The organism is Bacillus sp. FJAT-29937, from assembly GCF_001509555.1.
Classification (GTDB): domain Bacteria; phylum Bacillota; class Bacilli; order Bacillales; family Cytobacillaceae; genus Cytobacillus.
The window spans coordinates 148313-205983 of the sequence record NZ_LMAS01000001.1 but is presented as its reverse complement, the minus strand read 5'-3'; the positions used below and the strand labels follow the sequence as shown (position 1 = coordinate 205983).

At 36.9% G+C, this 57671-nt stretch carries 61 protein-coding genes (2 of these 61 running past the window's edge); 20 read left to right on the top strand and 41 right to left on the bottom strand.

Annotated elements, in window-relative coordinates:
* The 8 genes from AR328_RS00970 to AR328_RS00935 all read right to left on the bottom strand — a co-directional run.
* Nucleotides 1–319 carry the start of a DUF1002 domain-containing protein gene (locus AR328_RS00970; RefSeq protein ID WP_066288076.1) on the bottom strand. It extends 599 nt beyond the left edge of the window, so 319 of the gene's 918 nt are visible here — the first part of the coding sequence; its start codon is at nucleotides 317–319; the stop codon falls past the left edge of the window.
* A gap of 126 nt (nucleotides 320–445) precedes the next feature.
* Entirely contained in the window at nucleotides 446–856 is a 411-nt protein-coding gene (locus AR328_RS00965; protein ID WP_066288073.1) for a DUF1259 domain-containing protein, read from the bottom strand.
* A 78-nt stretch (nucleotides 857–934) separates the two neighbouring features.
* Nucleotides 935–1522, bottom strand: a complete 588-nt coding sequence (locus tag AR328_RS00960) for a branched-chain amino acid aminotransferase (protein WP_066288070.1) — start codon at nucleotides 1520–1522, stop codon at nucleotides 935–937.
* 126 nt (nucleotides 1523–1648) lie between these two features.
* Nucleotides 1649–2158 carry a DUF3189 family protein gene (locus tag AR328_RS00955; RefSeq protein WP_066288067.1) on the bottom strand — a complete coding sequence of 170 codons (510 nt, stop codon included), beginning with the start codon at nucleotides 2156–2158 and terminating at the stop codon, nucleotides 1649–1651.
* A 75-nt stretch (nucleotides 2159–2233) separates the two neighbouring features.
* Complete coding sequence (locus AR328_RS00950; RefSeq protein ID WP_066288065.1) at nucleotides 2234–3349, bottom strand: Ger(x)C family spore germination protein; 1116 nt, start codon at nucleotides 3347–3349, stop codon at nucleotides 2234–2236.
* The gene (locus tag AR328_RS00945; protein WP_066288062.1) at nucleotides 3333–4433 is read right to left on the bottom strand and encodes a GerAB/ArcD/ProY family transporter; all 1101 of its coding nucleotides are present in this window, start codon (nucleotides 4431–4433) and stop codon (nucleotides 3333–3335) included. The genes AR328_RS00950 and AR328_RS00945 overlap by 17 nt, the downstream gene beginning before the upstream one ends.
* The gene (locus AR328_RS00940) at nucleotides 4423–5877 is read right to left on the bottom strand and encodes a spore germination protein (RefSeq protein ID WP_066288058.1); all 1455 of its coding nucleotides are present in this window, start codon (nucleotides 5875–5877) and stop codon (nucleotides 4423–4425) included. Before AR328_RS00940 ends, AR328_RS00945 begins: the two co-directional genes overlap by 11 nt.
* Nucleotides 5878–5954: 77 nt before the next feature.
* Entirely contained in the window at nucleotides 5955–6230 is a 276-nt protein-coding gene (locus tag AR328_RS00935; protein WP_066288055.1) for a hypothetical protein, read from the bottom strand.
* Between the two features lie 131 nt (nucleotides 6231–6361).
* On the opposite strand from AR328_RS00935, the gene AR328_RS00930 reads away from it, so the two are divergent.
* The gene (locus tag AR328_RS00930) at nucleotides 6362–6817 is read left to right on the top strand and encodes a hypothetical protein (RefSeq protein WP_231734728.1); all 456 of its coding nucleotides are present in this window, start codon (nucleotides 6362–6364) and stop codon (nucleotides 6815–6817) included.
* A gap of 191 nt (nucleotides 6818–7008) precedes the next feature.
* On the opposite strand, the gene AR328_RS00925 is transcribed toward AR328_RS00930, so the two are convergent.
* The 9 genes from AR328_RS00925 to AR328_RS00885 form a co-directional block, all read right to left on the bottom strand.
* Nucleotides 7009–7491: a (2Fe-2S)-binding protein gene (locus AR328_RS00925; protein ID WP_156422628.1), complete on the bottom strand. Its 483-nt coding sequence runs from the start codon at nucleotides 7489–7491 to the stop codon at nucleotides 7009–7011.
* Nucleotides 7492–8325, bottom strand: coding sequence for an FAD binding domain-containing protein (locus tag AR328_RS00920; protein WP_066288050.1), 834 nt, complete (start codon nucleotides 8323–8325; stop codon nucleotides 7492–7494).
* A complete protein-coding gene (locus AR328_RS00915; RefSeq protein ID WP_066288047.1) occupies nucleotides 8312–10645 on the bottom strand; it encodes a xanthine dehydrogenase family protein molybdopterin-binding subunit in 2334 nt (777 codons plus the stop codon). Before AR328_RS00915 ends, AR328_RS00920 begins: the two co-directional genes overlap by 14 nt.
* A gap of 148 nt (nucleotides 10646–10793) precedes the next feature.
* Nucleotides 10794–11507, bottom strand: coding sequence for an ABC transporter ATP-binding protein (locus tag AR328_RS00910; protein ID WP_066288044.1), 714 nt, complete (start codon nucleotides 11505–11507; stop codon nucleotides 10794–10796).
* Nucleotides 11500–12273: an ABC transporter ATP-binding protein gene (locus AR328_RS00905; RefSeq protein WP_066288041.1), complete on the bottom strand. Its 774-nt coding sequence runs from the start codon at nucleotides 12271–12273 to the stop codon at nucleotides 11500–11502. Before AR328_RS00905 ends, AR328_RS00910 begins: the two co-directional genes overlap by 8 nt.
* A gap of 1 nt (nucleotide 12274) precedes the next feature.
* Nucleotides 12275–13225 carry a branched-chain amino acid ABC transporter permease gene (locus tag AR328_RS00900; protein ID WP_066288037.1) on the bottom strand — a complete coding sequence of 317 codons (951 nt, stop codon included), beginning with the start codon at nucleotides 13223–13225 and terminating at the stop codon, nucleotides 12275–12277.
* A 4-nt stretch (nucleotides 13226–13229) separates the two neighbouring features.
* Nucleotides 13230–14111, bottom strand: coding sequence for a branched-chain amino acid ABC transporter permease (locus AR328_RS00895; protein WP_066288035.1), 882 nt, complete (start codon nucleotides 14109–14111; stop codon nucleotides 13230–13232).
* Nucleotides 14112–14137: 26 nt separating this feature from the next.
* Nucleotides 14138–15304: an ABC transporter substrate-binding protein gene (locus AR328_RS00890; protein WP_066288033.1), complete on the bottom strand. Its 1167-nt coding sequence runs from the start codon at nucleotides 15302–15304 to the stop codon at nucleotides 14138–14140.
* 189 nt (nucleotides 15305–15493) lie between these two features.
* Nucleotides 15494–16138 (bottom strand): spore coat protein, encoded by a 645-nt coding sequence (locus AR328_RS00885; RefSeq protein WP_066290090.1) that lies wholly within the window; start codon nucleotides 16136–16138, stop codon nucleotides 15494–15496.
* A 200-nt stretch (nucleotides 16139–16338) separates the two neighbouring features.
* Between AR328_RS00885 and AR328_RS00880 the strand changes: the two genes are divergently transcribed.
* Nucleotides 16339–17472: a zinc-dependent alcohol dehydrogenase gene (locus tag AR328_RS00880; RefSeq protein WP_066288030.1), complete on the top strand. Its 1134-nt coding sequence runs from the start codon at nucleotides 16339–16341 to the stop codon at nucleotides 17470–17472.
* A 56-nt stretch (nucleotides 17473–17528) separates the two neighbouring features.
* Here AR328_RS00880 and AR328_RS00875 read toward each other — a convergent pair whose 3' ends face one another.
* Nucleotides 17529–20084, bottom strand: a complete 2556-nt coding sequence (locus tag AR328_RS00875; protein ID WP_066288024.1) for a DEAD/DEAH box helicase — start codon at nucleotides 20082–20084, stop codon at nucleotides 17529–17531.
* Nucleotides 20085–20280: 196 nt separating this feature from the next.
* Between AR328_RS00875 and AR328_RS00870 the strand changes: the two genes are divergently transcribed.
* Nucleotides 20281–20811: a YceI family protein gene (locus AR328_RS00870; protein WP_066288021.1), complete on the top strand. Its 531-nt coding sequence runs from the start codon at nucleotides 20281–20283 to the stop codon at nucleotides 20809–20811.
* A gap of 41 nt (nucleotides 20812–20852) precedes the next feature.
* On the opposite strand, the gene dacB is transcribed toward AR328_RS00870, so the two are convergent.
* From dacB to AR328_RS00845, 5 genes are all read right to left on the bottom strand, one after another.
* On the bottom strand, nucleotides 20853–22337 hold the full coding sequence (dacB, locus tag AR328_RS00865) for a D-alanyl-D-alanine carboxypeptidase/D-alanyl-D-alanine endopeptidase (RefSeq protein WP_066288016.1): 1485 nt from the start codon (nucleotides 22335–22337) through the stop codon (nucleotides 20853–20855).
* Between the two features lie 212 nt (nucleotides 22338–22549).
* A complete protein-coding gene (locus AR328_RS00860; protein WP_082677090.1) occupies nucleotides 22550–22864 on the bottom strand; it encodes an MGMT family protein in 315 nt (104 codons plus the stop codon).
* 27 nt (nucleotides 22865–22891) lie between these two features.
* Nucleotides 22892–23398 carry a G/U mismatch-specific DNA glycosylase gene (mug, locus tag AR328_RS00855; protein WP_066288013.1) on the bottom strand — a complete coding sequence of 169 codons (507 nt, stop codon included), beginning with the start codon at nucleotides 23396–23398 and terminating at the stop codon, nucleotides 22892–22894.
* Nucleotides 23399–23513: 115 nt separating this feature from the next.
* Nucleotides 23514–24479: a S8 family peptidase gene (locus AR328_RS00850; protein ID WP_066288008.1), complete on the bottom strand. Its 966-nt coding sequence runs from the start codon at nucleotides 24477–24479 to the stop codon at nucleotides 23514–23516.
* Between the two features lie 201 nt (nucleotides 24480–24680).
* Nucleotides 24681–25880, bottom strand: coding sequence for a Ger(x)C family spore germination protein (locus tag AR328_RS00845; protein WP_066288005.1), 1200 nt, complete (start codon nucleotides 25878–25880; stop codon nucleotides 24681–24683).
* A gap of 139 nt (nucleotides 25881–26019) precedes the next feature.
* Between AR328_RS00845 and AR328_RS00840 the strand changes: the two genes are divergently transcribed.
* From AR328_RS00840 to AR328_RS00830, 3 genes are read left to right on the top strand one after another with little or no spacing between them, the layout of a single operon-like run.
* Nucleotides 26020–27618, top strand: a complete 1599-nt coding sequence (locus AR328_RS00840) for a spore germination protein (protein ID WP_066288003.1) — start codon at nucleotides 26020–26022, stop codon at nucleotides 27616–27618.
* 19 nt (nucleotides 27619–27637) lie between these two features.
* Entirely contained in the window at nucleotides 27638–27871 is a 234-nt protein-coding gene (locus AR328_RS00835) for a hypothetical protein (protein WP_066288000.1), read from the top strand.
* Nucleotides 27872–27886: 15 nt separating this feature from the next.
* Nucleotides 27887–29002: a GerAB/ArcD/ProY family transporter gene (locus AR328_RS00830; protein WP_066287997.1), complete on the top strand. Its 1116-nt coding sequence runs from the start codon at nucleotides 27887–27889 to the stop codon at nucleotides 29000–29002.
* Between the two features lie 51 nt (nucleotides 29003–29053).
* On the opposite strand, the gene AR328_RS00825 is transcribed toward AR328_RS00830, so the two are convergent.
* The 5 genes from AR328_RS00825 to AR328_RS00805 form a co-directional block, all read right to left on the bottom strand.
* Nucleotides 29054–29491 carry a peptidylprolyl isomerase gene (locus AR328_RS00825; protein WP_066287995.1) on the bottom strand — a complete coding sequence of 146 codons (438 nt, stop codon included), beginning with the start codon at nucleotides 29489–29491 and terminating at the stop codon, nucleotides 29054–29056.
* Nucleotides 29492–29839: 348 nt separating this feature from the next.
* Nucleotides 29840–31909, bottom strand: a complete 2070-nt coding sequence (locus AR328_RS00820) for a transglycosylase domain-containing protein (RefSeq protein WP_066287991.1) — start codon at nucleotides 31907–31909, stop codon at nucleotides 29840–29842.
* Between the two features lie 373 nt (nucleotides 31910–32282).
* Nucleotides 32283–33545: a LysM peptidoglycan-binding domain-containing protein gene (locus AR328_RS00815; protein ID WP_066287989.1), complete on the bottom strand. Its 1263-nt coding sequence runs from the start codon at nucleotides 33543–33545 to the stop codon at nucleotides 32283–32285.
* Between the two features lie 181 nt (nucleotides 33546–33726).
* Nucleotides 33727–34305 carry a TerD family protein gene (locus AR328_RS00810; RefSeq protein WP_066287987.1) on the bottom strand — a complete coding sequence of 193 codons (579 nt, stop codon included), beginning with the start codon at nucleotides 34303–34305 and terminating at the stop codon, nucleotides 33727–33729.
* Nucleotides 34306–34383: 78 nt separating this feature from the next.
* Nucleotides 34384–34965 (bottom strand): TerD family protein, encoded by a 582-nt coding sequence (locus tag AR328_RS00805; RefSeq protein WP_066287982.1) that lies wholly within the window; start codon nucleotides 34963–34965, stop codon nucleotides 34384–34386.
* 376 nt (nucleotides 34966–35341) lie between these two features.
* Between AR328_RS00805 and AR328_RS00800 the strand changes: the two genes are divergently transcribed.
* On the top strand, nucleotides 35342–36118 hold the full coding sequence (locus AR328_RS00800; RefSeq protein ID WP_066287979.1) for a hypothetical protein: 777 nt from the start codon (nucleotides 35342–35344) through the stop codon (nucleotides 36116–36118).
* A 32-nt stretch (nucleotides 36119–36150) separates the two neighbouring features.
* Here the strand turns inward: AR328_RS00800 and AR328_RS00795 are convergent, their stop codons facing one another.
* A complete protein-coding gene (locus AR328_RS00795; protein WP_066287977.1) occupies nucleotides 36151–37926 on the bottom strand; it encodes an ATP-binding protein in 1776 nt (591 codons plus the stop codon).
* A 241-nt stretch (nucleotides 37927–38167) separates the two neighbouring features.
* On the opposite strand from AR328_RS00795, the gene yhfH reads away from it, so the two are divergent.
* On the top strand, nucleotides 38168–38302 hold the full coding sequence (yhfH, locus tag AR328_RS23420; RefSeq protein WP_082677089.1) for a protein YhfH: 135 nt from the start codon (nucleotides 38168–38170) through the stop codon (nucleotides 38300–38302).
* A gap of 169 nt (nucleotides 38303–38471) precedes the next feature.
* Complete coding sequence (locus AR328_RS22435; RefSeq protein WP_156422627.1) at nucleotides 38472–38645, top strand: hypothetical protein; 174 nt, start codon at nucleotides 38472–38474, stop codon at nucleotides 38643–38645.
* Between the two features lie 45 nt (nucleotides 38646–38690).
* Here AR328_RS22435 and AR328_RS23230 read toward each other — a convergent pair whose 3' ends face one another.
* Nucleotides 38691–38906 carry a cold-inducible protein YdjO-related protein gene (locus tag AR328_RS23230; protein WP_269433490.1) on the bottom strand — a complete coding sequence of 72 codons (216 nt, stop codon included), beginning with the start codon at nucleotides 38904–38906 and terminating at the stop codon, nucleotides 38691–38693.
* 64 nt (nucleotides 38907–38970) lie between these two features.
* Here AR328_RS23230 and AR328_RS22430 point away from each other — a divergent pair, with 64 nt between their 5' ends.
* Complete coding sequence (locus tag AR328_RS22430; protein WP_156422626.1) at nucleotides 38971–39117, top strand: hypothetical protein; 147 nt, start codon at nucleotides 38971–38973, stop codon at nucleotides 39115–39117.
* Nucleotides 39118–39166: 49 nt separating this feature from the next.
* Here the strand turns inward: AR328_RS22430 and AR328_RS00780 are convergent, their stop codons facing one another.
* On the bottom strand, nucleotides 39167–40345 hold the full coding sequence (locus tag AR328_RS00780; RefSeq protein ID WP_066287973.1) for an MFS transporter: 1179 nt from the start codon (nucleotides 40343–40345) through the stop codon (nucleotides 39167–39169).
* Between the two features lie 229 nt (nucleotides 40346–40574).
* On the opposite strand from AR328_RS00780, the gene AR328_RS00775 reads away from it, so the two are divergent.
* A complete protein-coding gene (locus tag AR328_RS00775) occupies nucleotides 40575–42059 on the top strand; it encodes an aldehyde dehydrogenase family protein (protein ID WP_066287970.1) in 1485 nt (494 codons plus the stop codon).
* A 146-nt stretch (nucleotides 42060–42205) separates the two neighbouring features.
* Entirely contained in the window at nucleotides 42206–42805 is a 600-nt protein-coding gene (locus tag AR328_RS00770; protein WP_066287966.1) for an SCO family protein, read from the top strand.
* Nucleotides 42806–42873: 68 nt separating this feature from the next.
* Here the strand turns inward: AR328_RS00770 and AR328_RS23225 are convergent, their stop codons facing one another.
* The gene (locus AR328_RS23225) at nucleotides 42874–43008 is read right to left on the bottom strand and encodes a hypothetical protein (RefSeq protein ID WP_269433489.1); all 135 of its coding nucleotides are present in this window, start codon (nucleotides 43006–43008) and stop codon (nucleotides 42874–42876) included.
* Between the two features lie 279 nt (nucleotides 43009–43287).
* On the opposite strand from AR328_RS23225, the gene AR328_RS00765 reads away from it, so the two are divergent.
* Nucleotides 43288–44907 (top strand): ABC-F family ATP-binding cassette domain-containing protein, encoded by a 1620-nt coding sequence (locus AR328_RS00765; RefSeq protein ID WP_066287961.1) that lies wholly within the window; start codon nucleotides 43288–43290, stop codon nucleotides 44905–44907.
* Between the two features lie 66 nt (nucleotides 44908–44973).
* Here AR328_RS00765 and AR328_RS22050 read toward each other — a convergent pair whose 3' ends face one another.
* Nucleotides 44974–45102 (bottom strand): YuzL family protein, encoded by a 129-nt coding sequence (locus AR328_RS22050; RefSeq protein ID WP_082677088.1) that lies wholly within the window; start codon nucleotides 45100–45102, stop codon nucleotides 44974–44976.
* Between the two features lie 116 nt (nucleotides 45103–45218).
* On the opposite strand from AR328_RS22050, the gene AR328_RS00760 reads away from it, so the two are divergent.
* The 3 genes from AR328_RS00760 to modB all read left to right on the top strand — a co-directional run bounded on the left by AR328_RS00760 (nucleotide 45219) and on the right by modB (nucleotide 47090).
* Nucleotides 45219–45461 (top strand): YkuS family protein, encoded by a 243-nt coding sequence (locus tag AR328_RS00760; RefSeq protein ID WP_197414395.1) that lies wholly within the window; start codon nucleotides 45219–45221, stop codon nucleotides 45459–45461.
* Between the two features lie 169 nt (nucleotides 45462–45630).
* Entirely contained in the window at nucleotides 45631–46431 is an 801-nt protein-coding gene (gene modA, locus AR328_RS00755) for a molybdate ABC transporter substrate-binding protein (protein ID WP_066287949.1), read from the top strand.
* A 5-nt stretch (nucleotides 46432–46436) separates the two neighbouring features.
* The gene (gene modB, locus AR328_RS00750) at nucleotides 46437–47090 is read left to right on the top strand and encodes a molybdate ABC transporter permease subunit (RefSeq protein WP_066287945.1); all 654 of its coding nucleotides are present in this window, start codon (nucleotides 46437–46439) and stop codon (nucleotides 47088–47090) included.
* Nucleotides 47091–47108: 18 nt separating this feature from the next.
* On the opposite strand, the gene AR328_RS00745 is transcribed toward modB, so the two are convergent.
* Nucleotides 47109–48260 (bottom strand): D-alanyl-D-alanine carboxypeptidase family protein, encoded by a 1152-nt coding sequence (locus AR328_RS00745; protein ID WP_066290078.1) that lies wholly within the window; start codon nucleotides 48258–48260, stop codon nucleotides 47109–47111.
* A 160-nt stretch (nucleotides 48261–48420) separates the two neighbouring features.
* Nucleotides 48421–49365, bottom strand: a complete 945-nt coding sequence (locus AR328_RS00740) for a hypothetical protein (RefSeq protein ID WP_066287938.1) — start codon at nucleotides 49363–49365, stop codon at nucleotides 48421–48423.
* A 205-nt stretch (nucleotides 49366–49570) separates the two neighbouring features.
* On the opposite strand from AR328_RS00740, the gene AR328_RS00735 reads away from it, so the two are divergent.
* On the top strand, nucleotides 49571–50023 hold the full coding sequence (locus AR328_RS00735) for a hypothetical protein (RefSeq protein WP_066287933.1): 453 nt from the start codon (nucleotides 49571–49573) through the stop codon (nucleotides 50021–50023).
* Between the two features lie 43 nt (nucleotides 50024–50066).
* On the opposite strand, the gene nadE is transcribed toward AR328_RS00735, so the two are convergent.
* From nadE to AR328_RS00720, 3 genes are all read right to left on the bottom strand, one after another.
* Nucleotides 50067–50888 (bottom strand): ammonia-dependent NAD(+) synthetase, encoded by an 822-nt coding sequence (nadE, locus tag AR328_RS00730; RefSeq protein ID WP_066287928.1) that lies wholly within the window; start codon nucleotides 50886–50888, stop codon nucleotides 50067–50069.
* Nucleotides 50889–50935: 47 nt separating this feature from the next.
* Nucleotides 50936–52396 carry a nicotinate phosphoribosyltransferase gene (locus AR328_RS00725; RefSeq protein ID WP_066287925.1) on the bottom strand — a complete coding sequence of 487 codons (1461 nt, stop codon included), beginning with the start codon at nucleotides 52394–52396 and terminating at the stop codon, nucleotides 50936–50938.
* Nucleotides 52397–52516: 120 nt separating this feature from the next.
* On the bottom strand, nucleotides 52517–53437 hold the full coding sequence (locus AR328_RS00720; protein ID WP_066290072.1) for a lysylphosphatidylglycerol synthase domain-containing protein: 921 nt from the start codon (nucleotides 53435–53437) through the stop codon (nucleotides 52517–52519).
* Between the two features lie 172 nt (nucleotides 53438–53609).
* Between AR328_RS00720 and AR328_RS00715 the strand changes: the two genes are divergently transcribed.
* Together AR328_RS00715 and yidC are read left to right on the top strand one after the other, a co-directional pair.
* Nucleotides 53610–53900: a hypothetical protein gene (locus AR328_RS00715; RefSeq protein ID WP_066287922.1), complete on the top strand. Its 291-nt coding sequence runs from the start codon at nucleotides 53610–53612 to the stop codon at nucleotides 53898–53900.
* Nucleotides 53901–53925: 25 nt separating this feature from the next.
* Nucleotides 53926–54723 (top strand): membrane protein insertase YidC, encoded by a 798-nt coding sequence (gene yidC, locus AR328_RS00710; RefSeq protein ID WP_066287918.1) that lies wholly within the window; start codon nucleotides 53926–53928, stop codon nucleotides 54721–54723.
* Between the two features lie 26 nt (nucleotides 54724–54749).
* On the opposite strand, the gene crcB (AR328_RS00705) is transcribed toward yidC, so the two are convergent.
* Entirely contained in the window at nucleotides 54750–55109 is a 360-nt protein-coding gene (gene crcB / locus AR328_RS00705) for a fluoride efflux transporter CrcB (RefSeq protein ID WP_231734726.1), read from the bottom strand.
* Nucleotides 55106–55495 carry a fluoride efflux transporter CrcB gene (crcB, locus tag AR328_RS00700; protein WP_066287916.1) on the bottom strand — a complete coding sequence of 130 codons (390 nt, stop codon included), beginning with the start codon at nucleotides 55493–55495 and terminating at the stop codon, nucleotides 55106–55108. Before crcB (AR328_RS00700) ends, crcB (AR328_RS00705) begins: the two co-directional genes overlap by 4 nt.
* 144 nt (nucleotides 55496–55639) lie before the next feature.
* On the opposite strand from crcB (AR328_RS00700), the gene AR328_RS00695 reads away from it, so the two are divergent.
* Nucleotides 55640–56227: a YhcN/YlaJ family sporulation lipoprotein gene (locus tag AR328_RS00695; protein WP_066287914.1), complete on the top strand. Its 588-nt coding sequence runs from the start codon at nucleotides 55640–55642 to the stop codon at nucleotides 56225–56227.
* A gap of 47 nt (nucleotides 56228–56274) precedes the next feature.
* On the opposite strand, the gene AR328_RS00690 is transcribed toward AR328_RS00695, so the two are convergent.
* Nucleotides 56275–57671, bottom strand: partial view of a pyruvate kinase gene (locus AR328_RS00690; protein WP_066287912.1) — the 3' portion only. It continues 67 nt past the right edge of the window; the window shows 1397 of its 1464 coding nt (coding positions 68–1464); its start codon lies beyond the right edge, outside the window — the gene reads right to left on this strand; the stop codon is at nucleotides 56275–56277.

The following is a 57671-nucleotide window of genomic DNA, read 5'->3' as shown; positions in this document are numbered from 1 at the left end:
CACCCGCTTCTTTTCGGGTGATTTTTGCGGAAGAATACATATTCGCACGCTTGTCCCCTTTAATATAGGTAACTAGGTCATCTCCAGTCACCGTTATTTCAGTTACTTTACTCGTGTCATTTACGCCTAGTAATTTTCGTACTTCATCCTTTTGGGCAGAGGATAATTTTTCCCCATATACAACGATAGGGAGTCCGAATTTTTCATTAATACTTTCTTCATCATTGTTTCCATTAGCTGCGAGTGCAGTGGTTCCGAGATTTGCTGCAAATAAAAAAACAAATCCAATCATCATCCATTTCGTTAACTTCTTTAACATGTATACACTCTCCAATAAATTTTGAACTACTATAGCAATCTATCAGCTATACAAATTAATCATAAGTATAGCATGCAGAAATTTTAACACACATGATGAAAAAATTCTCGTCCTAGATATAAAGATTCATTGTTTTTGAATGGGATGACTTTTTAAAGCATGAAAGGAATAGGCAAGCTTCTTTGCAAAATTCAGTGGCGGTTCAACTGATTGCAAATGTATATAGAGGATATGCGGCTTTGTAAATATCCAATGATTGTGTAAGGCGCTGACGATAATCCCCTGTGAGACAACCGCATGCATAAAGCCTGGGACTTCCTCTTCTAAAATAGCGATTTCCGCCAAATTTAAAGCAGTTCCGTTTTGATCTAATGCCTCAAATGAAAACCCTGCAGGAACAACGGATGATGTTGGACGCCCTTGTACTGACGCTTTAAAATCACGCTGCATTTCTACAGAACATACACCTTTCTCAAACTTGCCTTTTCCGTTCAATATTTTTCCGAATTGATTGCATAACACCTTTATGTCATCCATATGAACCCTCCTCTTGTTAGAAGATTCATATGAATGAGAATAAAGATTTATGAAATGTGTTTATGATTGAATGCTTCCTTATTGATTATTTTCTTCAACTGTCTCTAAGAGCTTAAATAGAAAAAGATAAACAAGCTTGGACGCTTCACCTATTGTCATTTCTTCCGTAAAACCTTCCACACCATTAAGTGCAAAGTTGAAATCCCATAATCCATCGGCTTGAGAAAATAATAAACTGAACTTTGGATCCCCTTTTAATTCATTCATCAAAAAGCTCTTAATGGCCTTTTCATGCTTCTTCTGCAGCTTTAACCCTAACATCACTTCATATGTGCCAAAGACATCATCTACCTCTAAACATAGAGAGTCTGTACTTACGATATTAAGACGGCTAGTTTCTATGTAAATAAATTCTTGTTTATGTTTTTCCAAATAATGAATCGGCGTATGGAGAAATTCTTCAGATTCCTCTGCAAGCAACTCCTCTGTTTCTTTATTGCTGCGCTCGATATAAGCATCGCTGAAAAGGAAGTCATCGTTTTTTTCTGAAATAATCATTTCTTCAGAAATCAGCTGCTGTTTCTTCGCATAGTCTATTTCTTCTTTAAATAATTCAACATTCGGAAGTTCTTGCAGTAAAAAAGCATTAAATTTTGACTTTAGCATATTCATGTTCTCCTTTGTTTCATAGTTGGATATTATTATTCATTTTGCTCGTTTTTCATTGGAATAGCAAACAAAAAAACAGACATTTAAACCCACTGTCTGTTTTTGCTTCTGTAATTTGTTATTCTACGCCTGAAAGTTCTTATTTTCAATGACAGTTACTTTGGAATGGGTGCTGCTTCCAATATGTTTAGTATTCTGTACTAGATTATAGATATTTAAACACGATTTCTTTGCTCCAGCGACTAATAAAGGTACACCGATAAAATCGATTTTTAACCCTCTTGAAAAAAACCCTCCCATTGTCATAGCAAAAGGTACGGTTGGTGATGTGTTGGAAAAAATAATTTTTTCATCTATTTGAAATTGTTCCTCGAGTATTTGACAAAGGTTTTTTAATGCGGGAACAACTAGCTTAGACGATCTTCTTCCTAAAGTATAAACAGAATTCCCCTCATCATCTTTCCCATGAAAAATAATCCTTCCAGCATCCGACTTTTCAAGCTTATTAAAATACGGAACGTGTAATATTTCTTCCCTTGTCAACACCCGATTGGTCGGAAGTTTTCGCAAATGATAGGCTGCAGCAAGTGATGTCGTATGTGTGCCGCCGAAATCGTTATATATATAGATCAATGTGATCATCCCTCTAATTAGTCCTGCTGTTATTATTTCCAAGTAATATGTAAATAAACCAAGCCTGCTCATTAACTAATTAATTATTCCCTTTTGAATGATTTCAACTTTCACGTCCGAGTTAAAAGTTATCGTTGGATAAACCTTATGCCAGTCAAGTTCCTTCCATATATGATGATGCTTCGCGATCATTCGTCTTCCAATTCCTAAACCGTCGCAATTTGCTTCTTGCAGCTGTTTTGTAACCTTTTGTGCTTGCTTTGTCAGCTTTTTTGAAAGAACTTTATTGAGTTTAAGAATTTCCTTTTGCGAATCTAAAACATCATGTGGGTATTCGACAACTCTAGCCTTTACCTCGAGGTCTATATTAACAATAATATTTGATGGATTTTTAGCTTTTATGGTAATTTTTCTTTTTGCATGTGATATGTCAAATGTAATAAAATCTTTAACACTTTCTGTATCGTAAATCTTTTTCGTAAATCTGGCCATTTTTGAAAGATGCCCATTTAAAAGGTTAAATAGGACAGTGTCGTCCCTGTTTAAATCCTTTCCAGAGTAAATTTTCCCATCAAACAGAGCGGATCCCATCACTTTTGCTGTTTTATGATCAATTCGATGAATAATCGGGATCGTAATGTCCTGTCCTGGATCCAAGATGATTGTCCCAATTGATTGAACATCATTGTTTTTCAACATTGTCGCATCTTCGGCACTCGATAATAAATCTGAAACATATTCACCAATTAATATTTCAGCTTCACTGCCTAATTTTATGACTTCTTTAGCTTTCCCTTTAACTATTGCTAACTTGGCATTTAATGCATTTTTTGGATCTCTGTAAAATACATCTAATATGTAGTAAAACTCTTTTAAGGCAAGCTTTTCCCCAACGAGAAGAACCTGTAATTTGGATCCATCGATTTTTTTTGGAACCTCCAGATCTATTTTGTCACGTGCTCCCCGAGGGGTGCTATCAATTTCTGAAAATGTAACGGTTTTTGTCCTTTGTTCACCCGACCCTACAGAGCCTTCTGAAGTACGAATGGAAACAGTTGTTGAAATTTTATTCGTATCTTCTAAATCAAATCCTACACTATTTATTAAACTAACATCTTTTAATAAGTTCTGATCCCAACAGCCTGTTAATAAAAGAGTTGAAAGGAGTAATATATTAATGATCTTTCGCATGCTGCTGCCCCTTTCTGTAGAATAGAACAAACGGTAAGAGCACTATAGGAATGGAAACTATAATATAACCTGCAAATGATGCATATTTACTGAATTGATCTATTGACTGTTGTGTATCTGATGGCAATTGTGCAGCGAAATAAATGATTGCTAAAATAATCAATGTATTTTTAGAAGACTTTTTGCTGTTAAATAAGCCTTTTATACAATCAGCACCCCAGTATACATACGATACAAAAGAAGTGAAAACCGATACAATCCAGATAGATAAAAAGAGAAGGTCTGTTCTTTCAATAATTTTAAATGAAAAGGCTTTAATTAAATAAAGCAGCGGCTCTGGAATTAAAAGGATATCAGCTGGACTAAAAAATAAGAAGCATGCGATTACCGCTAATAAATAGAAAAGTGTTACGACTATGTTTGCAGCTGTAATTAATTTGAATTTTAATTTTGTGTCTCCGGATGTCATAGCTGTTAAAAACATAATAATTTCGAAGCCCAGAAGAGCGATAATTGCATCCTTCGTGGCCATTAATATCTCCTTCCATCCTGTGCTTGCAATTGGCATAATATAAAAAATATTAGCGTCCTTAAGCGAATAGATGATTAACCCTAGAAAGATAAATAGAAAAAAAGATACGATAACATTAAATCTTGCAATGACTCGCATTTCTTCCTTTGCTAAGAAATAACAACAAACGGCCATCAGTAAGGTAATAATCCAGTTAGGTGTTTCTGGTAAAACCCATCTATCAAGAATTCTTGTGTATAAAATTAGAATAAGAACGCCGACAATAATTCCATAAAGCAAAAGACCCATTTCAAATATTTTACGAATTTTCTTCCCAAATAATAACTCTACGATTTCTTTCACTTTTTTATTTGGAAACTTCCTCATTATTAAATAGTAAAGCACTATAAAAATTTGCACGATGATGCCACCGAAGATAAGTGATATCCAGCCATCAGTTTTTGAAGCTTCAGCCATTGTATTAGGTAAGGATAAAATACCTACCCCTATTTGGGTTTGAATAATAGTAAAGAATAACTGGGCAGGAGATATTTTATTCGAGTTATTTTTCATCTTTGTCCCAGCCTCTTACCCAATTCATTTTTATTTGTCTTTTTGCCATTGTGTCTTGAGGTCGTTCTTTCATTAACCATAAAGGCAACCTAACAATGGAATCCTTTAATCCACTAACCCTAAACGGTGCAACTGGATATAAATATGGAACGCCAAAGGATTCCTGCTTACAAAGTTTGATTAAAATTAATATAAAGCCGAACATTAAACCAAAAAATCCAAATGTTGCAGCCATTAGCATAAGAGGAAACCTTAATAATCTAACGGCGGCACTTAGTTCATTTGATGGAACGACAAATGATGAAATAGCAGTAATGGCAACAACAACAATCATAATGTTAGAAACGATCCCTGCTTTTACGACAGCATCGCCAATAACTAAACCGCCGACAATGCCAATCGTTTGGCTTACGGGAGTAGGAAGCCTGATCCCAGCCTCACGAATTAATTCAATTGTTAATTCCATAATAAAAGCTTCAATTATTGGTGGATAAGGAATACCCTCTACTGCATTTTTCATAGGAATTACTAACTCATACGGCAATACTTCCAAATGAAAGGAAACGACTCCAATATAAATAGATGGGAAAGTTATAGCGATCACAAGGCTTACCATTCTTAATAATCTAATAAAGGTTGCAGTCGTCCACCTGCTGTTATAATCATCAGGTGATTGATAAAAGGAGAAGAAATTGACAGGAACAATTAAAGCCGCTGGACTTCCCTCCGTCATAATCGCAATACGTCCATCCATAATATTCGCCTTAACACGATCGGGCCTTTCAGTATATAATATTTGCGGAAATACTGTGAATGGATCGTCCTCAATAAATTCCTCAATAAAGCCAGGGCTAATTACAATATCTGTTTCCATATTCATATAAGAAAGCCTTCTTTTTACTTCCGTTAAGATCTCTTTGTTGACAAGATCATCCCGATAAATAATAGCAGCACTTGTTGTCGTTTTTGACCCAAGTTCTAATAAATGAACGATTAAATTTCTATCATTTATAAGCGTTCTAACTAAGTGTATATTGGTTGTTAATCTTTCTACAAATCCTGCATGGGAGCCACGAACTATTAATTCTGATTTAGGCTCTTCAATTGATCTTTGAATAGGATCAGACATATTGATTAGAAATATTTCATCCTTATTTCTGGCAATTATTCCAACATGTCCGTTTAAAAGCGCTTCTACAGCTTCATCAAAGTCTTTTGTTTGGAAACTCTTGATATTATTTAGATAATCTAAAAAAAGGGAATCTTCTAGTTTTGTCAAATAAGGAATAATACTTTCTGAAAATTTTTCTATTGAAACTAAACTAGATAAAAATAAAATTTCAATCATGAAGTCTCTGTTTTTTAATTTTTTAAATGAAAAATCACCTGATTCCATAAATGTTTCTTTTATTTGATCTATAAGGTTGTTTCTATGACGATGCATTTCCTATCCCCCGCCAAACAAATTCGAATTTTTTTCATCAACGTTGTAATCATGGATTGTCATTTTTAAAAATAAACCTAATTATTGTTCCTAAAGGCGATTAATGAAGTTTTTAAAGCGGCGTAACTTCCAATTGCTGCATATCCATAAAAATACCCCATAAATAATCCAGCAATAAGATTATGTCTATGGCTAATAAAAATGGAAATTCCTAAACCAAGTAATATGGCAATCAAAGGAACAAACTTTTTCGGTGTTTTAAAAAAAATCTTGATTAGCTGAGTGATTATGATAATTATAGGTATTGCTACGACCGCATCCCAAAAATTCGTGTGAATTGTTGGAAAATCCATTGATCCCACCACCTTATCCATAAGTTCTCCTTTTATTTCCTATTTATACAAAAGGTGAATTTTACATACCTCTAATACTTCCCATAATAGTTAACACTTTAGTTTAGTCTGAATAAAATACTTGGGAGGGTGTGGGCACATTGCAAAATGAAACAGAACTTCAAAGAGATCTTCGACTCATCGCTTCCCTCCAACGGGATCTTAATTTAGTTACAGCTTTTTTATTATTGACTGGTCAAATTACACTTGTTGGTGTTTTCGTTAACCCAGGAGAATTTAATCTTTCTTTAAGCGGTCCAATTTTTGGAAGAGGTCGCCTCCAAAGTAAATGTCGTGATGAACCATTTGTAAATACGATAATAGACATTGTTGATGTCATTGTTGCCGTTCTTTTAATTATTGATGAGATTCAGATTATTGGCGTGTTCATAGGTTCAAGCAGGTTCTCAATTGTCGTAAGTGGTCCAATTTTTGGGTCGCCGAAACATGAACCGACACTTCCATGCTTAAAACGAGAATATAAATTTTATAAAAAAATAGTAACGAAGTATTTTCTTGTTGATCCAACAATTTTTAGAAACATTTGAAGGGATTGGTATGTATGCCATTAACTGATTTACCTGTAATCAGGCTTTCAGAAGGTGGAAGATTTCTTCTTGCTCTCTCTATCGTTATTTTCATCTTCTTTTTTACACAGGAAAAAGCAACAGACCTACAATAGTTAAAGGCATGGCTATGAACAAATCTTCCATAGCCATGCCTTTTTAATTTCATTTCTTTATTCATTTCCATTATTATGTTGAATGACAGATGTAATAGCCTTTTCAATTTCCTCATAGCTTGTGCACCGGCAAATATTAGAAGAAAGCCATTCCTTAATTGTTTCCTTTGAAGGATTCTGCACTTTAGAAATCAATGCCTGGCAATTCATTATGAAGCCTGGAGTACAATACCCGCACTGAAAAGCAAAATGTTCAATAAATGCCTGTTGGATTAGGGTATTTTTCAACCCTTCAATCGTTGTTATTTTCTTTCCTGCTGCTTCAACAGCTAGGATGATGCATGATTTATATGGAAGTCCATCCATCATGATTGTACAAGCCCCGCAATCCCCGTTAAGGCAGCCTGGTTTTGCACCAGTTAAACCGATTTCTTGCCTGAGAACGCTTAATAAGGTAGTAAAGGGTCTTATCTCAACTTGATAGATTTCATTATTAATATTAAGGGAAACATTTAATCTATTTACTGGTGTAATATCCACTTATTTTCCCTCCAATTCAATAAGAATATCCATCAAGGTATTCTTATAAACAAATAACCGATATTCTTTTGACCCTTCAACATCACTTAATATTGGACTTGGCAAATATTTAATAGAATTATTGATTCTTTCATCAAAGGGCACTGACTTATTATTCAACTCTCTTTCAACTTCTAATGAACGAAATGGAAACGGGCATAGACCGCTAAAAGCAATCCTCATTTCATCATCTTTTTTAATCGCTGCAAAAGTGATCAAAGGATACCCTGTCTCCCATTGCTGTCTCTTTTTGATCGTTAGATGCGGCAGTTCTAAATAACTTTTTTCTGTCATCAATTGAACTAGAAATTGCCCTTCGTTTAGGCTAAGGCTTTGATTAAAAACCTGATGAATCGGGAGACTTTTCACCCCTTCATATCCTGCTGTAACAATATAGCTATCCGTTAACAGAAAAGGCAAAACAGCTTCCCGGTAAAAAATTTGCCCGCAAATATTTCCGCCTATCGTAATCTTATTGCGGGCAGTGTGATCGGCCACACCTCTAGATGTCTTGCTAAGCAAGGGGAAGTGATTGTTATCTGCTATAAAGGTTAACGAAACGCCAGCGCCTGTGAATAAAAAGTTGTCATTAACTTCGAAAACCTTGCATTCAGGAATCCCTTTTATATCAATAATCGCTCCAGGCGAAACAAGGTTTAATCTTCGAAATGTGATGATTTCCGTACCGCCGGCATAGTACATCGGCTGTTTTTGTTCTTGGCTTAATTGATAAAATATCTCGATGGCTTCCTGCAAGCTCCTGGGCTGATAATATTCAACATCAATTGCTTCCATCTGCTTCCCCTTCTTCCTTCATTCTCCATAATAATTCCGGAATAATGGGCAGATTATTAATGGGGACGGATAATGCCGCTGATAAGCTATTGCCGAGTGCAGCCGGCATGCCAATCAATCCATGTTCACCAACTCCGCGTGCCCCAAACGGTGCATCTATTTGCGGTGTTTCAACAAAATCCACAACGTATTCAGGATGCTCTCCGAATCGGATGGGCCGATACGTTCTGAATTGATGATTAAGCACTCTGCCAATTGAATCAAACACAAATGTTTCCCTGCCTCCAAAAGATAGTCCCATACTCATAGCACCCTTCACCTGTCCAGTTGCAGTAGCGCGGTTTAATACTTTACCGATATCAATGACAGATACAGCTTTAATGATTTTATAAGTATAATTTCTTGTGTCAATTTCAACTTCTACTCCTTGTGCCCCAACAGTCCATTCAGGTCCAGGCTTCCCTGCGGTCGTTTCTTTGTCCAAATAAGAAATATGCCTTAAAGTATAATTGCCGCGTCCGATGATTTGCCCGCCAATTGCATTTCCATTAGGAAACTTATAGCCATAGGCAATATCTTTAATTGGAATTCGAATAGTCGGATCGTCGCGAAGATACACGTGGCCATATCCAACCTCAAAATCCTCCTCGGGTGCGCGCAAAAGAAAGACTGCAAGCCTTTTTAATTGGCTAATAACATCTTTGGCAGCTTCTTCTAGCGCTCTTCCTGCCATAAACGTTGCGCGGCTAGCAACGGTTTTCCAATGCTCTGGTGTATTTTGGGTATTAACCGTCATTTGTACATGAATGTCTTTCATCTCCATTTTCAGCATTTCTGCCAGCATCTGCGCTAAAACGGTTTTTGACGCTGTTCCGAGCTCGACAACCCCAGACATTAAATTGATTGTTCCATCGGGGTTAAAAGTAAGGATTACACCTGAGCTTGCATCTGTATCAATTGTTGAAGTCTTCCAAAGACAGCTAATTCCTTTTGCTCTTACGATATGGTTTCCCATATCGACCATTCGACCTTCATCCCAATGGATTAATTCTTTTAATCTGGAAATGCATTTTGGAAGATTACCAACGTTACTGGAATTTAAGAGGACTTGTGTTGGGGTTGTGCTGCCTGGCATAATCGCATTCCGAAGACGCAGCTCTAACGGATCCATGTTTAGCTTATTCGCAAGCATATCCATCGTCCTTTCGAAAACAAATAAGACTTCCGAATGTCCAAAGCCGCGAAATGGAGACGCGTAAGGATGATTTGTATACATGCACAAGGAATCGCACCAGATGTTTTCAATATTATAGGGTCCTGTACAATCAACAGCGCCCGCTCTGCTAAGATCTGGAGATTTGTCAGCATATGCCCCGCCGTCAAATAAGTATAGAATTTCAGCAGCTTTAATAATTCCATCATCTGTACACCCTATTTTTACGGTCGCATCCAGACCGATATGGCAAGGAGATGTAAGAATATCCTGCTCCCTTGTATTTAGAATTTTAACTAGCCTTCCGCCTACTGCCCTTGAGGCAATATAGCACAGGATCTCTAGCTGAATGGCTGCCTTGCCGCCGAATGCCCCGCCTACTAATGGAGTATTGACGATGATTTTGCCATTTTCTATCCCGAAGTATTCTCCTATCATTCTTTTAATCATAAAAGGCGCCTGAGATGAAGATGTTATTTCAATATCGCCATTTCCATGGATTTGGGCATATGAACATCTCGTTTCCATCGCGACATGATCGGATGGACGGAAAGAAAATCTACCCTCGACTGATACCGTGCTTTCTGCCCAGCCTTTTGAAATATCTCCTTTTCGTACCTTTGTCCGGTTCGCCACATTTGTGCCAGGTTCAGGATAAGCGCTTGGAATTTTTTTATATTGGCCTAGATTTTCATGAAGAATGGGTGCTGATGGGTCTAGTGCTTCTGTTGGAGAATTTACGACTGGGAGCAGTTCATATTGTACTTTAACAGCTGCTGCTCCTCTAAATGCGAGATATGGAGAATCAGCCACAACGATGGCAACAACCTCACCATGATATCTGACTCGGTCTACAGCAATTGGCGGCCTGTCTTGGATTTCTTCACCCGTCAATGGAAGATTTCCGCCGATAATGACGGCTCGAACTCCGGGAACTTTTTCTGCCTCTGAAGTATCAATATGTTTGATGAGCGCATGTGCATACGGACTCGTTACTAGTTTTCCGTGGAGCATATCCTTCATTTCATAATCATTTGTATATTTTGCCTTGCCCGACACTTTCTCGAAGGATTCTTTTCGATAATAGCCTTTCCCGATTATTTCCATTATTGATTTCATCCCCTTCACCATTTAAAGATTCACTGAAGAGTTAGACAATAGCATCCGTATTAAATTTATGAAAAGAATGAAGAAAAGATGTTATCCCTTTCAAATAAAGGAAAAAGACCCCGATTTATTTCGGAGTCTAATTAGTTTATTCACTGGATTTCTTACCAAGGTAAGCTTCAACAACTCGTGGATCTTCCAAAAGATCAGAAGCTTTTCCATTGATAATAATTTTCCCAGTTTCCATTACGTAGCCATAATCGGCAATTTTTAGTGCTTGTTTTGCATTCTGTTCAACAAGCAAAACAGTTGTGCCTTCATCCTTGATTTCTTTAATGATCTTAAATATATCAGCGACAATTAATGGTGCAAGTCCCATAGAGGGCTCATCAAGTAAAAGCAGCTTTGGACGTGCAAGTAATGCTCTTGCAATGGCAAGCATCTGCTGCTGACCGCCAGATAAAGTTCCGCCAAGCTGGTCTTTCCTCTCCCGCAATATCGGAAAATGATCCATTACATTTTCAATATCCTTGGCGATTTCGTTATCATTACGCTGATAAGCACCCATTTCGAGGTTTTCCATTACGCTCATACTTCCAAGAATGGCTCGCCCTTCAGGAACAAGAGAAATTCCTTTTTTTAAGAGCTGGTCTGGCCTTAAGCCAGTCACATCTTCACCTAAAAACTCTATTTTGCCAGATTGCGGTTTTAATAGACCTGCAATTGATTTCATTGTCGTCGTTTTTCCAGCCCCATTAGCCCCAAGAAGTGTAACAATTTTTCCTTCCTCTACATCAAGACTAATTCCTTTTAAAGCCTGGATTTTCCCATAAAACGTCTCAATATTAGTAACTTTAAGCATTTTCTTCATCCTCCTCTGACCCGAGGTAGGCTTCAATTACCGCTTCATTATTTTGTATTTCTGCTGGTGTTCCCTCCGCCAGCTTTTTCCCGAAATTCAAAACCATGATGCGATCACAAAGCTTCATAACTAAAGGCATATCATGTTCAATTATAAGAACAGTGATTCCTCTTGCTTGAATTTTTTTAATTAAACCAAAGAGGCTTGCTGTTTCTGTTTCATTCATTCCTGCTGCAGGCTCATCGAGCAGCAATAACTTTGGATTGCTCGCTAGGGCTCTGGCAATCTCCAGTCTTCTTTGCTGACCGTAGGCTAAATTTTCTGCTGCTGTCTCTATTTCATCTGTTAACCCAACTAGTTCGAGTAATTCTTTAGCTGTTTCCTGCAGCCTGCCTTCCTCATTACGCTGTTCTTTTGTGCGCAGCACACTGCTTAATACTCCTGACTTAATTCGGCTATGTCCACCTACCATGACATTTTCTAAAGAAGTCATTTGCGGGAAAAGACGAATATTTTGGAAGGTCCGGCAAATCCCTTTTTCAGTAATTAAATGCGGTTTTATCCCGGTAATCGTATCACCAGAAAAGGTAATTTCCCCAGAAGTTGGTGGAAATAGATTTGTAATCATATTAAACATAGTCGTTTTTCCGGCGCCATTTGGGCCAATTAAACCAAAAATCTCCCCTTCATTTACACTGAAGGTTACATCTGTTAATGCTGAAATACCGCCAAAATTTTTAGAGATGTTTTTGATTTCTAGAACCATGTTAAACCCTCCTTTTTGGCCGTTTTAACTTTTGAAACCAATGTAAAACTTGAATATCGATAATTCCTTGCGGACGAAAAGCCATCATTAATATTAAGATAAGCCCATAAATCATGTAACGATATTCCGCAATGAATCTAAGCATTTCTGGCATTAAAGTCAAAAATGTTGCCCCAAATATTGCTCCAACAATGACCTCACTTCCGCCAAAAACAGCAAAAATAAGGATTTCTACTGCTCGGTGATAAGAAAAGTCTGCAGGGCTTATATAAGCCATTACATGGGCAAATAATGCACCGGCAAAGCCAGATATGACCGCCCCTTGAAAAAATGCCAGTACTTTATAATAGGTAATATTAATTCCCATTGACTCTGCTGCTTTTTCATCCATTTTAATCGATGCAAATGCACGTCCAACTCTTGAATGATTTTGTCTAATAATAAACCAAACAACGAAAATGCATATAAGCAGCAAAATGACAAAAACGATTAAAAATACAAACTGATTAGGCTTAAGTCCAAGGACAGCTGGATCAAAACCAACATCCTTTAACATCCTGAATATTTCTCTTCCCATTTGAGGGATACCTGATATCCCTACAGCTCCCTTTGTAACTGATTCCCAGTTTACAAAGAATACGCGGATGACTTCCCCAAAACCTAGGGTTGCGATGGCTAAATAAACCCCTGAAAGCCGAAGAGAAGGAATTCCAACAATCAGGCCGAATATCCCAGCCATAAGTGCCCCCGCGATAATTCCGATGATGATTGGAACGTCAAAATTGAGAGTTAATAAAGCTGAAGTGTACGCGCCAATTCCCATGAAGCCTGCACTGCCAAGGGATAGCTGTCCAGAGGATAGGGTCACATATATGCTTAGCCCGAGAATAATATTAATTAATATAAATGAACCGACTTGTAAGTAATAAGGATTGATAAATTCTCCAAGCATAATGTCACCTACCTGCTGCTGTCTTTTGGCCAAATAAACCTTGTGGCCTTAGTAATAGAATAACGATGATCGTAATAAATGCGATGGCATCACGATACCCGGAATCACCATATGCAACAATAAGAGTTTCAGATAATCCTAGGATGAGTCCTCCAGCCATGGCACCCTTCACATTGCCCATTCCACCTAAAATAATGATCGCAAGACCTTTAAGCCCCATTGATAATCCCATTTGCGGATTCACTGAGTTAAAAGCCATTCCAACTAGAATTCCTGCGATTCCACCCATGGCAGAAGCGATAACGACTGTCATAATGATAATTCTTTTTGTGTTGACACCAAGAATACTGGCTGTTTCAATATTTTCCGCTGTAGCTCGCAATGCTTTTCCTGCTTTTGTTTTTAAAAGCCAATAAGAGAGTACTGTCATCAAAATGACTGAAATAACAAAAATCAAAATTTGGACAAGATAGATAGTTATCGATCCAATTTGAAAATTTATTTCAGAAAATGCATTTTTGAATGGATGATTCCCAGCTCCAAAAAAGTGATGGGAAAGATTTTCAAGTAATATGGATGCTCCAATCGTACTAATTAAGGGAGCAAGGTGTGAGACACCTTGCTTTCCTCTTAGTGGACGTAGAGCAAAACGTTCGAGCATATATCCTAAAATAGCCGTAACAATAATCGCTGCTAAAAATGCGACCCAAATCGGCAGGCCTAAAGTACTTGTTACGATTACTCCGACAAAGGCTCCAAACATAAAGATTTCGCCATGCGCCATATTAATGATGCCTAGAACACCAAAGACTAGTGTAAAACCTAGGGCGACGATGGCATAGATGCTTCCTAATGTAATTCCGTTAATAAGCTGCTCTAATAGCAAAACATCTCACCCACTAATTCCTAATATTATTCAAAGATTTTGAATTTACCTTCTTCAATAACAAGTACAGTTGGATCCATGATTACGTCTCCATCTTTATCAAATGAGAACTTTCCAAGAATTCCTTCAAGGTCTTTAATTTCAAGTAGAGCATCTTTAATTTTATCTCGGTCAGCTTCACCTGCGTTTTTAATTGCTTCAGCATAAATATAAAGAGCATCATAAGCTTGAGCAGCGAATTGGTCAGGCTTCTTTTTATATGCAGCTTCATATTTTGTATTAAATTCTTGAACTTTCGGGTCTTCTTTATCTCCAAACCATGGAGTCGCAACAATTAATCCGTTTGAAGCTTCGCCTGCAATTTCAATAACCTGTGGAGAGTTAAAGCCGTTGCCTCCAACGAATGGTACGTCAATCCCCATTTTTCTTGCTTGGTCCATGATAACAGCACCTTCATTATAAAGTGCAGAAGCTAGGATTAAGTCAACATTTTGACTTTTAATTTTTGTTAATTGTGCATTGTAGTCAGCTTGTCCTTTTTGAAATGTTTCAATAGTCGTAATTTCAAGACCCATATCTTCAGCAACTTTTTTCATTGTGTCGAATCCGGATTTTGTAAATACGTCATCGTTTCCGTATAGAATTGCAACTTTTTTCACATCGTATTTATCAACAGCTTTTTTAACAGAAGCAGGAATAGCTAGAGCTTCTGGAATGGAGTTTCTGAATACATACTCGCCAATTTGCGGAATTCCTTCTGCAGTTGTTGATGTACCCATAATTGGAATACCATTTAAATCAGCCTCAGGTCCTACAACATTCATTTCTGTACTTAAAGTTGGTCCTAATAGTGCAACGATGCTGTCATCGCTCATTAACTTTTGTGCAGCTGATAAAGCTTGCTCTTGTTTACCGGCAGAGTCTTCAATAACAAGCTCGATGTTAACTTCGCCTTTTTCATTAATTTCCTTTTGTGCTAATTTGAAGCCGTTAGTAATAGCCTCTCCATATGCAGCACCAGGTCCTGTCATATAAGAGATGACACCTATTTTGGCGTTTACAACTTCCCCTTCACTTGAAGAGCCGCCTTCTTCTTTTGGTTCTGTTCCTGTGCCTTTGCCGCCGCATGCTGTTAATAAAACTAGCATTAAAACTGCAATTGCTAGAAATGGTTTTTTAAACAATTGACTCATTTCTTTTTCCTCCTATTATCTGATAATTAAAAACATATATCTATTAAATACTACTTATTGGCTATTGTAAATAGATTATTTGAATTGTTTGAAAATGAAAGCGTTTTTATTTTTATTTTGAAATAATGTTTTTACAGCAAAAAAGGTGATTCTATCTGTCAGAATCACCTTTTGAAATAATATTTATTATTAGTGTGTAGTATTGTTGTTCGGCATCCCATTCATTTGGGCTGGAGCATAAGCATTTAACAGCTGCTGCATATCTTGCGAAGCGAGCTGCGGCACTTGATAGTAATGATGTTTATTTTGATAAATCGAAAGTTCATAAGCCATTTCAATGCAATTCGGCACAGAGTCGGCTATGACGCGGCGGACAACTGGATTTGTCACTTCACATGCTGCCATTGTTTTTGATCCAGCCATTCCCTTATGCGCACCAAGTAAAAGTCCTGATATACATGCGTCTGTAATTTCTGAAGCCGAAGTTAACGGTTTTTTAGGCTGAGTTGGCTTCAACCCATAAATAAAATCGTTATCTTGTGTCATTTTATAGCTCTGTGTTGGCACCGCTGGATCTTGTCCAGTTTTAAAGCAGTCAACAGTCGTATTATATTCCTGCGTAATAAACTGATATTGTCTATCAAGAATACTTGCTAGTTCTTGATCTTTTACAAGTGGACGTAATAGAGTGAATTGATCTAAAACACCAATAGTCCCGGATAACACCTCATGGACATCAAATACCTCATGTCCCCCATGATTCATTTGTTGATTAACCATGCCCGTATGCATATTTTGATGCGTTTGACCTTGCTGCTGATTTTGGTTTTGCATTTGCATTCAAATTCCTCCCTCATATTAAATCAAAATTATTTTGCAACCGAAATTAATTTTTATTCCTTTTTTACGAGTTAATTTTGTTATGCTGGAAAAAAATGTACCGTAAATTGATTCTTTCTTAAAGAATGTAATTCCTATTCAGAACAATAATAATAGAAGTGTGCAAATTCGACTTAATTAGGAGGTAATTTCGGATGAAAGCTGTTACGTATCAAGGACCTAATAATGTGGCTGTTGATCAAGTTGAGGATCCAGTAATCGAAAAAAGTGATGATATTATTATTAAAATTACATCAACAGCAATTTGTGGATCGGATTTGCATTTATATCAAGGAAATATGCCACTGCCGAAAGGCTATGTGATTGGCCATGAACCAATGGGGATTGTTGAAGAAGTTGGTTCTGAGGTTACAAAAGTAAAAAAAGGCGATCGTGTCGTTATACCATTTAATGTCTCATGTGGTCACTGTGTCTATTGTGAACAGGATTTAACTAGTCAATGTGATAATTCTAATCCTCATTATGATTCGGGAGGATATTTTGGATATTCCGAGAAATACGGAAATTATCCGGGTGGACAAGCTGAATACTTGCGGGTTCCATTTGGTAATTTTACGCCATTTCTTATTCCAGAGTCTTGTGAAAAGGAAGATGAGTCCCTTCTCTTTCTATCCGATGTATTGCCAACTGCCTATTGGAGTGTTGTAAATGCAGGTGTAAAAAAAGGCGATACCGTTGTTGTCCTTGGCTGCGGGCCAGTTGGCTTAATGGCACAAAAGTTTGCCTGGATGGAGGGGGCAGAACGAGTCATTGCAATAGATTATTTAGATTATCGAATCAATCATGCGAAAAACATGAATAAGGTTGAGACTTTTGAATTTACGAAGCATCCTGATATGGGAGAATATATTAAGGAGATCACCAAAGGAGGAGCTGATGTTGTCATTGATTGTGTTGGGATGGACGGAAAAAAATCCCCGATCGAATTTTTAGAACAGAAATTGAAGCTGCAGGGCGGAACACTAGGACCTATCCAAATAGCGACTAAAGCAGTTAGGAAAGGCGGAACTCTTCAATTAACTGGTGTTTACGGCGGAAACTATAACCTATTTCCACTAGGCGCATTCTTCATTAGAAATATTACATTAAAAATGGGGCAGGCTCCTGTTATTCCTTACATGAAAAAATTATATGAAAAAATTATTGATGGAGAATTCGATCCGAAGGAAATCATTACACATAAAATTTCATTAGATGATGCTGTCCACGGATACAAAATCTTTAATGACCATGATGATGACTGTATAAAAGTGGTCCTAAAACCATAAGTATTGAAAAATAAAGCTTAGCTTCCTGACTGTTATTCCGCCGGAAGCTAAGCTTCTTAATATTGTGTGTAGTGTCTTCGGTATTTTCTTTCATGGCATTGATCACAAATTTGATATTTATGATCCCATGGCAAGCTTCTTCCGCAGCTTCGGCATTTTTTGGCGATGTTTTTCACATCGGTTCGTAATCTGTCATGTACTTTGTCACTAATCTGCTCCCGGATCCGCTCCCAATAAATGGCTTCGGTTCTACGATCTAACCGATATAAAAACAACAGATGGAGACCAATCGCTTTGTATGAAAGCTCTAATTCCTCTAAGTTGCGATTTTTTAAAATCGGTTCTGGCAGCTCATTCCCATCAATAATGGCTAACATCGTTTGTTCCCACTGCCAAATTAATTGAGGCTCCTTTTTGGAAAATGGCAAATGAAGAAAACCATATAGATCCATAATGGACAATTTTGCTTCTATACTTGAGCCGCGGACCTTTTCATACAACTCTCTTTCTTCTGATAAAGACGCCTTCTTCGTCCCCTTCGGACTTTCAAATTTATCCCATAATTCAAAAAAGGTTCCTAGATCACGATAGTACGTTTGAAACCGTTCAAAAACAGTACTTGTTGGTGCTACAGAAAATGTTAGAATGGGCTGATCCTCGGAAACGAGGAGATCCCACATCTTATGAATATCTGTGACAAAAGCTACTTTACCTACATCGTAAATACCTTTCCTTCCAGCTCTCCCGGCAATCTGCTTAACTTCCTGGGATGTAAGGAGCCGTCTTTTCTGTCCATCGAATTTCTCATTTTCCAGGAAAACGACTCTTTTAATTGGGAGGTTAATCCCCATTCCAATCGCATCAGTTGAAACAATAATAGAAGATTTTCCATGATTAAACCGCTGAACTTGCTTTTTCCTTGTTTCAGGCGGCATACTTCCATAAATCATACTGACAGAGTGTCCGGAATTTTCCAGTCTTGATGCTGTTTCGAGCACTTTTTTCCTTGAAAAACAAATTAAAGCATCCCCTTTATCGACACGGCTAAACTTAAACTCCCTCTTTTCAACTTCTAATGGGACCTCTCGTGTGTATTCGAAGATTTCAATGCTTGCATCACCAAGCAGCTGAAGTAATATGTCTTTGACATTATGGCTGCCAATAATGTGCACTTCATTTGCGTTTGCCTTTGTGATAGCCTTGTACCAGGAAAATCCTCGATCCTTATCTGTAATCATCTGTGCTTCGTCAATTACAATACAGTCGAAAGATTCCTTTTCATGAAACATTTCGACTGTGCAGGATATATGGCTTGCGCCAGCTACAATCTTTTCCTCTTCGCCTGTTTTTAAAGAGCAAAGTGTCCCTTCCTCATTCAGTTTATCGTATACTTCTAAAGCAAGCAGGCGCAGCGGGGCCAAATATAATCCGCTTGAAGCTGCTTTCATTTTTTCTAGTGCATGGTGCGTTTTTCCAGTATTTGTTTCGCCGATATGCAGAACGAAACGAATATTACTTCTAATAGAAGGCTGATATTCTTGTCCGAAAATGTCATTGATGATCCGCTTTTCCTCTTCTTTTTTTCTCTCTATTTCTGCTCTTTCTTCCTCTAATCTTCGCTGTAGATTGGCTAGATCATATCGATATATTTCTCCATGCTTAGCTAAATCAAATGGAACTTTTGAAAGCCTTATCAAATCAATCATATATTCCTGCTGTGCTTCCTCAATAAAGTGCATGGCCAATTCTTCACTAGCTTCAGCAAGTATTTCATCTGTAATAGACTGCATAAAAGATGTTGAGAGATTAAACCCTTTAACCATCATTTCATTCAGTCCCATATCCATCATTACATCTTTCAAATAGCGTGCTGTTTTCAGTAAATATCGATCAAAATACGTTTCGTATTCAAAATACCGGCGGCCCCAATGAGAGGTTTTGTGAATTTCCCCAGTTAATTCTTCAAGAAATTCGCTGAGTAATGTATAGTCAGCCGAATTGAAAGCACCGATCATTTTAAGTTTTTCTTCGAGTGCGAAAGTGTCAATCTTTTTATACTTAACTTCGCTTTTCAGATCGTTTATTAGGTTTATGGAAATGAAGTGTCTTACATATAAATAAAGACTTTCATTATTTTTATCAATGAGGCATTCTATTTCCTGAATAAATTTATCTTGGAAATTATGAATTGATTCATGAAGCAGCCTTTCTTCTTCTTTTTGTAAAAAGTCTTCTCTGGCTTCTCTATATTTTATATCCCAATTTATTTCTTCTGCTTCCCATTTCTTGTTTAACCATTCAAGCGCATTAAATGGCTTATATGTACGCATTTCAGTTCGGAAGAGATGGTTTATTAATTTCTTATCTAAATTCTCCGTTTCGTAACCTTTCCATTTTAAATAATCTTTTTTTATCTGTCTAGACACGCTTCCGGTAGATTTATTTAACCAGACATTTAACCATAATTGATTAATATAGGTACTTCTTTCTGAAACATAGTCTTCATAAGCTGGCATTGTATCTTTACTGCCCAAGTATAAAGTTATATCATTTAATATTTTCGATTTTGCATTTTCAACAGCATTTCGGTACGTTAGTTCTAATTGGTTCAATGATCTCCCTCCTTCAGTAACCTTTCCAATTATTTATTGTTATTGTAACACTTTCCATAATAAATCATGAAAAAGACCAAAATTTTATTCATTTTTTTGTTGACAAATTGAGGAAGTGTTCATATAATTTATTTAGAATTAAATTATCTCGAATTCAAATAAAATAAATTCGAGCAAAAATTAGGAGGAAACTAAAATGACAAATTCAAAATGGGCTCTTGATCCAGCACACAGCAGCGTTGATTTTTCTATCAAGCATATGATGATTGCGAATGTGAAAGGAACTTTTAATCAATTCGATGCAGTGATTGAAGCAGATCCGGCTGACTTAACAACAGCTAACATTCAATTTAATGTAGATCTTGCAAGTATTGACACACGGAATGCTGATCGTGATAACCATCTTCGTTCAGGTGACTTCTTTGATGTGGAAAACAATCCATCAATGACCTTCAAATCTACTAAGATTGTAAATAATGGTGACGGCGAATATGATGTAACAGGCGATTTAACGATTCGCGGAGTAACGAAAGCGGAAACGTTTGAGGTGACTTATGAAGGTACTGGTAAAGATCCATGGGGCAACGATAAGGTTGGCTTCACTGTTGAAGGAGCTATTAAGCGCAGTGATTATGGTTTAACTTGGAACTCTGCTCTTGAAACAGGCGGGGTTCTTGTAGGAGATAAAGTGAAAATTTCTTTAGATGTTCAAGCCGCAAAAGCTTAATATTAAAAAAAAGCGGGTCCAATTGGATCCGCTTTTTAAATCTATTGTTCTGCTAAAATAACCGCAATCTTATCCTCGATTACTTTTCCCATTGAACCATTAACTAAATTATTTAATACGATTGAAAAAATAAGTCTTTCTCCGCTCTTCGTATCCACATAACCAGATAATGAGCTGACAGTAGAAATGGAGCCCGTTTTCGCGATTACTTTGTTTTGTGCAACAGAGTTGATCATCCGGTTTCGAAGTGTTCCTCCTACCATTCGTTCAGCTGCACCCGCTACTGGCAATGATGTCAAATAGCTCTGATACCATTCTTTGTCTTGAACGACAAACAGGAGCTTGGAAATTTCATTTGCAGGTATTAAATTCACATGGGAAATTCCAGAGCCATCTCGAAGAACAAGTGTGTTTGTGTTAATCCCTAATTTGATTAGCTCCTCTTTCAGCACTTCAATTCCTTTATCCCAGCTGCCTTCCCCTTTAACAACCTTACCCATTTCTTTTATTATTGTTTCTGCATGTCCATTATTGCTTAACTTCATAAAAGGAATAAGCAATTCAGATAATGGCATGGACTGGTGACTGACTAATACATTTGCTCCCTCAGGCGCAGCTGCTGTCCGCAATTTCCCTTTTAATTTAATTCCTTGTTCGGCTAATGAATGTTTAAATAAATTAAGCGCATAGCCAGATGGCTCCCAAACAGCCATCCATTCTCTCGCTCTGCTTGCTTCTAGCGGGATGGTTCCTTCAATAATAATATCATTTGTCCCGTGCTTACGCTCAATTGAAATGCTCTTCTTCCCGTCTTTTGCTACTGTTTTGGCGTTATTAATAATGTTAACATAATCCGTTTTTGGTTCTAAAGTCACAATAGGTGCTGCACCCGTATTTTTTCCCGGATTTACGTCTACAATTACGGTTCCAGCGTCATAATCTTCATTAGGTGAGGCAGTTAAAGCTGAAACTTGTGCTCCATAATAATAGGTTTCATCATTCCAAGTTAAGTCCATAGAATAGCGGATATCATCATACCACGTGTCATCAGCAACTAAATCACCGTGAATATTATCAATTCCCAAATCTTTAATCTTTTTTGCAAATTGATCGAAATCCGCCTTTAATAATGTCGGATCTCCCTTTCCTTTTAAATAGAGATTTCCTTGCAATGTTACCCCTTTTACAGAACCGTCAGTAAGTACTTCAGTCGTGAATTTGTAGTTTTCCCCTAATGTCGATAAAGCAGCTGCAGCGGTTAGGAGCTTCATATTTGAAGCAGGCTTTAAGCGAATATCCCCAATATGATCATACAGCAGCTCCCCTGTCTCGGCAGAACGAACACTTACACCAGCTAACGCTCCTTTTAAGTCAGGATCATTATTGAGAAGCTGATTAAGCTCCTGGACCAGTGCTCCTCCATCTTCAGTTGCCTGAACATTCGGCTTCACTGAGTTTATTTGAGGAACGAATGCAAGCATGAAAATCAATAAAAGACTAAGACTAAATTTCATTGGTTTTCTCAATGGTTTCAACACCTTTCTTCTGCTTATGTTTAATACAATTCTTCTTTGAAAGGTGAATCCCTCTATTTCCAGTATGAGGAAAAAGTAGTGTTTTTCATTCAGTATTTTATATTATTCGGTTAAATAGGTTGTATGAAGTCTTACAGTGAAAATACAGGAAATAATCTTTTAGAGGGAAATATCGGAACCCCAGTCCACAAATCTTTTTATATTTAATCAAATTTTGGCTCATACACGTACAAACTTAAATCTATCGTTCCATTCAGTTTAAACTCTACCCCTTCACTCTCTAAGGAAAGTCTTTGAACTGAATAGTGCTCATCATCCTTTAAACCAATTTCCCCTCTTGAATTGATCACCCGATGCCAAGGCAGTTGATGTTTTTTGCTCATGGAATGCAGAATTCTTACTACTTGCCTTGCCCCTCTTGGACTGCCCGCAAGCTTAGCGATTTGTCCATATGTCATCACTTTTCCAGCTGGGATACTCTTAATAATAAGGACAGCTCTTTCCGTAAACGTTTCCACTTGATGATCTCCCTTTGATTAAAATTATTATGTAGATAGCAGCTTAGGCAGCTCCGAATATATTTGAATAATCTCCTCTATTTTCATTCGTACTAACCCGCTAGATGATGGTGCAACAAAATCAATTGTTCCGGAAACGACTGATTCCTCTTGCTTCCCCCAAGGAATGGACTTTTTCTTGCTGAATTCCTGATAAACTCCTTTACCAACAAAACAGACAATCTTCGGTTTATATTCATTTATTTTTCTTATAAGCTCGATTCTTCCTGCTTCATATTCTTCTTTCGTAATTTCATCTGCAGCCTTTGTTGGTCTAGGCACAATATTTGTCATTCCATAACCTAAATCTAGCAGTTTATAATCCTCAGTTGCAGCAAATTTCTTCGGCGTCAAACCTGATTCATGAAGGATTTTCCAAAAGCGATTATTCGGATTGGCAAAATGATGGCCGGTTTCTGATGAACGGATACTTGGATTAAATCCAACAAATAATAGATTCAGATTTTCTTTTAGATGATCATTTATTGGTTTCATTTCATTCACCTACAATAAATAGTATTAATTTATTAATGATAGCATAGTTCAACTTTTATAAGAAATTGATGAGATCAAAAAAAGCCTGAAATTAACCAGGCTTTTCGATTATATATTAAATTGAGTTCAATATGAATGCTTTAAATTCTTGTTCTATAATAGTTGCTAAATGCTCAGGCACCGTTAAATAGATTAGGCCATTTCCTTCTAGTTTCGGAGAATATCCTAAGGGAATCGTTCTCCTAATTAATTGTGCAAAAAGCTCTGGCTCGGAAAGCTTCCGTTCAAAATATTGTAAGGATAAATTGTTTATTAAAGCAAGTGCACCCGAGACATGTGGTGCAGCCATTGATGTTCCGCTTAAAGTGGCATATTTCCCGTTCAAAAAGGTTGAAAGGATTTCTTCACCCGGTGCAACTAAATCGATTTCATTGTGGGAGTTGCTAAATTCAGATGATCGGCGCTTTAAATCTACAGCTCCTACGCTAATAACTTCATTATAAGATCCAGGGAAAGCAAATTCGTCTGTAGCGTCATCCCCATCTCCCTCATTTCCAGCCGCACAAACGACGAGAATATTATTATACACCGCTTTTTTGATGGCTTCGTGAAGCTCTGGTACATCTTTTGGCCCACCGAGTGACATCGAGATAATATCAGCTTTTTGTTCAATGGCGTAATGGATGCCCTTAATAATCCAGTCATATTGACCAGAGCCATTTTTATTTAAAACTTTAACGATCAATAAGCTTGCTTCTGGCGCAACACCGATCACTCCATTATTATTCTCTACCGCTGCAATCGTACCAGCTACATGGGTTCCATGCCCATTGTAGTCCATGAATAAATCTGGATTCCCTTTATCATCATTTGTAAAGTTTCTCCCGCCGATAATACGGGCACTGAGATCAGGATGAGTTATATCACAGCCTGTATCTAATACAGCAACAGTTACACCTTTTCCCTTCGTATCTTTCCAAATCTTTGGTGCTTGAATCAATTCAACCCCTTTCGGAATTTCCTTAGCCCCATCTGCTAGATTCATCAGTTTAAAAGGAATAACACGAACTAAATGCTCCATTTCTTTCCCTCCTTAAGGCGCTTCCGCTTTTTTTAGAGATAAATTTGAAGCCGGTTCTAGGTGTTATTAATATTTTAATAATTCCGAATTTATTTTACTAGTTTCGTTTGGACTGTTTTTTTATAGATTTATCGCAATTTGTAGTAGAATCTATCTAGAAAAAAACGCACCGAAGAGCATCTAACTAGATATGCGATTATTTTATTCGATTTCGTTTATAGGGGAATTTCCAATCGTTCCAGTCTGGCGGATTTTAACGTCAATTTCAACGGTAACCGGCATCTTAGAAAATATTTTTCCCCAATCTTTTTTTACTTTTTTCCAATAAACAGGATCAGATCGGTGGAGTGCTTCTCCAAAACCAAAAACATCAGATTGATACTCTTTTTGGATAACTTCAATTGCAGATTCGATGATTTCCTTTAAGGCTTTTTCACCTTGCTTCTCTAGTTCATAAATAGTTTTCGTTTGTTTTAAGTCGAGGCCGCGGCATTCAACGTCAGCTACATTTCCTTCTACACGAACCTTTACAGATCCTTTTGGTTCTCCATTTTTAACATTTGCTTTTAATTCAGCCTTTGTCCGCTTCACCTCAATCCCTATTTTTCCTCCTTTTGGACATGATATCACTCCGAGGGTGCTTTTCACTTTTCCTGTAGCGTAGTGAACCGCTTTGCTATTATCATCATTTACCCAGCCAATTAGTTTATCATTATCAAAAATCGCCATATCTAGATAATGCAGTTTCGTATTAAGGCCCGTTTTCTCTACATTTTGTAATGACTCTCCTTCTTCCAGATCACCCTTTATCACAATTCCAGTCAATGCCGGGTTAATGCCATCACTCACTAAGTCAGATATTAGTTTATCTAATGTAACCGTCACAGTAGGTGCCCATTCTTTATCCGATGTTTCAAGGGAAGCGAACATTTTATTTGCTGGAATTGTTTCTAAGTGAGTTAAAACTTTTAAAACATCCCCAGCTTTAGAATCTTTTGCTACAACGATATAAAAATCAGTTCGCAGTTCTGGATCCCTTGATAGAAAATCAATTGCCTCACCTATCCCTTCTTTTGCTAAATCTTCACCAAGTACCAGCATTCGCTGATGGGCAAAATATAATTTTCTTGGTGATCTTGTTGTTATTTTCCTAATTGCCTGAAAGATTGTCTCACCTTTCTCTTGATAAACGATTACTGGTGTTTTGCCGCCTCCGCTTCCCTTTTTAGCAATTTCCGCAGGATTTACAACTTGTGCTGTCACCAAATATTGATCTTCTGATTTATCAATACCTAACCCCACGACAATGGCAAGTTGATTTAATTCTCGGCGATTCCAACAGCCAGAAAGTATGATGAGGATACTAATCACGGTAACTATCATAAGAATATTTCGTTTCATTCGCTGACTCCTAACGCTTTCATAATAGTTATATATTCTGCGAAATGTGGAATTTTTAAGCAAATTAAGAGCAACATATTTGTATAGGATTTTATTTCCTATGTTTATCCATTTAGATAAGAATGATAGGAGTCTTATGATGGCTTTATTTAAAAAATCAGCTAAAAAACAAAAAGCAAACAACATGACAGCATCACAAAATAAGAAACAACAAAAACAGCTTCCAAATGATCAATTAAATGAAAGTTTAACTGAAAATATTCAAAAAATAATAACAACGCTTGGCAACAGTGATGATATTATCACTCGTGAGATTCGCATTGGCAAAGAACAAAACATCAAAGCCGGCATCATTTATACAGATGGATTAATCGATAGTACTTCAAATCAAAACTTTATCATGGAATCCCTCATGCTGGATTTGCCAAGCATCAATATTGATGCTGCAGAGTTTGAAGATCTCATTGCTATATTTAAAGAAACTGTGCTTACAGTTGGCGAAATCTCAGATGTAACAAATTTCAGCAGTCTGTTTGAATCTCTTCTATCGGGGCATGTGATACTTTTATTCAATGGATTTTCAAATGGATTGGCAGTTGGAATGAAGGGAGGGAAAGAACGCAGTGTCTCTGAGCCTGTAAATGAAAATTCAATACGAGGGCCTAGGGAAGCCCTAACGGAAAATATTCGAACAAATACCTCATTAATCCGCCGTAAAATAAATAATCAAAACCTTTGGCTAGAGACAAAAAAAATTGGAAAACAGACAAAAACAACTGTGTCATTCATGTATATAAATGGAATTGCCAATGACAAAGTAGTGGAAGAGGTAAGGAGGCGCCTTGATAAAATTAATATTGACAGCCTGTTAGACAGCGCATATATCGAAGAATTAATTCAAGATGAAACATATACACCCTTTCCAACCATTTATCATTCAGAACGTCCTGATGTAGTTGCGGCCAGTCTATTAGAAGGACGTATTGCCATCCTTGTCGACGGAACTCCTTATGTACTATTAGTCCCTGCCTTATTCGTACAATTTCTGCATGCTCCAGACGATTATTATAACAGGGCTGATATAGTGACTCTTATTCGGATCCTTCGGTTTGTCGGGTTTTTTATCGCTTTGTTAGGCCCCTCCTTGTATATCGCGATTACAACTTTTCATCAAGAGATGCTGCCTACACAATTATTGATCGGATTGGCAGCTCAAAGAGAAGGTGTTCCCTTTCCAGCTTTCGTTGAAGCGTTAATGATGGAAGTTACCTTTGAAATATTACGGGAATCTGGATTGCGACTGCCAAAGGCGATTGGTCAAGCTGTATCGATTGTCGGAACTTTAGTGATTGGAACTGCAGCTGTGGAAGCTGGGATTGTTTCAGCTGCCATGGTTATTGTCGTCTCGATTACAGCTATTTCCAGCTTTATTGTCAGTTCATATAATTTGTCTATATCTATTAGAATGCTGCGCTTTCCTTTCATGGCATTAGCAGCTTCATTCGGCTTATTCGGCATCATAATAGGATTAATTGCCCTTACCCTACATTTATGCAGTTTAAGATCATTTGGAGTTCCTTTTATGTCTCCATTTGGTCCATTTATTAAAGAAGATCAAAAGGATGCTATTTTACGCTTGCCTAGATGGGGATTATTTGCCCGTCCACGGTTAATTAGTCAAAAGAATATTAAAAGAGAAGAATCTTCAGCTCCAAAGCCGCCAGAGCAAAATGAGTAAATTTGAGGGGAGCCTGCCTATGTTAATGGTTTTAGGGATTCTGGTCATAGCCGGTATGATCCTTGCTATTGATGTGCCTTATCTTAAAAAAAATAAGTTAAAAAAAGAAAGCTTTGTATTTTCAATTCTGCTTCTAATTGGTGTTGGATTAAGCATCGCCTATAATTTACATCTCCACATTCCAAACCCTTTACAAGGGCTTGCTGTAATTTTTAAACCATTTAGCGATTATGTTATTGAACTGCTGAAATGAATCTAGGTGATAACGATGCTTGAAAAGGGAAAAATATCAGTTCGGCAATTTAGGGTGTTAGTCATATTTTTTACGATAGGGACGAGTATTTTAGTAACCCCATCAATCTTAGCTTCTTATGCCCGGCAAGACGCATGGATTGCAGTTATGATTAGTATAGGTGCTGGGCTATTAATTGTATGGTTGTTTACTGCGATTGCTGGCTTTTACCCTAATCTGAACTTTGTTCAAGTTAATGAAAAAGTTCTTGGAAAATGGCTTGGAAAAATAATTTCTCTGTTGTTTCTTACATTGCCCTTCATCTATACGGTAGAACTTTTATATTATTCGGGAACTTTCATTACAGTAAACCTCATGACAGAAACACCGATAGCAGTGCTGCATATTATGTTAGCTTTAATTTTAGTAATGGCAGTACGTCTCGGACTGGAAATATTTTCACGCACTGCGGAAATTAACATAATAGCCTTTAATATGCTTTTTTTGATTTTACTATTTGTTACACCGCAAATAAAGATAGAGTATATCCAACCTGTAATGGAGAACGGTATAAAACCTTTGTTTCTCCCAGTTTTACATTTGGTTGATGTAAGCTATTTCAATGCGGTGGTGTTATTGATGATATACCCAGCCTATGTAAATCAGCCGAAAGAAGCGCAAAAATCATTTTTTATTGGTACGTTAATAGGAGGATTTGTCGTTCTTGTTATTACAATGTTATCTACAATGGTTCTTGGTGTAGATACGACTATTAGAAATTTATATCCGGGGTATGCATTAGCAAAAAAAATTAACATTGGTGGTTTTTTGCAGAGAATTGAAGCCATCATAGCGTTTATGTGGATTATGACGACCTATTTTAAAATGCTGATATATTTTTATGCGACTTGTTTAGGACTTGCTCAAGTATTGAATTTAAAGGATTATCGGCCAATCACTCTCCCTTTAGCTATGATCGCCGTCGCTTTTGCTTCAACAATGATTCCAAATGTTGTAGAACAGCAAAATTGGGATAAAGGAGTTAATTTAGTTTTCTCATTAACTGTTGGTGGATTTTTACCTTTATTTATATTCGTCGTCGCATGGATTCGAAAAAAATTAACTAAAGAAAGCACAAAAAATACAATGTGAGTAATGGCCAAATGAGAAAAGAGCCGTTTAAGGCTCTTTTCCAATCCCATATTATGCTTCCGTAACTTCAACTTTCTCCATTACGTCGCCATTTTTCATTTTTAATGCCGTATCCAAACCTGAAGTCACTTTTCCAAAAACGGTATGAACTCCGTTTAAATGTGGCTGAGGCTCGTGAACGATAAAGAATTGGCTTCCTCCCGTATTGCGTCCGGCATGTGCCATTGATAATGAGCCCGCTTCATGCTTATGAGGGTTGCCTTCTGTTTCACAATTGATTGTGTAGCCTGGGCCACCTGTTCCTGTTCCATGCGGGCAGCCCCCTTGACTAACAAATCCAGGGATTACACGGTGGAAAGTAAGTCCATTGTAATAGCCTTCGTTAGCAAGCTTTTCAAAGTTTGCAACTGTTCCAGGTGCTGCTTCTGGATATAATTCAAACTCCACTTTCTCACCATTTTGCATCAATATGTATCCTTTTTTCGACATAAAATCATCTCCTTTGTAAAAATCAATATTAATCATACCATTATTGAATACGTAAATAAAAGTAATTGCAATTTTTTTGTTCAACTAAATAGTTCAATAAAAAGTATTAAGATAAAAATGATTAATCCATAAAATGATACATGCAGAAAAATGGTCGTTAAACCAAATTTAAAATCATCAAGATTTATCCCTCTTCTACGGATTCTAGGCCGCATCATATCACCATCCTTAATCAAATATTATCCAATTCTAACTATTTTGACAATATTCTACCAACGAAAATTAAAAATAATGCAGCAAAATGTCTCTTAATCGAAAAAAACCGGGTTTCCCCGGTTTTTTAGCATTCTATTTATTCATTATGCTTTTCCATTTCTTTTTAAGGAATTCCGCAAATCGATCTAGCTCTTGCATACCATCCATAAACTTTTCTTTCCAAATTGGAAGCTCTTCTTTAATTTTTTCTGCGGAATCCTTAATCGTCTGTTCGACTTCCTGCTGAAACTCTTTTTCGGACATCTTTTCATTTACAGATTTTGCAGAGAAGTCCTCCTTTTCTATATAGGGAATTGAGCTTTCCATAATAGACTTAAATAATGGGACAACGGTTTTGGAGCTGCTGCTTGATAGATAATGCTGCCGATTGGTTTGGTCATAGCCAAGCCAGACTGCCCCAACCAAATTTGGCGTATATCCAACAAACCATTGATCTTTTGTTCCGTTTATATCTTTATAAGGCAGCTGAGTGGATCCTGTTTTTCCAGCCAGCTGGACGCCATTTATTTTTGTTCCTTTTCCTGTTCCAGACTCAACGACATTTAGGAGCATCGATGTCATTTGATTGGCTACGGCTTTTGACGTTACTTTCACTGTTTTCTTCTTTCTTTCAGCAATCACGTTACCTGTCGGACCAACGATCTTTGTTATTAAATGGGCATCTTTTCGTTTTCCTCCGTTTGGAAAAGCAGAATAAGCCTCTGCGAGTTTTAGCGGGGAAATCCCTTTGTGCATCCCGCCCAATGCAATACCTAAATACTCATCTTCTTTTTCTAACGGAATACCGAAGCGTTTGAGCGAATCAATTCCTTTGTCTAATCCAATTTGGTCGAGCAGCCAAACGGCAGGAACGTTTAAAGACTCCTCTAGTGCTTTATACATTGTAACCTCACCTGAATATTTCTTTGATGCATTTTCAGGTCTATATGTTTCAAAGGACATCGGTTCATCCTTAAGCATGGATGTAGCTTGATAGCCTTCTTCAAGTGCAGGAGTGTAAACAGCTAATGGCTTTAAAGTTGATCCGGGCTGTGCTTTAATATGTGTAGCTCTGTTAAAGCCGCGGAATACATAGCTGCCCCTTCCGCCTACAAGTCCTCTAACACCGCCGGAAGCCGGATCTAGAAGAACTGCACCACTTTGAACAAGCACCCCGTTTCGCCCGCGTGGAAATAAATAGTCGCTTTCATAAACCTTTTCGAGCCCTGACTGCAGATTTTGGTCCATTTCCGTATATATTCGGTATCCTCTTGTGAAGATTTCTTCCTGGGTTAATCCGTATTTTTGAATGGCTTCATCTAAGACCGCATCAACGTAATAAGGATACTTTCTTTCGATAAAGCTCCCTTTTCCTTCATTTAATTGGATTGCTTCTGAGATAGCTTTTTCATACTCGTCTCCGCTTATCATGTGATGTTCTTTCATTTTTCCAAGGACAACATTTCTCCGCTCCAATGCCCGGTCATAATTTTTGAACGGATCTAGTGCAGAAGGCGCCTGTAATAATCCAGCTAAAAGTGCTGATTCACTGATAGTTAAGCTACTGGCTCCTTTATTAAAATATTTATTGGCTGCCTGATCAATTCCCCAAGCACCGCTGCCAAAATATACTTGATTCAAGTACATTTGCAGAATTTCGTCCTTTTTGTATTTCTTTTCAATTTCAACAGCAAGGAATAATTCTTCAATTTTTCGTTTATACGTTTTTTCAGATGTGAGCAAAGCGTTTTTCGTAAGCTGCTGGGTAATCGTACTGCCTCCACCTGTTATTCTGCCGGCAAATATATTCTTAAAGAAGGATCGGGCTATTCCCTTCACATCAAACCCATTATGCTTGTAAAATCGTTCATCCTCAATCGCAACAACTGCGTTTTTGACATAGTCAGGAATTTCCTCAATGGCAATTCCTTCTGAACGATTCGTTGCCAAGCTGCTTGCGACGTCCTCATTTTTATCGTATATAACTGTTGATTGCTTTAAACCTTCCTTTAACGTTTCAACATTTGCGGTTACCGCTATAAAGGCAAAGAATAGGATCGTTCCTAATACGAAGGTTAATATAGCTAACATGGCTATTTGCGTTATATGCTTATTACGCCAAAATCGTCTAATTGCTTCCCATAATGGTTGTAATTTTTCCATTATATCTCCCTACTTATTGCGGATATGCTATTTTCTTAGCTTCAAATATTATACAAATTTAATGCCTAATTCGCAAAGATTATCCTTTTCATAGGGATTGCCAATGTCGATGAAACATGATATAGTATATCTTGCGATGAGCTAATTGCGTAAGACGGATTGACACTCCAAATCTGGAATGCACGATGTGGCGTGCAGTCAACCGCCGCAATACGTAAAAGGATGCCAACTTGGGCATCCTTTTTTCTATGTAAAAACTAAATAGTCGTTGGATTCATTGAACAAGCCTTGATGTACGAAGTAATCACAAGCTCAGAGAAATGAAGCCAACGACATTTACATTCTAGGTTGGGAGAAACACTCATAAACGCTTTTATTTAATAGTAAAATTCTTTTCCATATAGGCCCAGTTTTGCGGAAATGGGAGGCTTAATTGCCAATAAGTTAGCCCTAATAAATGATATTGATCGATCAGTTTATACTTTTCAGCAAAGCTCCGAATATCATCAAACCATACGATATGCCTTTCGGATCCTTTCCAATAAGTAAAGTTTGGTGTAGAAGAGATGAGGTCATAATTAATATGAGCACCTGTTGAAATCGCTAAATTTTGTGAACTTAAAAGAGAACGCGCCTTCGTCAAGTTGTCAATTCCTCTCCAATCATAACCATATAAAGGCAAAGCCATTTGCAGTTTTTGCGGGTTGATCAGGCTGCTGGAATATTGAATGACATCCTCTATCCACCATTTTGGTGAAACTGGATCTGGCGGGCCTGTTGGATACCCATAATCGATCGTCATAACCGCAACAATATCTGCCGATGCCCCAATGGCTGAATAATCATATGCGCCAACTATCCGATTTTGCGGAAGATCTGCTGTTTTTGCATGGACATTTACATGGAGAATTAAAGAGCCCAGTGCTGTTTTTAATTCATTGAGAAAGGTATTAAAATCTTGTCTCCTCGGCGGTGGAATAAACTCAAAATCAATGCTTACTCCTCCATATCCCTTCGTCTTTATAAAATTCATCAAACTATTAATTAAATTCTTCCGATAGCTGGAATTTTCTAGTACTTGACCAATTAACTCCGGACTAAATTTCTGATTTGCAAAATTTCTGATCATCAATAAAGGAGTAACGTCTAATCTTTTACTCTCTTCAACTACTTGTGTATCATCTACGGTTAAATAGGTGTATCCCTCATCTGTGAGTGAATAAGAGACGATAGCTAAATAAGAAATCTCTTTAGCTACTTCGTTTAAAATGGGGATAAAGGATTGTGGAGAGAACGGGATAATGAATCCTAGTGTTTGCATTGATAATTTCAAAGGAGAGGGTATATTTATTTTTTGTCCGATTTTTAGGTTGCTTGGCTGAATACCGGGATTTGCCGATAGGATAGCATTTATGTTTGTTCTATATTTCTGTACCAATCCCCACAATGAATCGCCTCTAGCGATAATTTTAGATCTAATGGGTAATGCTTGATCAGGGATGTAAAGGGCTAAACCGGGAATAATGATTCCATTAGCTTGTAGCCCGTTTACATCGAGTATCGATTGTATAGGAACATTATATCGATTTGAAATTGCCCATAGTGAGTCTCCTCTTTGGACGATGTGAATAGACATTATTTACACACCTCCTAAATTTATTACCTGTAACTATCATATGGTGTTTTTCCATTTAATTAGTACAAATAATATACATAAAAATAAGCCATTATGGCTAAGCGGATTTCTTCATAGGGGATCTTGACATGGAAAAACACTCCATGGCGGAGTGTTTTTGGATGCATTTAATTTGGTAGACCTATACTTGGAGACCATAATTCCTGCATAAAGCTGCAAGTCCTCCGGAAAAGCCGCTGCCGATGGCACTAAATTTCCAGTCATTGCCGTGACGATATAATTCACAAATAACTACTGCCGTTTCAATCGAGAAATCTTCACCTAAATCGAAGCGCAATAATTCTTGATTATTAGCATCATCAACTAATCTTACAAAAGCGTTTGAAACTTGACCAAAGTTTTGCTGTCTAGACTCAGCATCATGAATCGTCACCGTAATGCCAATTCGATGAACGTGGGAAGGGATTTTAGTGAAATCAACGACAAGCTGCTCATCATCCCCATCCCCTTCTCCTGTACGGTTATCACCTGTATGAACGACAGATCCGCTTGGATGTTGAAGGTTGTTATAAAAAACAAAGTCGAGATCATTTTGGCAGCGATTATTTGCATCTACTAAAAAGGCAGAAGCGTCTAAATCAAAATCTTGTCCGCCATGATATTTATTTGTATCCCAGCCAAGTCCAATGATCGCTTTTGTTAAACCAGGATTTGTTTTTGTTAGGTCAATTCTTTGTCCTTTTGCCAATTGAATTCCCATCATAAAACCTCCCTGAAATAAAATGTTTATTCAATTGGGATTTAGAAAATAATTTCTATTCCCTTAGGTTTGTGCTATTTAGCCAACCTGTAATCCGAAGTCAGTCGCAATTCTTGCTAGACCGCCTTGGTAACCTGAACCAACAGCAGAGAATTTCCATTCACCATTATGACGGTATAATTCCCCAACTACAATCGCTGTTTCAATTGAAAAATCTTCTCCTAAGTCATAGCGAATAACCTCTTCATTAGTTGCTTCATTGACAATTCTTGCAAACGCATTGGAAACTTGTCCAAAATTCTGCCCACGGCTTTCAGCATCATGGATCGTAATAACAAATGAAATTTTTTCAATGTTTGCTGGAACAGCGCTTAAGTCCACTTTTACTTGCTCATCATCGCCGTCCCCTTCACCTGTGCGGTTATCTCCAGTATGTACAACAGACCCATTGCCGCCTTCTAGTTGATTATAAAAAATAAAGTCTTTATCAGAGGCACATTTACCCGATGCATCAAGCAAAAACACGCTTGCATCTAAATCAAAAGCTTGTCCCCCGTCATATTTATTTGTGTCCCAGCCAAGGCCAACAATAACCTTTGACAGACCAGGATTTGTTTTTGTTAAATCTACTTTTTGACCTTTTGATAAAGAAATAGCCATTTAACTATCATCCCTTCACTCTAAAAATTATTAGAACTTCCTGCTGGAGGAAGATTCATCCAAAGAATAAAACTTCATTTAATAATATATTATAACCCTTTCTTACCTAGTGTATCTTCTACGCATAAAAACGTAAACCAATAAAACTTATAGATGTTCATTTTAATTGTACTAAATACAAAGGGCACTGACTACTTTAATATAATTAAATTTTCCATTTTTGTAAATTCAGAGGGGTCATCATTTCATGGATTCCAGTGGCTATGATTCCTATCCCATAGATTATCGCCCATTCTAGCCACCCTTCTTCTGTTTCCTACATAGCATATTAATAATGCTGTTTGTATAATAGCAGGAAATTAAAGGAGTGTTTTTCTTGGGTTTATACACAAATAGTCAGGTAGTACCCAATCTGTTTAATAAAAAGCAACAGCTAGAAACTCAGTCTAATCAAGAATCCTTTCGCCTGAATTATCTTCAAGAGGTTCTTCAGGAGCAGAAATTGGTTAATCACCAGTTGACTGAAACGTATGAGAAAATGGATTTCCAAATATCCGAATCTTTAAAGGGCATTAATCATAATATCGAGCGCACAGCATCAAAACATAATTACGACCTTGTCAGATTGATAGATCGATTGGAGGAACAGGATACCGTGATCCTTCAGTTCTTAGAAGCTATGAAATCTCAGGAAACCGCTAACCAGATTATTATCGAACGATTGAATGAGCTTGAAGGAAGAAATGCTGTCATATTGGAAAGCCTGAAGAAAGAAAGCTTAATTAATCAGGCTGTTCTTGACCAAGTGTCATTTCAGCATGCGACGGCTGAAGCATTAACTGGGAAAATTGACCAATTCGAATCATTTTCAAATGATTTAACAAACCAATTAACGAAACAGGAAAACGTGTATGAAGAATTATCACAAAAGCTTGAGGTACATGAAGTATTTCATAAAACCGTAATGGAACGGCTGGACGAACAAGAGGCAATCGCTCAAAAAATCTTGAGGCAGCTTGAAAATCTGCGTTCCTCTTTATATGAAAGAACGTCCTACTTAAGTGAGAAAATAGAATCAGGATTTAAGCAATTGCTGAAACCGGTCCAAAGCTATTTCATCAAATCCGGTGAGAAGGATAAAAACAAAAATTAAAGGAAGGTGCTAAACCTTCCTTTTCAATTCATTTACAAACTAACCACGGGTAATTCAATAGTAAATGTTGTTCCTTTATTTAGTTCACTTTCAATATTGACTTTCCCCCCATGACTTTCAATGATTTGAAAGCTCACCATCAGTCCAAGTCCATTTCCTTTTTTCTTTGTTGTGTAAAATGGCTCGCCAATTTTCTTTAGTTGTTCTGGTAAAATACCAGTTCCTGTATCCGTAATTGAGATACTTACATATTCATTATTTTTATCCATATTTAAGATTAGATTTCCGCCATCTGGCATAGCCTCAATAGAGTTTTTAATAAAATTAATAAAAACTTGTTTTAAACGATACTGATCACAATGAATAAATATTGGATCGTCATTGCATTCAACATGCAGATGAATTTGTTTACTTCTTATTTCAAGCTCAAATAAAGATAAAACATCCTTCATAATGGGAATAAGGTTTTTTTCTTTAAGTTCAACCGTTTTAGGTTTTGCAAGAAGCATAAAATCCTCGACTATATGATCCACACGTTCAATTTCATCTAGAATTATATCGAAATACTCCAGCCGCTCTTTATTCGTTTCATCCATTTGAAGAAATTCAGTATACCCTTTCATAGAAGTGAGTGGATTACGAATTTCATGAGCCACACCTGCTGCAAGCTGCCCAACGGCAGCTAGTTTATCTTGACGATGAAGAATCTCTTTCGTTTTCTTCGTTTCGGTAATGTCATTTCGAATGGACAAATATTGATACGGTTTACCATCTTCATCTACGAACGGAATAATCGTTGTATCCACCCAATATAAAGATCCATCCTTTGCCGAATTTCTAATTTCACCCTTCCATACCTCTCCTCGTCTAATCGTTGTCCAAAGCTGTCTGAAAAAATCTTTGGAATGATGTCCGGAATTTACGATTGAATGGCTTCGTCCGATAAGCTCGTCCCTATCGTACTTGGAAATCTCACAAAACTTATCATTAACATTCGTAATAATGCCTCTTTTGTCTGTGAAGGCAATAATGGAAGATTGATCAAGGGCAAATTTAATATCACGCAAATAATGATCACTGTCAGCTAATCTTTTGCCGACAACAGTTCTTGACCCAATTAGCCCGCTTAAAATTAGTAAAGTAATAAAAAAAACAAAATAAATAATATATGATTTAGGACTAGATTCAGCCTGGTAAACATTTTCCCCAAAAACACTAGAAAATGTTCTTAAAAGCAATAAATATCCTTCAATAATGGCAGCTGTTATAATAACAGCACTAACTGGCTTAATCCAGATTTCATTAAAAGGCGACAGTCCCTTCATGAAGAACAACATCCATAAAGAAAGGGCAAATGAGCTATAAATTAGGATGATTGAAATAATAAATAATACTGGATAAAATTGAACACTCATGCTCATTGCATATAACCCAGTGCTATGAATAGATAAAACCGCGACAGTCATAAAGAAACTGCTGATCCACAATTGCCTTCGTTTAATTTCCTTATCTATAATTCCGTAAAACGCGATGCCTGTAAAAACAATCCCTGAAAGCAACGATAATATAGTAATAAGCACATGATAATTACTTGACCCATTAATATTGACGGCAAGCATGCCGATAAAATTCATGATCCATAAACCAACACCAAGCGAAAACGTTCCCCCTAGAAATAAAAATTTTCGATTGCGTTCTGCATTTTGAACGAGTGAAAATAAATCTAAACCTGTATAGGAACAAATAAATGTTAGGATTATGGCCACAAAAATTAACATCGGATTCATAATATTAAAAATCTGCAGCATATACATCTCCCTCTTATTCTTAAGGGTTTATTATTTGGAAAAAACATATTCATTCATACTTTTTGATTGTAATCTAATTCAATATTGGTTGAAAGAGAAATCTTAATTTAGCTTAAATAAAATGAAAAAGAAAAACCTTCTAAATTTTCAAAAAAGGGCTACACATTTAAATTTAAATTGTGTATACTGTTATATAACAAGGTGATATATAAAATTCTGTATTATAAAAAGGAGTGGGATCATGTTACATCATAAAGTGGAGTCTTTAAAAGTTGCGTCAAGAAGTATTTGTCAAGAATGCGGGCAAAAAATTAATGAGTATACTGATTCATATTTAATGGAATGTGATCGCTGTTTATCAAAAAAGGCTGAATAATAGCCAAAAAGAAAAGCTATGGAAAATCGGAGATCCATAGCTTTTTCTATTGACAATTTACCGCATTAGTAAATATATCCGTTTCCATTGACAATGAATAAGAAGCCATGAACTTTCAAAACTTATGATTAATGAAAGATAACAGCAAACTTACAAAGGGGTGTTATAGATGGAGAAAAGCGATGCAAAAGGAAGACAAGCCTTAGATAACGCGCTAAAGGCGGAAAACTCCCTTAAACATAATAATTATCCGAGTGACTCAATTGATGAACATCGGGCTGTTGAAATGGGCAATATTTTATTAGCGGCGAAGGAATTAGGCCAACAAAACGAGAATTCGTAAAAAATAAGACTGTCCGAATTTTTTCAGCAGTCTTATGCTCGTTATTTATTCAATTTGCGGTAATTCCCTCATTTCAGGGGATGTATCCTGTCCACATAAAGGACATTTAAGGTCAGCTGATGCAAATTCCTTTCGCATCCAGCCATTACAGCTTGTACAAGCATAAACTTCTGTGTCTAACATAACAACCTCTGGTTTATCATCTTGACCTCTTCTATTGAAAAATATAACAAACGCCCCCTTTTTTTCTAGTATGGACAAAAAGAGGGAAATTATCCTGTCAAAAAGTTTAATCCAAATTCTTTCATTCAGGAGGATTTCAACCGTGGATAACGAAAAATCAATGAAAAAATATACAGCAGCTGGAACTGATATTGAAGAAGTTAAACGGCTGAACAGTCAATCAGGCCTTTCCTATAACGAAGTGAAAAGAATGCTTGCCAGAAAATTTATGAACAAATATAGTGAATAAGTCAAAAAAGAAGTTGCGGCTTATAGCAACTTCTTTTTCATGAATTACATTAATTCTTGGCTGCGGAAAAGGTTGCATGGCCCTTCTCCTCTTTCAACAGCCATATATTAAGGATAATACCCAAGAGGCTTAATACACTAAAAAATAAGTATAAACTGTAAATATTAAATTCCTCATAGATAATCCCGCCGACAAATGTACAAAACCAGTTCCCTATGCCGTTTCCAAAAGCCGAATATAAAGTTATAGCAGTTGCAGTAATATGAACAGGCGTGATATCCCTTATGTATTGAATCCCAGCAGGAATGAATAAACCGATTGAAAAGCCTTGGATAACTGCTGTTGCGTAAATTACCCAAAGACTTGGCTCCGTAAAATACAACAGCCACCTAATTAAGGAAACAGTCCCGGCAAGTGCAGCAACCTGCAATAATCCAAAACGGCTGATCCAGCTGCCTGCAACTCTCATAAACGGTATTTCAGACAATACTGCGATCAAAAAAGCAATTCCTATTCCCGTATAGGTTCCCCCGCGATTTTCAATAAAAAGGCCAAAATAATTATTATTTGCGAGATTAGGCCCAAAAATCAAAAAGGTAATGCCGAGGAAAATGAGAAACCTTTTATGGACAAGGATTTCCTTAACGCCGGAAAGCAAGTTTTGATTTTTCGATACATTTTCTGAAGGCATTTTCAAAGCTAGTATGCTAGCGATTAATAATGAAGCAAAAAAGGAAATAAAAATAATTTTTGGATTCCATTCAGACAGCCTTCCCATAATAAAAACCGCAATCCCAAATCCTAGGGATCCAAACAATCGGATATTCCCATAATTCACTTTGACCTTGCTTGAATATTTGATTGATAAACTATCTGATATCGGAATAATCGCACTTTGGAAGATGGCTACACAAGTAGCAATAATGAAGATCCAGTAGTAGCCGCTAAAAGTCATATAGCCTAGTGCAAAGATCCCTGCAATAAATGTTGTGGCTGTAAGAATTTTAATCGGTGCATTAAGCTTATCCGAAACCATCCCCCATAATGGCTGAAAAAATATCATAATGATAGGGCTAATAGACATGATCGTCCCGATTTGATAGCCATTTAAATGTTCAACTTCACTTAAATAAACACTGAGCAAAGGATATAAGCTTCCCACGCCAAAAAAAGTTAACAAGTAAAAACCTTGCATAGATAAAATATTTCTTTTTATTTGTTTATTCATTTTTGGAAACCTCTTTATTTAATAGATAAGCAAGATATATTGTATCACTTACTTTATCCATTTAGTAAAAAATCGGTAAACGTCGAATAATGTCAGAATATTTCTAATGTTTATAGTTGATTATTAAACTATTATATTGTTACCATAGATTTGTGGGTGTTTGCAAAGAGTTTCTACCCTGCCCATGGCATCATGAAATACATAGATTACCATTCTAAGGAGGAGTTTTATGAGCCAATTAACTGTTAATTTATTAGAGAAGGTAGAAAAATTCTTAAGCGGTAAAAAACATTTGTATATTAATGGAGAATTTGTTGAAAGCAAGTCTCAAAAAACATTTGAAACATATAATCCTGCTACTGGAGAGGTTCTTGCAAACGTTTTCGAAGCAGGTCCAGAAGATATCGATCTAGCTGTGAAGGCTGCTAGAAAGGCGTTTGATGAAGGCCCATGGTCTAAGATGAGCGCTTCCAAAAGAAGCAGACTAATGTATAAGCTTGCAGATTTAATGGAAGAAAATGCGGCTGAATTAGCTCAATTAGAAACATTAGATAATGGAAAGCCAATTCGTGAAACAACGAATGCTGACATTCCCCTTGCAGTTGAGCATATGCGCTATTATGCAGGCTGGTCAACGAAAATTGTTGGTCAAACCATTCCAGTAAATGGTCCATTCTTCAATTATACACGTCATGAGGCGGTGGGAGTTGTCGGCCAAATTATTCCATGGAACTTCCCTCTTCTAATGGCTATGTGGAAGATGGGAGCGGCACTTGCTACAGGCTGTACAATCGTACTGAAGCCAGCTGAACAAACGCCGCTTTCAGCCTTATATTTAGCAGAATTAGTTCAAGAAGCAGGCTTCCCTCCTGGCGTCATTAATATTGTGGCAGGTTTTGGCGAAACAGCTGGCCAGCCGCTTGTTGATCACCCGCTAGTTGACAAAATTGCATTCACCGGCTCTACTGAAGTTGGAAAAATGATTATGGAAAGAGCTTCGAAAACGTTAAAGAGAGTTACTCTTGAACTAGGCGGAAAATCACCTAACATCATTTTACCTGATGCGGATTTATCAAAAGCCATTCCTGGTGCATTAAATGGGGTGATGTTTAACCAAGGACAGGTTTGCTGTGCTGGTTCCCGCGTATTTATTCAGAAGAAACATTTTGACAATGTAGTGGCAGACATGGCAAGCCATGCGAAGAATATTAAGCAAGGTGCAGGTCTTCATGCTGATACAGAGATCGGTCCACTTGTATCGATTGAACAGCAAAATCGTGTACTAAGCTATATCGAAAAGGGTTTAAGTGAAGGGGCACAGCTTGTTGTTGGCGGTGAAAAGCCACAAGAGCAAGGCTACTTTGTCTCCCCTACCATATTCGCAGATGTTAGTGATGATATGACAATTGCGAAAGAAGAGATTTTCGGACCTGTTATTTCTGCCCTGCCATATGATGATCTTGATGAATTAATTAATCGTGCAAATAGCAGTGAATACGGCCTTGCAGCAGGTGTTTGGACTCGTGATGTGGCGAATGCACATTATATCGCCAATAAGCTGCGTGCTGGTACAGTTTGGGTAAACTGCTACAATGCGTTTGATGCCGCTTCTCCGTTTGGCGGATACAAGCAATCTGGTATTGGCCGGGAAATGGGATCCTACGCATTAAATAACTACACTGAAGTGAAGAGTGTTTGGATTTCAATGAAATAAAACTCGCTTATTGAGCCAAAGGAATCGATATCCTTTGGCTTTTTCAATTGTTTAAAATAAATCCTCCCACCCTATATCATATGTTCACATATTATCCATAGGATTTATCTCACATTTTCATTATTCTTATAAAGGGAGGGGAAACAATGAAAAAACTATATATTATTTGCGGAATTGTTGTGATTTTAGGAATCTCAGCTGGAATTTCTTTTTTTATTATCCGAGATGTGACATCTAAAATACCAGATGACATTACACTTGTAACGATGCATGAAGAAAAGTATGCGTTTTCAGAATCAAATAAAAAGCTGAAGCTGGTCGAATTTATGTATACCCACTGCCCTGATATTTGTCCTACTACTACGCAGAAAATGAAATTTTTGAAAAAGGATTTAGAAAAAGCGGGTGTTTTTGGGGAAAAGGTTGAGTTTTTGACGATTTCGATTGACCCTTATCGAGATACGCCTGAAAAAATGGCCAAATACATGAAAACCTTCGAAATTGAAGATGACGGGAATTGGATTCTCCTGACAGGGGATCAGAACAATATTAAAGAGGATCAGGAGGAAATAAAAGAGCTTGCTGGCACTTTTCAATTCCAGTACAGAGATCCCGGCGATGGTTTCTATGTCCATAGTACCTTTGTCTATTTAATTGATGAAAATAATAAATTTATTAAGAGATTTCCAATGGGCGAAGAGTTTGACGAAAAGGCAATCTTCAACAAAATTATGAAAGAAATATAAATAAAAGGAAAAAACGTTAAACGTCATCTTGTTTAACGTTTTTTCCTTTATTAAGGTATGTTTGATGGTTAGTTTGGGCTTGATGATAGTCTTTTGTTTTGTGGGAAAGCAATAATCATTTTTGATCTTGGTTTTGTAAAGCTTACATTAATCCCTGCTTTTTTCAGACGATTTACTAAATCAACAAGTTGTTTTTTGGCCACAATAAAAACTCCTTTATCCTGCCTGTATATGTTTTATTGTACATGATAAATATGAAAAAACTATGAACAACTATGAAAAGTCGAAAAATTTTATCATAGAGTTTTGCTGAAATGATCTACTTTATGTATTCTATAATTTATGCTCATTTCCTGTATTTTTTCGTAAATTAATTTATTTTTTTTCTTGTCAAAACCGCCTTGTTTATTGAAGATATTAGCGATTGTTCAAAAAAGGTGGTATAATTTCATAGATTATGTTTTCTGGAGGAATTTTGATAAATGATAACAGTTAGTAATGTAAGTCTTCGTTATGGAGATCGTAAACTATTTGAAGACGTTAATATTAAATTTACACCTGGCAATTGCTACGGATTAATCGGAGCAAATGGCGCAGGTAAGTCGACTTTTTTAAAGATTTTATCTGGGGAAATCGAATCACAAACAGGAACCGTCCATTTAGGTCCTGGCGAGCGTTTAGCCGTATTAAAGCAAAACCACTTTGAATATGAAGAGTTTGAAGCCTTAAAGGTTGTCATCATGGGACATGCAAGACTATATGAGGTCATGCAGGAAAAAGATGCCATCTACATGAAGGCTGACTTTACAGATGAAGATGGCATGAAAGCTGCAGAGCTTGAAGGTGAATTTGCTGAGCTTAATGGCTGGGAAGCAGAATCTGAAGCAGCGATTCTTTTAAAAGGATTAGGCATTGGTGAAGAGCTTCACGAGAAAAAAATGGCTGACCTGTCTGGTTCCGAAAAAGTAAAAGTATTGCTTGCCCAAGCTTTATTTGGTAAACCAGATGTTCTCCTTTTGGACGAGCCGACGAACCATTTGGACATTAAAGCGATTCAGTGGCTGGAAGAGTTCCTAATTAACTTTGAAAATACTGTCATTGTCGTATCCCATGACCGTCATTTCTTAAATAAAGTATGTACGCATATTGCTGACCTCGATTTCAGTAAGATCCAAATTTATGTCGGAAACTATGATTTCTGGTATGAATCAAGCCAGCTTGCTCTTCGTATGGCTTCGGATCAAAACAAAAAGAAAGAAGAAAAAATTAAAGAGCTGCAAGCCTTTATTGCCCGTTTTAGTGCAAACGCATCTAAATCAAAGCAGGCTACTTCCCGTAAGAAGCTCCTTGATAAGATTTCTTTAGATGATATAAAGCCATCTTCAAGACGTTATCCGTATGTTGGATTTACACCAGAGCGAGAAATTGGCAATGATTTGCTTCGGGTTGAAGGAATCAGCAAGACTATTGATGGTGTGAAGATTCTAGATAATGTTAGTTTCATTATGAATAAAGACGACAAGATTGCTCTTGTAGGCACGAATGAAATTGCGAAGACAACGCTTTTCAAGATTTTAATGGGTGAACTTGAAGCTGACAGCGGCTCCTATAAATGGGGAGTAACAACTTCACAGGCTTATTTTCCAAAGGACAACTCTGAGTTCTTTGAAAATAGTGATTTAAACCTTGTTGACTGGCTTCGTCAGTTCTCCCCTAATGATCAAAGTGAAAGCTTCTTAAGAGGATTTCTTGGCAGAATGCTTTTCTCAGGCGAAGAAGTGTTAAAAAAAGCAAGTGTTCTTTCTGGAGGAGAAAAAGTTCGCTGCATGCTGTCAAAAATGATGTTAAGCGGTGCGAACGTATTAATGCTTGATGAGCCAACAAACCATCTAGATTTAGAATCAATTACAGCTTTAAATAATGGTTTAATTAATTACAAGGGCTCTATCATTTTCTCATCTCATGACCATCAGTTTATTCAAACGATTGCAAACAGAATCATTGAATTGACACCAAATGGTTATGTTGATAAGCAAATGACATACGATGAGTACTTAGACAACGCTGAATTACAAAAGCAAGTTGCTGAAATGTACAAATAAAATAATGAAAAGGATGGAAGCCTAAATTTCGAGGCTCCATCCTTTTCTTATGCCTATGTAACCATCTTATTTTTTCTTTTTGTGAATGGTTGAATCCGATGTTCTTTCACCTGTTTCGATATTGGTTGTTCCCTGCCCCTTCACTTCCGGGGAGCTTAGTCCAGCCTTAGATGGGTCCTTTTTTCTTTTCGACATAATAATCTCACCTCCCTTCTTACTGTTTCTTCTCTCCTGCATAATTATTCCCAAAAACGACAGAATAAAAATCAGGTAAGAAAGCCAATCTATCAACGGAGGAGGTGTAATATATAATGAAAAAAATTGCGGTAGAACAATCGTTAACAAATGTTTCTGATGCACTTCGTGAAAAGGGATATGATGTAGTCGACTTAAAGTCTGCTGCTGATGCAGAAAATTGTTCAGCATGTGTAGTAACGGGAATGGACAATAACTTTATGGGCATGCAAGACATCGCTACGAAAGCCCCTGTTATTGAGGCAAGCGGACTGTCAGCAGATGAAGTTTGCCAGCAGGTTGAGCAGAGAATACAATAATTAAATGAGATAAACAAAGCGCGGAAAATTGAATTCCGCGTTTTGTTTTTCCCATTAATGAAATGTTCAGCCTCCACTGCTCTCCATTTCCTGCTTTTTTATATAGTTATTAATTGTAAGATTTACTATAATTGAATTATACATATAATAGAGTGAGGGATTGAAAAACATGGGAGGTACATTTTTTAAGGTTTTAATTATTTGTTTTCTAGTAATATTAGGAGGCTGTACCTCTGATAAGGAAGCTGATCAGTCTAATAGTAATAGCCAGGAGAATATTGAGCTTACAATTTCTGCAGCTGCTAGTTTAGAAGATGCCTTTAAAGAAATAAAACCGCTTTTTGAAGCAGAACATAAAAATATTAAATTATTCTTTAACTTCGGTGGCTCAGGGGCTTTGCAAAAGCAAATTATCCAAGGCGCGCCTGTAGACCTATTCTTTTCAGCAGCTGAGGATAAATATGATGAGCTGGTTGAAAAAGGGATCATTGATGAAAACCAAGGTATTGATAAGCTAGCAAATACGCTTGTCTTAATCATACCAAAAGAATCAAAAAATTCGATAGAAGGATTTAATAATTTGGCTAATTTGGGAAATGGAAAATTAGCTTTAGGGACACCAGAGGCTGTACCAGCCGGAAATTATGGGAAACAAACACTTGAACATTTAGGATTATGGGATCAAGTACAAGGAAACATCGTATTTGCAAAAGATGTAAGACAAGTATTAACTTATGTAGAAACAGGTAATGTCGATGCAGGTCTTGTTTATAAGACAGATGCTTTAACATCTGATAAAGTGAAAGTTGTTGCGGAGGCAAGTTCAGAGAGCCATGACCCGATTATATACCCTGTTGGCATGATTAAAAATACAAAACATATGAAGGAAACTGAGCTTTTTTATCAATTTCTTCAAGATAAGAAAACTGCTGAGGTATTCGTTAAATATGGATTTAATGTATTGGATTGATTTCTATGAATGAATTATTTCTATCACCAGTTCAACTTTCTATTAAAGTATCATTCATTTCTTTACTTTTTGTATTCGTAGTGGGAACATTGCTGGCAAAATTTATGTTGGAAAAAAACTTTAAGGGAAAAGTAATAGTGGAAACGATGTTTATGCTTCCACTTGTCCTCCCTCCAACCGTTATTGGCTTTTTATTAATTATTATTTTCGGAAATTCTAGTCCTGTTGGCAAATGGATTCAATTGATCTTTAATCATCCCATTATGTTTACTTGGTGGGCTGCCGTTATTGCATCATCTATTGTTGCCCTTCCGCTCATGTATCAATCTGCGAAAACAGGTTTTTCTGAAGTTGACCGTGGGATTAAAGAGGCTGCTAGAGTGGATGGAGCTGGAGAATGGACTATTTTTTTCCTCATTACGATCCCCCTTGCTTATAAATCTTTAATAACTGGGGCAATATTAAGCTTCGCAAGGGCACTTGGAGAATTTGGCGCCACGCTTATGTTTGCCGGAAATATTCCCGGTAAGACGCAAACGATGTCAACTGCTATTTATATGTCTATCGAATCAGGAAATATGAACCTTGCATGGGCTCTTGTAGGGACAATGATTGTCATTTCCTTCATCATGTTATTGCTTGTTTCGTTTTTCAAATAAGAAAAGCGACAAACGTTACTATTCGTTTATCGCTTTTCTTATTTTTTGTGCTCCTATAAACAGTGCACCAATAATCAGGAGAAACATTCCAAATTTCCCGTAGTACCCCATTGTTTTATGATCAGTTTGATTCATATATGAAGCTGTTTCGCTTATTTCTTCCTTTTTTTCAACAAGGGCAACTGATTGAATGACATCCCCATTTTTATTTGTTAATTGCAGATGACCTTTTGACGTGACATTTTTTTGATAGAAAGCTGATGGGATTGTAATTAAAATATCACTATCATCAGTAGTAAACGTTTTGCCCGCTTTCTGAAAAACAGCAGATTTACTTATATAAGAATGTTTAAACTGTTCAAATCCGTAATCTAACAATACCTCTGTATCTTCATATACCCTGCTGTCATTCATCCCTTTCAAAACAATCGCCGTCAATTCCATCTTATTCTGAAGAGCTGTTGTAGCAAGTGTGAACTTAGACTCAGGTACATATCCAGTCTTTCCTCCGTTTACTGCTTCATAGGGGATTTCCCCCTTAAGCATTAAATGATGGGTTAAAAGAGTTGTGTCCCATGACTTCCCATGCCATTCTAGTTCCTTTTTTCCGTAAATTTCTCTAAATGTTTCATTTTGAAGGGCATAATTCGTTATTTTGGCTAAATCCTTTGCCGTTGAATAATGATTCTCATCGAAAAGACCGTGTGGATTTGTAAAGTGTGTATTCTTTACCTTTACTTTTACTGATAAATATTTATTTATTCCTTCTTCGTATTTGTCGCCATCAAGATGCTCGGCAATTGCAGCGGCTGCATCATTTCCTGAGTTAATGAGCATGCCCTGGATTAACTTTTTTAATGGAACTTTCTCCCCTTCCTCCAAAAACACACTTGTCCCATCCGTATCCGCCGCAGATTTACTAACAGTAACTAGATCCTTAAGGTTCCCATTTTCTATAGCATAAATAGCTGTGGCAATTTTAGTTAAGCTGGCTGGATACATTTTGTTATCAGCATTTTTTTCGAATAACACGGCCCCTGTCTCAGAATCTACAAGGATCGCCGCTTCACTTTCAATCTCCGGGCTGGAATCCTCAGCTGCGTTCACTATTTGAGCAGCTGATAGACATAAACAAAAAATTATTAGTGTTGAAAGAAAAGTTTTATTCATAATATTCCCATCCATATAATCATAATCTTGTCCATTATTGATTGTATCAAAACTTCTGCTGATTAAAAGATACGTCATGAAAATGTTACATAACTGTTAACCTCAAGATATTTATTGAAAAAATGCAAAAAATAAGCAATCCATCAGGATTACTTATTTCTTAGCTGCACCCTCCTCCACAGCTTGAACAGCTGGATCCTCCGCCTGAATCGCCACCTGAATCATTTGATGAGCAGCTGCTGCATCCATATCCAGAACAGGATGATCCTCCTCCACTCGCCTTTGCCTGTTTAATTGGAATTAGCGGATTCATATCATATGGAAACTCTTTCGGTGAATACATTGAGAAAAATACAGCAGCAGGAAGAAGTTTATAATAATCTTTGTCTGCACTTATACGAGAAAAGGAGCTGTCCTGCTCGTTATTCATCAGTACTTCTGCTTGGGATATTTCCAGCTTCATTTTACTGATTAAGTATCTTTTAATTTCTATCCAATCTTCTGTTGCTTTAAAATATCTTTCTAAAAGCTCATCATCTGATAGATTTTTAAAATCTTGAAGGATTTCTGGCTTTATTGGATGCCTTAAAAATCCGCCCCAAAGCAAACGGCTATTTATTGAGGACTGAAATAAACTTAAATAAATCCAATCAAAAAATGCTCTTTCTCCGGGTATCGGCTTTGAATCAATATTGGGTGTATGGTGTAAAAATCCTTTGTAAAACTTTTGCGAAAACTTTTCATAATCCTTTGTAAACATAAGCATTTCATGCCAAACTTCATCTACCCTCTCGCTAAACATCGGAACTGTCTTTAATAAACTGTTTAAAATAAAATATCTCTTCAACTCAAAATATGCCCAGTCAAAATCATGATCAGTCCAATTTGAGTTGTTTTGCAAAACACGATGCTTTAATTGATTTACATAGGTGGGAGGTAATGATGAGTGAAGGAGTTTTACGATATCCTTATCCCTAGGTTTTAAGATTCCTAGATTTGCAGGAATCGGATCATACTTTAGTTTAAATCTCCTTCTCTTTTTCCTGCTTTTTATAAGGAAAAAAACAATCAGAGCCCCAATAGCTAATAAGATAATGCCTTCCATATTCCATCCCCTTTCCGACATATGTATTTATTATATCTATAGTATGTATAATTTTTACAGCTATTTTGGCTAATTCAGGAAGAATGTACTAGTCATTACAATTCTAAAGTTATTATGAAAGAAAAATAAATAATTTAGACAAGTTCTGCCCCCCTATCAGCATATCTATAATAATGGACAAACATTTAATAGGGGGAGAAAGCAAATGCCATTTTTGATTTTGAAAAAAAGAGCCATCATCATGTTTTTAGTTATCTTCGCAGCTGTAGCCTCTGCTTCAATTTGGTTAATTGTTAACAAAGATGCTGTATCTGTATTTAGCCAAGAGCCAAATGAAAAGGTTAGAGAAATTCACATTGTGACAGGAGAATTTAAATCTAAGCTTCCAAATGGGAAAGAGATTGAGTCATACCGCTGGGACCCAGGAACGATTTTTGTGAAAGAAGGAGAAAAAGTAAATCTTATCATTTCTGGCGTGAATGGGGCTGAGCATCCATTTTCAATTGAAGGCACAGACATTAAAGGAATTGTGAAAAAGGGTGAGGATACGGTTGTCCCTCTTCATTTCAAAAAGGAAGGGATCTATAGATTAATTTGCCATACCCATCATGGAAAAGAACAAAATGGACCGATGATTGCTTATATTGTGGTGGACTAATTCAAGAAACAGCGTTGGGATTAATTCCCATCGCTGTTATTATTTATTTCCACCAATTGTCTTGCATGCTTGCCGGCATTCTTCTTTTATGCTCTGAAAGGTGATAGCGTTTTTCAATTTTTTCAACTGCATCTTTGCTTACTTGTTTACCCTCTAGATAATCATCCAATTCATCATATGAGATCCCAAGTTCGGTTTCATCTGCCTGTCCCGGTTTGAAGTCAAGAAGGTCTGCTGTTGGAACCTTTAAATAAAGCCTTTCGTCGGCACCTAATTCCTTGAGTAATGCCTTTCCTTGCCTTTTTGTTAATCCAGTTAGCGGAGTAACATCAGCACCGCCATCGCCAAATTTCGTGTAAAAGCCTGTTATGGCCTCTGCAGCATGGTCAGTGCCAATAACTAGCAACCCGTTCTCTCCGCCAAATGCATACTGGGCAATCATTCTCATTCTCGCCTTAACATTACCCTTTTGATAATCACTTAGCGGTTTATTGCTGACAAGTGAGTCATATTCTTGTTGTATCTCATCAACGGCTGATTTAATGTTAAAGACATATTCCCGATCAGCTTGAATAAATGAAAGTGCCAGCTTTGCATCCTCTTCATCCCCTTGCACTCCGTAAGGAAGGCGAACGGCGATAAAGGAGGCTTGATGGCCCTGATCCCTCAACTCTTCTACTGCCAGCTGAGCTAGCTTCCCTGCAAGTGTTGAATCTTGCCCGCCGCTAATGCCAAGAACATATCCCTTTGCTTTCGTTTTTATTAAATAATCTTTTAAAAAAGTAATTCTGCTTCTTATCTCTTCCTGTGGATCTATATGTGGATTAACATGCAATTTCTCCATTATTTCCTTTTGTATTGACATTTTCCTTCCTCCCGTTAAACGATGCTGACCTATTCCCCTTATCTCTTTTATAGCATGTTCACTTGATCTTTTATTCTTTGAATATGTTCCATTTTATTATCCCAACATTTCTGGCTTAAGTCGACCGGATACTCTGCTGGATTTAATGAACGTCTGTTCTCTTCCCACAGTAAAGCTAAATTGTCTTTAACAAATTGTTGAATGTCTGACAGTTTAGGAACCGTATACACAAGCTTACCATTTACAAATATATCTTTGTGCAGCTCTCTTGCTTCGAAATTAGAAACATATTTTTTAATATATGTGTGAACAGGATGAAACATTTTCAACCGTTTTTCCTCTTGTGGATTTTCATCCTCTAATGCAATATAGTCACCTTCAGATTTTTGGGTTTCTTTATTAATAATTCGATATACTTTTTTTAACCCTGGTGTTGTTACCTTTTCCGGGTTTCCGCTAATCTTGATCGTATCGACCATTTGACCCGACTCGTTCTCAATCGAGACGAGCTTATAGACGGCACCTAGAGCAGCTTGGTCATAGGCAGTAATTAGTTTAGTCCCAATACCCCATGAGTCTATTTTTGCCCCCTGCCCCTTTAAGTTTAAGATTGTATATTCATCCAGATCATTGGAGGCTACAATTTGGGCATTCGGAAACCCTGCTTCATCAAGCATTTTTCTCGCTTCCTTTGATAAATAGGCCAAGTCTCCGCTATCTAGTCGAATGCCAATAAAATTGATCTGATCTCCAAGCTCTTTTGCGACTTTTATGGCATTTGGTACGCCCGATTTCAATGTATCATACGTATCAACTAGAAAAACGCAGTCTTTATGTCTTCTTGCATATTTATGAAAGGCAGTATATTCATCTTGGTACGCTTGAACAAGTGCGTGGGCATGTGTACCTGAAACAGGAATATTAAAAAGTTTACCTGCCCTTACGTTAGATGTTGACTGAAATCCCCCTATAATAGCTGCTCTTGCACCCCAGATAGCTGCATCCATTTCATGTGCTCTTCTAGTTCCAAACTCCATTGCCGTTTCAGCGCCTAAGACTTCCTTAATCCGCGCAGCTTTTGTCGCAATTAACGTTTGATAATTAATGATGTTCAGAAGGGCTGTTTCAATTAATTGTGCTTGTGCAAGCGGTGCCTCGATTCGCATAAGCGGCTCATTCCCAAACACGAGTTCTCCTTCTGCCATCGAGCGAATAGATCCTGTAAATGTAAGGTTTTTTAAGTATTCGAGGAAATCCTCCCGATAACCTAAACCATCTCTTAAATAAGCAATATCACTTTCAGAGAATTGGAAGTGATTAATAAACTCTATTACTTTTTCCAGCCCAGCAAAGATTCCGTATCCATTATTAAATGGGAGTTTTCGAAAATATAAATCAAATACAGCCTTTTTATTATGAATTCCGTCTTCCCAATAGGTTTCTGCCATATTTATTTGATATAAGTCAGTATGTAGAGTCAGACTGTCGTCCGGATAATATTGATGCATGAGAAACCTCCTAGCAAAGTATTCATACTTCCATTTTACCCTCAATTTTCTATGATTACACGAAATTGAAAGCAATGTAAAAAACTAAACAAAATGACTAAATAGAAAAAGTCACTTTGTTTAGCTTTGATGTCTTTTTCTAACCAATTGATAAATAACAAAGGGCGTGCTTAGCAAAACTGGAAAAATATAATAGCTAAGCCGATAAAACATGATAATTAACAAGCTTAATTCTGCTGGAATCCCATAAGTCTCCATTCCAATAAGAAAAACGATATCAAATGACCCAATCCCACCTGGAATGAGGCTAATGATACCTGCACAAGCCGAAATAATCACAATTGGGAAAATGACTGAAAAAGGAACAGCAACACTCAATAAGTGGGCAATCCCCCATATACATATACCAACAAACAGCCATTCGAAAATAGAGATCGTTATTAACTCAGCAATAAAACCTTTTTGTAAGTTATCTAAGCTCCAAAACTTTTTTCTAAATGAAAAAAGAATAAGTAATACAGGTGTATAAGCAGCAATAGCCCATACGGCAAATTTCATAAACTTAATTTCATCATAAACATGCATATCCGTAAAGGCAACTTGCCAGGATAGAATCGATAATCCAGTTAAATAAAACAGAGATATCTTTGCAATGATTCGAATGACTGGAATAGAATCAGCCGCATATTTGCGATAATAAATGGATCGTAGGGTCGCTCCGGCTACCCCGCCAAACCCGACTAAATTTGAGAAAGCATTTGCAGATAATGAATAAAATATCAACAGTCTCTTTCGAACACGACTTCTAAAAATTTGAAAAAAAACGACATCATAAAAAAACATCGGAATTAAAGCGATCAATCCAAAGATAAATATCAAAATAATTCTCTCGAAAGAAAGCCGGTCTAAATATAGATCAATTAAATTCCAGTTAAAATCCCTAAATAAACCTTTTGCTTCATAGCTAATGATTAGCAAAATTAAGATAGGGAAGAAAACCTTTGCAATTGTTAATAACGTTTTCCGCTTTAAAAAAGACAAAATACCCCACCGTTCAATCAAATAGTCAATCCATCCTATATTCTATTACTTACTTAATTCTGGTACAACCATTATTATTTCGGTCTTACAAAATTGGATGGTGTTCTCAATTGCCCCATAGTAAAAAATGAATTATAATTTACCTAGTGCCCTAAAGTGCCGAGGTGAGTAAATGTTAGATTTTTTTATGGATGCTTTTAATATCCCAGCTGATTATGCTATCTATGTCAGTTTTATATTAGGGCTTATGATGAAGTTTTTATGGGTATGGAATATTCATTACTCTTTTCATGATTCATTAAATGATACAAATCGAATGGATTCTAATACAATTGCCCCAATTCAGCAATTGACGATGAATGATTATTGGAATCCGTTATTAAATTGGATATCAAAGTGTACAAGAAAAAAAGATGATCAATGTGATGACCCAGACAGTAACTCCTCCTATTTGCTAAGTTAAAACAAAACTAGGAGGAGTTTAACGAATGAAAAATAAGAAACATCTTTTTCTTTTTATGCTAATATCAGTCTCAACTTTATTATTATCGGCATGTTCTTCTCAAAATGGCCAAAGCAACGATGGATTTTTTCATAAAATTTTTGTCGAACCTTTCGCCTCTCTTATTCATGGAACAGCTGGTATTTTTCATGATAATTATGGGATTGCGATAATCATCATTACACTAGGCATTAGGCTGATTCTTATGCCGCTTATGCTAAAACAATATAAAAACCAGCGTGTCATGAAAGAAAAAATGGACGGGCTGAAGCCAGAAATGGACGAAATCCAAAAGAAATTGAAAGTAACAAAGGATCAGAAAGAACAGCAAAAGCTGCAGCAAGAATTAATGGGCCTTTACAAGAAGCATGGTGTGAATCCTCTAAATATGGGATGTCTGCCAATCCTTATTCAAATGCCTATTTTAATGGGCTTTTATTATGCGATAAGGGGATCAGAGGAAATTGCCGCCCACTCCTTCCTATGGTTTAATCTTGGCCATGCCGATATTTGGATTACAGCAGCTGCTGGGATTGTATACTTCTTTCAATTTAAGGTTTCACAAGCAACAATGCCTATTCAACAGCAGCAGCAGATGAAATTTATGGGGCTTTTATCACCGATTATGATTGTCATGGTCTCTTTAAATGCACCAGCTGCATTACCACTATATTGGACTGTCGGCGGTATATTCCTAACCATTCAAACAATAATTGGGAAAAAGCTTTACCCTTCGGAAAAAAAGGAAGTATTGCAAACATCCAGCTCAATAAGCGACAAATAAAACAGAGGGTGACTTGTTCACCCTCTTTATCTTTTCCCAATGATAAAGCCAAAAAATGCAAATGCGATGCCTAATAGATAGGTTAACGATAAATATGTAATAGCTTGAACCTTTTTATTCCTCTGCAGCAGCTGAACAGCCTCTAAGTTAAAAGTCGAATATGTGGTGAATGCCCCCATAAACCCTGTGCCGAGAAAAAAATGAATTTGCTCACTCTTCCCCATTCCGATAATAAGTCCTAATAAAAAGGAGCCCAATAAATTAACAAATAGCGTTCCAAAAGGGATTTTATTATGTTCCTGACTGTTCAATAGTAAAGAAAGTTTATACCTGCAAATAGCTCCAAAAAATCCGCCGATGCAGATCAATAATACATTTATAATCATTTTGCTTCCTCACGATTCCACAGGTCCACCATTGTAAAACCTAAGTAAATGGCAGCCAGCCCCCCAATTAAGCTAAAGAATACATATAAAAAGGCAAAAAAATACGAGCCCCGGTTCAATAATAGAACGGCATCCGTGCTTAATGTCGATAACGTTGTAAAGGAGCCGATTGCCCCCGTACTGATTGCCACCTTTAATTGCGGATTCATTTTCCCCCTTTGGCTGAATTTCTTTGTAAATATGCCTAAAAGCAGTGCTCCAATCATATTCGTTATAAGTGTTCCGATGGGAAATCCCACTCCCCAAAGGAATACAGAAATCGATATCAACAAAAATCTAAGAAGACTTCCTACTATACCCCCTATCCCGATAAAAACATATGTCAATATAATCTCCTGCCTTCATTATGGTTTATGAATCGAATCCGTCTGTCATTAATCACCTTTTATTACAAAAGTTCCATGGATATCATGGATATAAACATGGAAACATAATGGTGTAGTCTTAAAAAAGCAAAAGGGGGTACATTTATGAAAATGAAAGCGATCATTGCTTCATTATTTACAATGTCCATTCTAGCTGGATGTGGTGTTAATAATGATAATAATATGAATGATACAGCAATGAGAAACACCCGTGATAATTTGACAAGAGTAAACAATCCAGGCACGAATGATTTTAATGTTTTTGACGATAGGAATATGAGAAATACCAATTTAACTCCAGTTAGAAACAATAATAACGGGATAACTAATAATAACGCTCTAAACAATAATAACGCAAGAATGCGGGTAGCTGACCGTGTTGCTGACAAGATCGCTGCTTTGCCTGAAGTAGATCACGCAAATGTAATTGTGACAGATAATAACGCCTATGTGGCGGCACGATTAGTGAATAATCAAAATGGCTTATCCCGTGACATCGAACGGAAAATTGCTGATCAAGTGAAATCAGTCGATCGTAATATTAATGATGTTTATGTTTCGGTAAATCCTGATTTCTATGATCGAATGAACAATTATTCAACTGATATTCGTAATGGCCATCCGGTTGAAGGTCTTTTTGATGAGTTTACAACTAGTGTTCGTCGTGTATTCCCAAACCATTTTAATAAATAATTGTACCACAATAAAAAAGGACTTAACGAATAATGTTAGGTCCTCTTTTATTGATATTGGATAAATGTCTGTTTTCGCCTGCTCGTTTCCGAGTCATGTATCATTAGCTCATAAATAGTTTGTAATGCTTCAACGGCGTACTCCCCTTTATTTAACATAATACAATCCGCTTGAAGCCCCCTATACGTATCCGTTAGTTCAGCTCGTGATGGCATTCCTTTTTTTGTAAGTTGTTCAAGAACACCTGTCGCCCAAATAATAGGAATATGTGCAGCCTGACAAAGGGTGATTATCTCTTCTTGGATAGATGCTAATTTTGTAAAACCTAATTCAACCGCAAGATCGCCTCTTGCAATCATGATTCCAAATGAATCGAAATGAAGTCCTTCCATAATAATTTTTGATAAGTTATGAAAAGCTTCCTTTGTTTCAATTTTTGCTATGATCCCTATATTCTTCTTCGGCAATGGATGCAAGTGCATCCGAATTTTTTCTAAATCTCTAGGATGATGAACGAAGGAAAGTCCAATGGAATCCGCTAATCCATATACAAAAGGAAGAATATCAATATCAGTGTCTGTCATAGCAGGCATAATAAAGTGTACAAATGAATCTGGAAGGTTAAGCCCGCCTTCTTCACGAAGTTTCGTTATTTTTTTATTTGTTTTTAAAATGTTAATGCCTACCCATTGATCTGTAATAGAACAAACTTCACCGATGATTTTTCCGTCATTAAAAAACACCTTGTCTTTTAAAGAGACGTTTTGTAATGCTTTTGGCGAATTGATTGAAAAGACTTTAGATTCCTTTGCGAATAAATCTAGAGCAAGTTCATCTTTGATTATCGTAATCATATCTCCTGACAACACATTGAAATATGGTCTTTCTCCATCAACCTGCTTTTCAGGGTAATATATATTTTCCACTCTAATTTTTGGACCAGCTAATTCCATATGAATTTTACATGAATTTCTCTCCTGGCCAATTTCCAATTCCGCTTCTCGTATATGATCAACAAGCTTTTGCCATATTTCCGGAGAGTCATGTGCACAGTTGATTCTTGCAATATTCATCCCATGCGAAAGCAAATCCTTAATAATCTTTGGATTATCAAGCATGGATGAATGAAGAGTAACCATAACGGAAGTTTTTGTCCGACCGAACAGCCGCATATTACGGTCCTTTTTTATTTGATTGGAAATATGAGGACTTAAATGATATGGGGGAACTTGATCAATAACCTTTAAGTTATTTAACATTTTATTTATTGAGTAATGAATATGGGGGTGAATAGTTGAGAGAGATGATAGGCCTTCGTGTAAAAGATTGAAATTCACTTTCTCTGAAGAAATCTCTCTTAATTTAAGAAATGCTTTTAAATTTTCCTTACTAATAATAACTGGGGAGTTGTCTTTCATTTGTTGTTGTCCAACATACATAATGT

Bases quoted from the DNA above. Each gene is read 5' to 3' on its own strand.
- AR328_RS00885 (WP_066290090.1), bottom strand. From the start codon at position 16,138: ATGCAAAACCAAAATCAGCAGCAAGGTCAAACGCATCAAAATATGCAT.
- AR328_RS00770 (WP_066287966.1), top strand. From the start codon at position 42,206: ATGAAAAAACTATATATTATTTGCGGAATTGTTGTGATTTTAGGAATC.
- AR328_RS22435 (WP_156422627.1), top strand. From the start codon at position 38,472: ATGGAGAAAAGCGATGCAAAAGGAAGACAAGCCTTAGATAACGCGCTA.
- AR328_RS00935 (WP_066288055.1), bottom strand. From the start codon at position 6,230: ATGGATTTTCCAACAATTCACACGAATTTTTGGGATGCGGTCGTAGCA.
- AR328_RS00870 (WP_066288021.1), top strand. From the start codon at position 20,281: ATGACAAATTCAAAATGGGCTCTTGATCCAGCACACAGCAGCGTTGAT.
- AR328_RS00915 (WP_066288047.1), bottom strand. From the start codon at position 10,645: ATGGAAATAATCGGGAAAGGCTATTATCGAAAAGAATCCTTCGAGAAA.
- AR328_RS00695 (WP_066287914.1), top strand. From the start codon at position 55,640: ATGAAAATGAAAGCGATCATTGCTTCATTATTTACAATGTCCATTCTA.
- AR328_RS00830 (WP_066287997.1), top strand. From the start codon at position 27,887: ATGCTTGAAAAGGGAAAAATATCAGTTCGGCAATTTAGGGTGTTAGTC.
- AR328_RS00905 (WP_066288041.1), bottom strand. From the start codon at position 12,273: ATGGTTCTAGAAATCAAAAACATCTCTAAAAATTTTGGCGGTATTTCA.
- AR328_RS00765 (WP_066287961.1), top strand. From the start codon at position 43,288: ATGATAACAGTTAGTAATGTAAGTCTTCGTTATGGAGATCGTAAACTA.
- AR328_RS00840 (WP_066288003.1), top strand. From the start codon at position 26,020: ATGGCTTTATTTAAAAAATCAGCTAAAAAACAAAAAGCAAACAACATG.
- AR328_RS00780 (WP_066287973.1), bottom strand. From the start codon at position 40,345: ATGAATAAACAAATAAAAAGAAATATTTTATCTATGCAAGGTTTTTAC.
- AR328_RS00850 (WP_066288008.1), bottom strand. From the start codon at position 24,479: ATGGAGCATTTAGTTCGTGTTATTCCTTTTAAACTGATGAATCTAGCA.
- nadE (WP_066287928.1), bottom strand. From the start codon at position 50,888: ATGTCAATACAAAAGGAAATAATGGAGAAATTGCATGTTAATCCACAT.
- AR328_RS00810 (WP_066287987.1), bottom strand. From the start codon at position 34,305: ATGGGAATTCAATTGGCAAAAGGACAAAGAATTGACCTAACAAAAACA.
- AR328_RS00725 (WP_066287925.1), bottom strand. From the start codon at position 52,396: ATGCATCAATATTATCCGGACGACAGTCTGACTCTACATACTGACTTA.
- AR328_RS00880 (WP_066288030.1), top strand. From the start codon at position 16,339: ATGAAAGCTGTTACGTATCAAGGACCTAATAATGTGGCTGTTGATCAA.
- AR328_RS00940 (WP_066288058.1), bottom strand. From the start codon at position 5,877: ATGCATCGTCATAGAAACAACCTTATAGATCAAATAAAAGAAACATTT.
- AR328_RS00890 (WP_066288033.1), bottom strand. From the start codon at position 15,304: ATGAGTCAATTGTTTAAAAAACCATTTCTAGCAATTGCAGTTTTAATG.
- AR328_RS00945 (WP_066288062.1), bottom strand. From the start codon at position 4,433: ATGAAAAATAACTCGAATAAAATATCTCCTGCCCAGTTATTCTTTACT.
- AR328_RS00825 (WP_066287995.1), bottom strand. From the start codon at position 29,491: ATGTCGAAAAAAGGATACATATTGATGCAAAATGGTGAGAAAGTGGAG.
- AR328_RS00760 (WP_197414395.1), top strand. From the start codon at position 45,219: ATGAAAAAAATTGCGGTAGAACAATCGTTAACAAATGTTTCTGATGCA.
- modA (WP_066287949.1), top strand. From the start codon at position 45,631: ATGGGAGGTACATTTTTTAAGGTTTTAATTATTTGTTTTCTAGTAATA.
- AR328_RS00820 (WP_066287991.1), bottom strand. From the start codon at position 31,909: ATGGAAAAATTACAACCATTATGGGAAGCAATTAGACGATTTTGGCGT.
- AR328_RS00740 (WP_066287938.1), bottom strand. From the start codon at position 49,365: ATGGAAGGCATTATCTTATTAGCTATTGGGGCTCTGATTGTTTTTTTC.
- AR328_RS22050 (WP_082677088.1), bottom strand. From the start codon at position 45,102: ATGTCGAAAAGAAAAAAGGACCCATCTAAGGCTGGACTAAGCTCCCCG.
- crcB (WP_231734726.1), bottom strand. From the start codon at position 55,109: ATGATTATAAATGTATTATTGATCTGCATCGGCGGATTTTTTGGAGCT.
- AR328_RS00960 (WP_066288070.1), bottom strand. From the start codon at position 1,522: ATGCTAAAGTCAAAATTTAATGCTTTTTTACTGCAAGAACTTCCGAAT.
- yidC (WP_066287918.1), top strand. From the start codon at position 53,926: ATGAAAAATAAGAAACATCTTTTTCTTTTTATGCTAATATCAGTCTCA.
- AR328_RS00965 (WP_066288073.1), bottom strand. From the start codon at position 856: ATGGATGACATAAAGGTGTTATGCAATCAATTCGGAAAAATATTGAAC.
- modB (WP_066287945.1), top strand. From the start codon at position 46,437: ATGAATGAATTATTTCTATCACCAGTTCAACTTTCTATTAAAGTATCA.
- AR328_RS00745 (WP_066290078.1), bottom strand. From the start codon at position 48,260: ATGAATAAAACTTTTCTTTCAACACTAATAATTTTTTGTTTATGTCTA.
- AR328_RS00950 (WP_066288065.1), bottom strand. From the start codon at position 3,349: ATGCGAAAGATCATTAATATATTACTCCTTTCAACTCTTTTATTAACA.
- yhfH (WP_082677089.1), top strand. From the start codon at position 38,168: ATGTTACATCATAAAGTGGAGTCTTTAAAAGTTGCGTCAAGAAGTATT.
- AR328_RS00805 (WP_066287982.1), bottom strand. From the start codon at position 34,965: ATGGCTATTTCTTTATCAAAAGGTCAAAAAGTAGATTTAACAAAAACA.
- AR328_RS00900 (WP_066288037.1), bottom strand. From the start codon at position 13,225: ATGCTTGGAGAATTTATCAATCCTTATTACTTACAAGTCGGTTCATTT.
- AR328_RS00815 (WP_066287989.1), bottom strand. From the start codon at position 33,545: ATGTCTATTCACATCGTCCAAAGAGGAGACTCACTATGGGCAATTTCA.
- AR328_RS00920 (WP_066288050.1), bottom strand. From the start codon at position 8,325: ATGGAAGCAATTGATGTTGAATATTATCAGCCCAGGAGCTTGCAGGAA.
- mug (WP_066288013.1), bottom strand. From the start codon at position 23,398: ATGAAACCAATAAATGATCATCTAAAAGAAAATCTGAATCTATTATTT.
- AR328_RS00775 (WP_066287970.1), top strand. From the start codon at position 40,575: ATGAGCCAATTAACTGTTAATTTATTAGAGAAGGTAGAAAAATTCTTA.
- AR328_RS00845 (WP_066288005.1), bottom strand. From the start codon at position 25,880: ATGAAACGAAATATTCTTATGATAGTTACCGTGATTAGTATCCTCATC.
- AR328_RS00795 (WP_066287977.1), bottom strand. From the start codon at position 37,926: ATGCTGCAGATTTTTAATATTATGAATCCGATGTTAATTTTTGTGGCC.
- AR328_RS00910 (WP_066288044.1), bottom strand. From the start codon at position 11,507: ATGCTTAAAGTTACTAATATTGAGACGTTTTATGGGAAAATCCAGGCT.
- AR328_RS00715 (WP_066287922.1), top strand. From the start codon at position 53,610: ATGTTAGATTTTTTTATGGATGCTTTTAATATCCCAGCTGATTATGCT.
- AR328_RS00835 (WP_066288000.1), top strand. From the start codon at position 27,638: ATGTTAATGGTTTTAGGGATTCTGGTCATAGCCGGTATGATCCTTGCT.
- AR328_RS00735 (WP_066287933.1), top strand. From the start codon at position 49,571: ATGCCATTTTTGATTTTGAAAAAAAGAGCCATCATCATGTTTTTAGTT.